Raw genomic sequence first — 57445 nt, 5'->3', positions numbered from 1 at the left:
CGGGCGGCGACGGCAAAGGACAAGATTTCGCGCCGCTCGAAGCGCCGGTCGCGCGCTGGTGCCGCGCGGTGATGCTGATCGGCCGCGACGCCCCGCAGATCCGCGACGCGCTCGCCGACAGCGGCGTGACGCTCGCCGACCACGCAACGCTCGAAGCCGCGACCCGCGCGGCCGCCGCGCTGGCGGAGCCGGGCGACGCCGTGCTGCTGTCGCCGGCCTGTGCAAGCTTCGACATGTTCAAGGGCTATGCCCATCGCGCGGCGGTCTTCCGCAGCGCGGTGGAAGACATCGCCGCGGAACGGGGGACGATGCTATGAGCTGGTCCGAACGTTTCGGCTCGCGCCTGTCAGGACAACGCGGCTCGGTCGGCAAGGCCGAAGATGCCGGCGGCGCATCGGGAAGCGGTCTCGCGAGCGCCGTGAGCGGCATGCGTCCGATGCGCTCGCGCATGCTCGACTACGACCATTCGCTCCTGTGGGTCGTGATCGCGCTGCTCGGGCTCGGTGTGGTGATGGTCTACTCGGCGTCGATCGCGATGCCGGATTCGCCGAAGTACGCGTCGTACCACGACTACGCGTTTCTCGTGCGCCATATCGCGTCGCTCGGGGTCGCGACGATCGCGGCCGTGATCGCGTTCAAGGTGCCGATCTCGGTCTGGGACAAGTACGCGCCCAAGCTCTTCCTGATCGCGCTGGTCGGTCTCGTGATCGTGCTGATTCCGCACATCGGCAAGGGCGTGAACGGCGCGCGCCGCTGGATTCCGCTCGGCATCACGAACATGCAGCCGTCGGAAATCATGAAGCTCGCCGTGACGATCTACGCGGCGAACTACACGGTGCGCAAGCAGGAATACATGCACAGCTTCGCGAAGGGCTTCTTGCCGATGGCGTTCGCGGTCGGCGTGGTCGGCGCGTTGCTACTGCTCGAGCCGGACATGGGCGCGTTCATGGTGATCGCCGCGATCGCGATGGGCGTGCTGTTCCTCGGCGGCGTGAACGGCAAGCTGTTCGGCGGGCTGGTCGCGACGGCGGTGGGCACCTTCACGATTCTGGTCTGGGCGTCGCCATGGCGGCGTGAGCGGATCTTCGCGTACCTCGATCCGTGGGACGACCGCTACGCGCAGGGCAAGGCGTATCAATTGACGCACTCGCTGATCGCGTTCGGCCGCGGCGAGTGGTTCGGCGTGGGCCTGGGCGGTAGCGTCGAGAAGCTCAACTATCTGCCGGAAGCGCATACCGACTTCATTCTTGCCGTGATCGGCGAGGAGCTGGGTTTCGTCGGCGTGATGGTCGTGATCCTGCTGTTCTACTGGATCGTGCGCCGCTCGTTCGAGATCGGCCGTCAGGCGCTCGCACTCGACCGCACGTTTGCCGGCTTGATGGCGAAGGGCATCGGCCTGTGGTTCGGCGCGCAGACCTTCATCAACATGGGAGTGAACCTCGGCCTTCTGCCGACCAAGGGCCTGACCTTGCCGCTCGTCAGCTACGGCGGCTCGGGCATTTTGCTGAACTGCGTCGCGCTGGCGGTGCTGATGCGCGTCGACTATGAGAACCGTGTGCTGATGCGCGGGGGCAAAGTATGAGCACGACCCCGCAACGCACGTTGATGGTGATGGCCGGCGGCACCGGAGGACACGTGTTCCCCGGGCTCGCGGTCGCGCACCGGATGCGCGCATGGGGCTGGCGCGTCGTGTGGCTCGGCAATCCTGCGGGCATGGAAGCGACGCTTGTGCCGAAGCACGGTATTCCGATGGAGTTCGTGCGCTTCGGCGGGTTGCGCGGCAAGGGTCTGCGCACCAAGCTCGCTCTGCCGCTGAATCTGCTGCGCGCGTGCCTTGAAAGCCGGCAGGCGCTCAAGCGCGTGAAGCCTGATGTCGTGCTCGGCATGGGCGGCTACATCACGTTTCCGGCTGGCGTGATGACCGCGCTTTCGGGCCGCCCGCTCGTACTGCACGAACAGAATTCGATTGCGGGTCTTGCGAACAAAGTGCTTGCCAAGCTCGCGCGGCGCGTGCTCGTTGCGTTCCCGAATGCGCTGCCGAATGCCGAATGGACCGGCAATCCGATTCGCGAGGAACTTGCGCGCGCTTTGGCACCCAAAGAGCGCTACGCAGCTCGCAGCGGTCCGCTCAATGTGCTGGTCGTCGGCGGCAGTCTCGGGGCGGCGGCGTTGAATGAAGTCGTGCCGCGCGCGGTAGCGCTGCTGGCGCCGAACGAGCGTCCGCGCATCGTGCATCAGGCGGGCGCCAAGCACATCGACGCGTTGCGCGCGAATTACGAAGCAGCTGGTTTGCAACCGGGCGACGACCTGCAGCTCATGCCGTTCATCGACGACATGGCGAAGGCTTATGAGACAGCCGATCTCGTGATTTGCCGTTCGGGCGCGATGACGGTTGCCGAGATCGCAGCGGTCGGCGTGGCGGCGCTCTTTGTGCCGTTCCCGTACGCGGTCGACGATCACCAGACGACGAACGCCCAATTCCTGTCGGAGCAGGGTGGGGCGGTGTTGGTGCAGCAGCGCGATTTGTCGGCGGAAAAGCTCGCCGACTGGTTGCGCAGCCAGTCGCGCGAATCGCTCGCGGAAATGGCCGAGCGCTCGCGCGCGCTGGCAAAACCGGATGCCACCGATCGCGTCGCGCAGGTTTGCGCGGCTGTGGCGCTTGCGCGCCAGGAAGGAATGAAATGAAACACATCGTCAAACACATCCATTTTGTCGGGATCGGCGGCGCGGGCATGAGCGGCATCGCCGAGGTGCTCGTCAATCTCGGGTACCACGTGAGCGGGTCCGACCTCACGAACAACGGCGTGACCGACCGGCTCGCCACGCTCGGCGCGCGCATCGCGCTCGGTCATGACGCCGCGAACATCGAGGGCGCGGATGCGGTCGTGGTGTCGACGGCCGTGCGCAGCGACAACCCTGAAGTGCTCGCCGCGCGCCACCGCCGCATTCCGATCGTGCCGCGCGCGGTGATGCTCGCGGAGCTGATGCGCTTGAAGCAAGGCATCGCGATCGCCGGCACCCACGGCAAGACCACGACGACCTCGCTCGTCGCGAGCGTGCTCGCCGCGGGCGGGCTCGATCCGACGTTCGTGATCGGCGGGCGCCTGATCAGCGCGGGCGCGAACGCGCGGCTCGGCACGGGCGACTTCATCGTCGCCGAAGCCGACGAGTCGGACGCGTCGTTCCTGAATCTCTTCCCGGTGATCGAAGTCATCACGAACATCGACGCCGACCACATGGACACCTACGGCCACGATTTCGCTCGGCTCAAGCAGGCGTTCATCGAGTTCACGCACCGGTTGCCGTTCTATGGCATCGCCGTGCTGTGCGTCGACGATCCGAACGTGCGCGAGATTTTGCCGTTCGTGTCGAAGCCGATCATCCGTTACGGTTTTGCGCCCGACGCGCAGGTGCGCGCGGTCAACGTGACGGCGCACGACGGCCGCATGCATTTCACGGCGATGCGCGAAGACGCGGCGCCGCTCGACATCGTTTTGAACATGCCGGGCACGCACAACGTGCAGAACGCGCTCGCGGCGATTGCGATTGCGACTGAACTTGAGGTCACGGATGCCGATATCCAGCGAGCGCTCGCGGAATTCAACGGCGTCGGCCGGCGTTTTCAGCGCTACGGCGAGGTGGCCGTCGCGGGCGGCGGCAACTACACGCTGATCGACGACTACGGCCATCACCCGGTCGAAATGGCGGCCACGATCGCGGCCGCCCGCGGCGCGTTCCCCGACAAGCGTCTGGTGCTGGCGTTCCAGCCGCACCGCTTCACCCGCACGCGCGACTGCTTCGAGGATTTCGTCAAGGTGCTCTCGACGGTCGACGCGCTGGTGCTGACCGAAGTCTACGCAGCCGGCGAAGCGCCGATCGTCGCCGCCGACGGCCGCGCGCTCGCGCGCGCGATCCGCGTGGCGGGCAAGGTCGAACCGGTGTTCGTCGAGACGGTGGATGAAGTGCCGGAGGCGCTGTCGACGGTCGTGCGCGACGGCGATGTGGTGATCACGATGGGTGCGGGCTCGATCGGCGGTGTGCCGGGACGGCTCGCGCAACAGGTTGCGCAATGAGCGCGGAATTAATCGTGCAAGAAGCGAAGGTGTGACATGAGCGGTATCGATCCGAAACTCTTTGGCAAGGTTGCAGTGCTGCTCGGCGGCGTGTCCGCGGAGCGCGAGGTGTCGCTCAATTCCGGCCGGCTCGTGCTGCAGGGGTTGCGCGACGCGGGCGTCGACGCGCATCCGTTCGATCCGTCCGAGCGGCCGCTGTCGGCATTGAAGGACGAAGGCTTCGTGCGCGCGTTCAACGCACTGCACGGCGGCTACGGCGAGAACGGCCAGATCCAGGGCGCGCTCGATTTCTACGGCATCAAGTACACGGGCAGCGGCGTGCTCGGCTCGGCGCTCGGGCTCGACAAGTTCCGCACCAAGCTCGTGTGGCAGCAGACGGGCGTGCCGACGCCGCCGTTCGAAACGGTGATGCGCGGCGACGACTACGCGGCGCGCGCCGCGGACATCGTCGCGAAGCTCGGCGTGCCGCTGTTCGTGAAGCCGGCGTGCGAGGGATCGAGCGTCGCGGTGATCAAGGTGAAGAGCGCCGACGCGCTGCCGGCCGCGCTCGAGGAAGCCGCGAAGTTCGACAAGATCATCGTCGTCGAGAAAAGCATCGAAGGCGGCGGCGAGTACACCGCGTGCATCGCGGGCGATCTGGATCTGCCGCTGATCCGCATCGTGCCGGCGGGCGAGTTCTACGACTACCACGCGAAGTACATCGCCAACGACACGCAATACCTGATTCCGTGCGGCGTGTCGCCGGAACAGGAAGCGCGCTTGAAGAAGCTGGCGCGCCGCGCGTTCGACGTGATCGGCTGCACCGATTGGGGCCGCGCCGATTTCATGCTCGATGCGAACGGCGACCCGTACTTCCTTGAAGTGAACACGGCGCCGGGCATGACGGACCACTCGCTGCCGCCGAAGGCGGCGCGCTCGGTCGGCATCAGCTATCAGGAACTGGTCGTCGCCGTGTTGGCGCTGACCTTGAAGAACTAACGCAAGGGATCGACGCAGCAACATGTGGAATAACGTTCGCCAGCTCAACTTCGCCGCCAACGCGCTGTACGCGTTGCTGGCGCTCGTGCTGCTGGCGGCGGGCGGTTACTGGCTGATCCAGCGCCCGAACTTCGCGCTGCGCGAGATCCAGATCGATGGCGATACCGATCACATCAATTCGCCGACGGTGCGCGCGAGCGTCGTCGGCCACTTGAAGGGCAATTTCTTCACGGTCGATCTCGACTCGGCGCGGCAGCAGTTCGAGCAGATGCCGTGGGTGCGCCGCGCGAGCGTGCGCCGGGTCTGGCCGAATGCGCTGGCTGTCACGCTCGAGGAGTACAAACCGCTTGGCACGTGGGGCGCCGATCAATTGGTGAGCGTCGACGGCGAGCTCTTCACGGCGAACCAGGGCGAGCTCGACGAGGAGCTGCCCGCGTTCGACGGCCCGGACGGTACGGCGAAAGAGGTCGTCGCGCGTTATCAGGACTTCAAGAAGTGGTACGCGCCGCTGGGCGCGACGCCGGAAGAGGTGACGCTGTCGCCGCGCTACGCGTGGACGGTGAAGCTCTCGAACGGCACGGAAATCGAATATGGCCGAGAACGCAACCCGCAGACGCTCGCTGACCGCAGCCGCCGGCTGATCGAGGCGTGGGCGGCTGTGACGCAGCGTTGGGGAAAGGATATCGAATACGCTGACCTGCGCTATCCGAACGGGTTTGCGGTTCGCGCGGCGGGCATGCGCTTCATCAGCGATACCGACAAGGCCAAGAAGCAATGACATCACACGCACACGCAATGAGCACGCTATGAGCAAAGACTATAAAGACCTGCTGGTTGCCCTCGACATCGGGACGGCGAAGGTGGTGGCTGTCGTCGCCGAGTTGAAGGGCGAAGGCTATTACGAGGTGATCGGCCTCGGCCAGAGCGAGTCGAAGGGTCTCAAGAAAGGCGTGGTGGTCAACATCGAAGCCACCGTGCAATCGATCCAGCGCGCCCTCGAAGAGGCCGAGCTGATGGCCGACTGCAAGATCACGAACGTGTTCACGGGGATCGCGGGCAGCCACATTCGCAGCTTCAATTCGAGCGGGATGGTGGCGATCAAGGATAAGGAAGTGACGCAGACGGATGTCGCGCGCGTGATCGAAACCGCCAAGGCGATCAACATCCCGACCGATCAGCAGGTGCTGCACATCCTCACGCAGGAATTCATCATCGACGGCCAGGAAGACGTGCGCGAGCCGATCGGCATGAGCGGCATCCGGCTCGAAGTGAAGGTGCATATCGTGACGGGCGCGGTGTCGGCGGCGCAGAACATCGTCAAGTGCGTGCGCCGCTGCGGGCTCGAAGTGAACGACCTGATTCTGCAGCCGCTCGCGTCGTCGCTGGCGGTGCTGACCGAGGACGAGAAGGAACTGGGTGTCGTGCTCGTCGACATCGGCGGCGGCACGACCGACATCGCGATCTTCAGCGAAGGCGCGATCCGGCACACGGCAGTGATTCCGATCGCGGGCGATCAGATCACGAGCGACATCGCCATGGCGCTGCGCACGCCGACGCCGGACGCAGAGGACATCAAGGTGAGCTACGGCATCGCGAAGCAGGCGCTTGCCGATCCCGACGAAATGATCGAAGTGCCGGGACTGGGCGAGCGCGGTCCGCGCACGCTGTCGCGGCAGGCGCTGGCGGCGGTCGTCGAGCCGCGCGTCGAAGAGCTTTTCTCGCTCGTGCAGCAGGTGGTGCGCGAGTCGGGTTACGAGGAATTGCTGAGCTCGGGCGTCGTGCTGACGGGCGGCGCCTCGATGATGCCGGGCATGGTCGAGCTTGGCGAAGACATCTTTTTGAAGCCGGTGCGCATTGGCGTGCCGGAGTACGCGGGCGGTCTCGCGGACGTGGTGCGCAATCCGCGCTATTCGACGGCGATGGGCCTGCTTGTCGAAGGGCGCTCGCAGCGGATGCGCGGCCGCAAGGTCGCCGTGCAGTCGGGTTCGATGGGCCAGGTCTTCACGCGGATGAAGGACTGGTTCCTCGGCAACTTCTAAACCATTTTCGAAATTCGCGCCGGTGCCGGCGGCTGGCGCGCGACAAGGGAGTGCCCGCTCCTTTGCCGAATAACGGCCGAGCAAGTCTTTTTTCTTGACGGAGGCAACATGGAATTCCAGATGCTGGAAACGGAAACCAGCGGCACCATCATCAAGGTGGTGGGCGTCGGTGGCGCTGGCGGCAATGCCGTGCAGCACATGATCAACAAAGGCGTGCAAGGCGTCGACTTCATCGTGATGAACACGGACGCGCAGGCGCTCTGCCGCTCGCGCGCTACGCACGTGATTCAGCTCGGCAACACCGGTCTCGGCGCAGGCGCCAAGCCGGAAATGGGCCGTGCGGCAGCCGAAGAAGCACGTGAACGCATCGCCGATGCATTGCGCGGCGCGCACATGGTGTTCATCACCGCCGGCATGGGCGGCGGCACGGGCACGGGTGCGGCACCGGTCGTGGCTCAGATCGCGAAGGAGATGGGCATTCTGACCGTCGGCGTCGTGAGCAAGCCGTTCGAGTTCGAAGGCGGCAAGCGCATGCGTGTCGCGGAAGCTGGTTCGCAGCAACTGGAGGATCACGTCGACTCGCTGATCGTCGTTCTGAACGACAAGCTGTTCGAGGTGATGGGCGATGACGCCGAGATGGACAAGTGCTTCCAGTGCGCAGACGACGTTCTGAACAACGCGGTTGCAGGCATCGCCGAAATCATCAATGTCGATGGTCTCGTGAACGTCGACTTCGAAGACGTGAAGACGGTGATGGGCGAGCAGGGCAAGGCGATGATGGGCACGGCGACGGTGGCCGGCGTCGATCGCGCGCGCCTCGCGGCGGAACAGGCCGTGGCGAGCCCGCTGCTCGAAGGCGTCGATCTGTCGGGCGCGCGCGGTGTGCTGGTAAACATCACATCGAGCCGCTCGCTGCGTCTGTCGGAAACGCGCGAAGTGATGAACACGATCAAGAGCTACGCCGCGGAAGACGCGACGGTGATCTTCGGCGCGGTGTACGACGATGCGATGGGCGACGCGCTGCGCGTGACGGTCGTTGCAACGGGCCTTGGCCGTGCGGCGAAGAAGCAGCAGTCGGCACCGATGACGCTCCTGCGCACCGGCACCGACAACCAGCCGATCAGCACGATGCAGCACAGCTACGCTCCGGCGCAAGCGCACGCCGCCGATTACGGCGCGCTCGACACGCCGGCCGTGTGGCGCAATTCGCGCGAAACGGCGGCATCGCACGTGCAGGCGCTGCAGGAAAAGGGCGTCGATACGTACGACATCCCGGCGTTCCTGCGCAAGCAAGCGGACTGATCGCGCGAGGCTCGAGCGTTCGCGGCGGCGCGCGGCGGTGATCCGGCGCGCCAAGCGAACGAAGGGCAAGGTGCGGCGAACGGCAACGGCGAAACAGGCCGCGTCCCTTGGGACGAGCGGCCGGGACAGGTGCCCGCAGCGTAATTGCAGCGCGGGTGGCCGGAGTGTCGGCGTTAGCTTTGAAGAGCACTCAGCGCAATGCGGGAAAACGCGCAATAATGCGCGATTACGAGTAGTACGTGTGGCAACGAACCGGTCGATGAGCACAGCATCGATGTGAAGGATCGAGCATGATTCAAGTGGGCGACAAGCTGCCTGACGCAACGCTCTTCGAGTTTGTCGAAGACGAGCGTGCAGGCTGTACTCTCGGGCCGAACGGCTTCGAGGTGCAGGCACTGACGGCGGGCAAGCGCGTGGTGATCTTCGGATTGCCGGGCGCGTTCACGCCGACGTGTTCGGCCAAGCACGTGCCGGGTTATGTCGAGCACGCCGAGCGTTTTGCGGCGGCGGGGATCGACGAAATCTGGTGCGTGTCCGTCAACGATGCATTCGTGATGGGCGCTTGGGGACGCGATCAGCACACCGCGGGCAAGGTGCGCATGATGGCGGACGGAAGCGCAGCTTTCACTCGGGCGCTCGGTCTGGAGCAGGATTTGTCGGCGCGGGGCATGGGAATCCGTTCCCAGCGCTACGCAATGGTGGTCGACGGCGGCGTGGTCAAGGCGCTCTTCGTCGAGGCACCCGGCAAGTTCGAAGTCAGCGATGCGGCCAGCATCCTTGCCACACTGAGCCAGTCATGAAGCCTCCGGGCGTTGCCCTTGGGCAACGCTTGATCCGACTTTTATGACAGGCCGTAACACGGGCCGGCACCGGAAATGCCTCCATTCCGGGTGTCGGCCCGCTCCGCATTCTCGAGCGGGTAATTCAAAGAAACAGTTTGAAACGTCCATTCCGCGTTGCAGCGAAGCGAATGGAGTATAATCCGACCTATGGAATCAAAATCCCGATTGGGATTCTCAATCGAATAGAAATCACCATGCTGAAGCAACGCACTATCAAATCGATCGTCAAGACGGTCGGCATCGGCCTGCATTCTGGCCGGAAGGTCGACTTGACGCTTCGCCCCGCCGCCGCAAACACGGGCATCGTGTTTTCGCGCGTGGACCTGCCCACGCCCGTCGATATTCCGGCGTCGGCGATGTCGATCGGCGATACGCGTCTTGCTTCGGTGTTGCAGAAGGACGGCGCGCGGGTCTCGACGGTCGAGCACCTGATGTCGGCCTGCGCAGGTCTCGGCATCGACAACCTCTACGTCGACGTGACCGCCGAGGAAATCCCGATCATGGACGGCAGCGCGGCATCGTTCGTGTTCCTGATCCAGTCGGCCGGCATCGAAGAGCAGAACGCGCTGAAGAAATTCATCAAGGTCACGAAGCCGGTCGAAATCCGCGATGGCGACAAATTTGCCCGCCTCGATCCGTACTTCGGCTTCAAGCTCAAGTTCACGATCGATTTCCGCCACCCGGCCGTCGATAAGACCGGTCAGGCGCTGGAAGTCGACTTCGCCAACACCTCGTACGTCCGCGACATCGCGCGTGCGCGCACGTTCGGCTTTGCGCACGAAGTCGAGATGATGCGCGAGCTGGGCCTCGCGCGCGGCGGCAGCATGGATAACGCGATCGTGCTCGACGAATACCGCATCCTGAACAACGATGGCCTGCGCTACGACGACGAGTTCGTGAAGCACAAGATGCTCGACGCGATCGGCGATTTGTACGTGGTCGGCCATCCGCTGCTCGCGTCGTACACGGCGTACAAATCGGGCCACGGCTTGAACAACGCGCTGTTGCGCGAGTTGCTCGCGCACGAGGATGCGTACGAACTCGTCACGTTCGACGACGTGAAGCACGCCCCGCGAGGTTTCGGTTACGAAGCACAGACGGCGTTTGCCTGATTGTTGTGATTGGGGCGCTCGCGATACGAGCGGCGCCTCTGACGAAGATCAAGAAATGAGCGGTCCCACCGGACCGCTCATTTTTTTTCGTCGCGCGGTTTCCGATGGCGCGCGGCCATCTTCGCGAGCGCCGCTTGCAAGGGGGACGGGGTGAGCGTTTCGCTCAATTCGCGCAGCGCGTCGGCGCCTGCCGGCGTCATGCGGGCCTGCTTGATGGGTGGCGGCTCTTTTACCGGCTGGGGCCGGACGCGCACTTTCAGCGTGTTGACGGCCCAGCCGCGTTGCTGAAGCTCGGAGAGCAGCGTCGGTTCGAGATGCCGCAGGCGTGCAGCGAGCGCGTTGTGCGCGGCAAAAAGGGACAGGACGCCGTCCTTGATAAAGCCCGGTTCGACACTCGTCGCCAAATAACTGGGCAACAGTTGCTTGAGATCACGTTCGAGCGCGGCAATTTGCTCGACGCCCGCGCGCAGGGCGGCGAAGGCATCGGTGCGACTCAAAACCTCGGCGACAGGCTGTGGCCGACGCGGCCCAAACGGCCTTGAAAACGACGAAAAACGGCTCATTTCACACTCGTGTCACCCAGTCGCGGCGTATGCGTGCGACGATGCGCGCATTGTACCGCGCGCGGGGCGCGCAACCGTTGGCGCCGCAGCGCTCGCAAGGGCGTGAGCGAGAGCCGGCGCGGACACTGCTGTCTAGCCGCAGACGCAGGCGGAAGCATCCCCGCGTGATAAAATGCCCGATTCGAATTCAATCATGGAATAAGCCGCCGAGGCCCGCCGAAACCGGGCGCACCGTTTGTGCGACCCTGTCCGAAGCCGCGACGCAAACCCGATCCGATGACCACCGGTTTTCTCCAAAAAATCTTTGGCAGCCGCAACCAGCGCCTCGTCAAGCAATACCAAAAGACCGTCGAGGCGATCAACGCGCTCGAGACGCAGATCGAGCAGCTGACGGACGACCAATTGCGCGCGAAGACGGGTGAGTTCCGCCAGCGTGTCGCAAGCGGCGAATCGCTCGACAAGCTGCTGCCGGAGGCGTTCGCGGTCTGCCGCGAGGCGAGCCGCCGCGTGCTCAAGATGCGCCACTTCGACGTGCAGTTGATCGGCGGCATGGTGCTCCACTACGGCAAGATCGCCGAAATGCGCACGGGCGAAGGCAAGACGCTCGTCGCGACGCTTGCGGCGTACCTGAACGCGCTGTCGGGCCGCGGCGTGCACGTCGTGACCGTCAACGATTACCTCGCTCAGCGTGACGCCGAGTGGATGGGCAAGCTGTACAACTTCCTGGGTCTCTCCGTCGGCATCAACCTGTCGCAGATGGATCACGAGTCGAAGCAGAAGGCCTACGCGTCGGACATCACTTACGGCACGAACAACGAATTCGGCTTCGACTACCTGCGCGACAACATGGTCTACGAGACCGACGCGCGCGTGCAGCGGCCGCTCAATTTCGCGGTCGTCGACGAAGTGGACTCGATCCTGATCGACGAGGCGCGTACGCCGCTCATCATCTCGGGCCAGGCCGAAGATCACACCGAGCTCTACGTGCGCATGAACGCGCTGCCGCCGCTGCTCGAGCGTCAGATCGGCGAAGAGAAGGCGGACGGCACGGGCGTCGAGAAGCCGGGCGACTACACGCTCGACGAAAAGGGCCGCCAGGTGTTCCTGACCGAATCGGGCCACGAAAAAGCCGAGCGCATGCTCGCGGAGTGGGGCCTGATCGGCGAGGGCGAAAGCCTCTACGCGCCGCAGAACATCACGCTGATGCACCACGTGTACGCCGCGCTGCGCGCGCACACGCTGTTCTTCCGCGACCAGCACTATGTCGTGCAGAACAACGAAGTCATCATCGTCGATGAATTCACGGGTCGTCTGATGGTGGGCCGCCGCTGGTCGGATGGTCTGCACCAGGCCGTCGAAGCGAAGGAGCACGTGAAGATCCAGAGCGAAAACCAGACGCTCGCCTCGATCACGTTCCAGAACTACTTCCGCATGTATTCGAAGCTCTCGGGCATGACCGGCACGGCCGACACCGAAGCGTACGAATTCAACGAGATCTACGGGCTCGAAACGGTCGTCATCCCGACCAACCGGCCGCCCAAGCGGATCGACAAGCAAGATCAGATCTACAAGACCGCGAAGGAACGCTATGACGCCGTGATTCGCGATATCCGCGAATGCTTCGAGCGCGGTCAGCCGGTGCTGGTCGGCACGACGTCGATTGAGAACTCCGAGGTGCTGTCGCATCTGCTGACCAAGGCGGGTCTGCCGCACGAGGTGCTGAACGCGAAGCAGCACGCGCGTGAAGCGGCGATCGTGGCCGAAGCAGGGCGTCCGCAGCGCATCACGATTGCAACCAACATGGCCGGCCGCGGTACCGACATCGTGCTCGGCGGCAACGCTGAGAAGCAGGCCGCGTTCATCGAGGCCGACGAGGCAATCCCCGCCGACGAAAAAGCGAGCCGCATCCAGAAGCTGCACGACGAATGGCAGACGCTTCACGACCAGGTGAAGGCGGCTGGCGGCCTGCACATCATTGGCACCGAGCGTCACGAATCTCGCCGGATCGACAACCAGCTGCGCGGCCGTGCCGGCCGTCAGGGCGACCCGGGTTCGTCGCGGTTCTTCTTGTCGCTCGAAGATCCGCTCTTGCGCATTTTCGCGGGCGACCGCGTGCGCGCGATCATGGACCGCCTCAAGATGCCGGAAGGCGAAGCGATCGAAGCGGGCATCGTCACGCGCTCGATCGAATCGGCGCAGCGCAAGGTCGAGGCTCGCAACTTCGATATTCGTAAGCAATTGCTCGAATACGACGATGTGTCGAACGATCAGCGCAAGGTGATCTATCAGCAGCGCAACGAATTGCTCGAAGCGCACGATATCGCCGAAACGATCGGTGCGATGCGCCAGGCCGTGGTCGGCGATGTGGTTCACGAGTTCATTCCGGCGGGCAGCATCGAAGAGCAATGGCGGGCGCCGGAACTCGAAGAAGTGCTGCGCAACGACTGGCAGCTCGATCTCGCGATTCAGGAAATGATCAACGAATCGCAATCGATCAGCGCCGACGAGATTCTCGAAGCCGTGGTCTCCGCCGCCGACGAGAACTACGAGACGAAGGTCGGCCTGGTCGGCCGCGAATCGTTCAGCGCGTTCGAGCGTTCGATCATGCTGCAGACGCTCGATCGCTGCTGGCGCGAGCACCTCGCCGCGCTCGACCACTTGCGTCAGGGCATCCACCTGCGCGGCTATGCGCAGAAGAATCCGAAGCAGGAATACAAGCGCGAGGCGTTCGAGCTGTTTGAGGCGCTGCTCAACGTGGTGAAGACGGAAGTCACGCGCATCGTGATGAACGTGCAGATCCAGTCGCCGGAGCAACTTGAGCAGGCCGCCGAGCAGCTCGAAGAGCAGGGCAGCCATCTGGAGAACGTCGAATTCCGCCACGCGGAGTTCGCCGAAGCGGGCGCTGCGGCAGCAGGCGGCGTGGTCGCGGCCGATGCCGCCACCGAGATGGTCAGCCAGGCCATGAGCCATGGTGCGCACGCGCCCGCTGGCGCCGCGCCGTCCGCCGACGGCATGCCGAAAGTAGGCCGCAACGATCCCTGCCCGTGCGGTAGCGGCAAGAAGTACAAGCAGTGCCACGGCAAGCTTGCGTAACAGCGAAAACGGCGCGCATAATGCGCGCCGTTTCGTTTGTGCGCAGCCCTTCGCTCTCGCGCGAACGTTCGATCACGGGTCGTGCGCGCAACGAGCATCCGTGATTCCGTGGCGGTTCGGCTGTTCCGCGAGCCGCCAGCCTCGACCAGTCGATGCCGGTTCTCTCCGCATTCGCGCCATGAGCCGGCATTTCACCGTCCGATAGGTCCCGACCATGGCTGTCAATTTCCCCTCGATCGCTCCCGAGCAACTGCACTCTGTCGCCGGCGTCACGCTCGGTTGGGCGGAAGCGAATATCCGCAAGCCGAATCGCAAGGATGTCCTCGTGATTTCCGTCGACGAAGGTGCGACTGTGGCAGGCATATTCACGTCGAATCGCTTTTGCGCGGCGCCGGTGACGGTGTGCCGCGAGCATCTCGATCGCGTGCGCGCGGGCGGCAAAGGCATTCGTGCGCTCGTCGTGAACACCGGAAACGCAAACGCGGGCACGGGCGAGCCGGGTCTCGCGAACGCACGCGAAACCTGCGTGGAGCTCGCGCGCCTGGCTGGCATCGCGCCGGAGCAAGTGCTGCCGTTTTCGACGGGCGTGATTCTCGAGCCGCTGCCGATCGACCGCCTGAAGGCCGGTCTGCCCGCCGCGCTCGAAAATCGCCAGGCCGCGCACTGGTACGACGCCGCGCAAGCGATCATGACGACCGACACCTTGCCGAAGGCCGCTTCGCGCCAAGTGACGATCGACGGCCACACGGTCACCCTTACCGGCATCAGCAAGGGCGCCGGCATGATCAAGCCGAACATGGCGACGATGCTCGGCTTCCTCGCCTTCGACGCAGCCGTTTCGCAGCCGGTGCTCGACGCGCTCGTGAAGCACGTCGCCGACCGCTCGTTCAACTGCATCACGATCGATGGCGATACGTCGACGAACGATTCGTTCATCCTGATCGCGTCGGGTAAATCGAGCCTGCCGGCTGTGACGTCGACCGATTCTGCCGCATACGCCGCATTGCGCGACGCCGTGACGGAAGTCGCGCAGACGCTCGCCCAACTGATCGTGCGCGATGGCGAAGGCGCGACGAAGTTCATGACGGTGCAAGTCGAAGGCGGCTCGAACGTTCCCGAATGCCGCCAGATCGCTTACGCGATCGGCCACTCGCCGCTCGTGAAGACGGCCTTTTACGCATCGGACCCCAACCTCGGCCGCATCCTCGCGGCGATCGGCTACGCGGGCGTCACGGATCTCGATGTCGAGAAAATCGATCTCTACCTCGACGATGTGCTCGTCGCCAAACAAGGCGGGCGCAACCCCGACTACCGCGAAGAAGACGGCCAGCGCGTGATGAAGCAAAGCGAGATCACGATTCGCGTGCTGCTGGGCCGCGGCGATGCGCAGGCGACGATCTGGACGTGTGACCTGTCGCACGATTACGTGAGCATCAACGCCGACTACCGTTCCTGATTGATCGAGGGCGCGGGTCCGCCTGGGCCTGTGCCCTCGAACGCATGTCACCATGGATAAACTCGAACATTTCCTGACTCGCGCCGAAGCACTGCTCGGACGCCTCGAAGCGATGCTGCCGCCGGCGGCGCCGCAAATCGACTGGTCGGCGGCGGTCGCCTTCCGCTGGCGCAAGCGTCAAGGGCGCGGCTACCTTCAGCCGGTGCCCGCCATATCGGACATCACGCTCGACGACCTGCAAAACATCGATCGCCAGAAAGCGCTGATCGAACAGAACACGCGCCAGTTCGTGCACAAGCAGCCGGCGAACAACGTGCTGCTGACGGGCGCGCGCGGCACGGGCAAATCGTCGCTGATCAAGGCCTGCCTGAACGCCTACGCGGCCGACGGCCTGCGCCTGATCGAAGTCGACAAGGACGATCTGCACGATCTCGGCGACATCGTCGATCTCATTTCGCAGCGCCCCGAGCGCTTCATCGTGTTCTGCGATGACCTCTCGTTCGAGGAAGGCGAATCGGGCTACAAGGCGCTGAAAGTGGCGCTCGACGGCTCGGTCGCCGCGCAGTCGGACAACGTGTTGATCTATGCCACGTCGAACCGCCGCCATCTACTCCCCGAGTACATGAGCGACAACGAGACATACAAGCACATGCCCGATGGCGAGATTCATCCGGGCGAAGTCGTCGAAGAGAAGATCTCGCTGTCGGAGCGCTTCGGCCTGTGGGTCAGCTTCTATCCGTTCAAGCAGGACGACTATCTGGGAATCGTTGCGCACTGGCTGCAGCATTTCGGCTGCGATGCTGCCGAGGTCGAACGCGCGCGCGGCGATGCGCTCGTCTGGGCGCTGGAGCGCGGATCGCGCTCGGGCCGTGTCGCATGGCAGTTCGCGCGCGACTGGTCGGGCCGGAAGGCGCAGGCATGACGACGGGCGACGTGAAGACTCAGGACGGCGCAGCGGCGCCGTCGCGTCCCGTGACCGAGGTCGCCGTCGGCGTGCTCGTGCAGCCGGACGGCCGGTACTTGCTCGCGCAGCGCCCGGCTGGCAAACCCTACGAAGGTTATTGGGAGTTTCCGGGCGGCAAGCTCGAGCCGGGCGAAACGGTCGAAGCGGCGCTCGAGCGCGAATTGCACGAGGAGCTGGGTATCGTCGTCACCGAGTGCCACCTTTGGCATACGCTCGAGCACGACTATCCGCATGCGTACGTCCGCCTTTACTTCTGCAAAGTGACGGGTTGGACCGGTGAGCCGCACGGCCGCGAAGGGCAGGCATTCAGCTGGGAACGGCTGCCGGTGGCCGTCGAGCCGCTGCTTCCGGCAGCGATTCCGGTTCTGGATCTGCTGGCCGCCGATTGAGGCGGCTGGCTGGTTTCGCTTCGTAAGGCAAGACGCTGGCGGCGCAGCGCCGTCAGCCCGACGAAGAGAGCGTTCTCTTCTTACAGTTGAACTAGTTGAGGTCGCCGCGCGAGGTATCGTCGGAAGGCGGTTCTTCGTCGGTGCCGCCGATCTTGTACTTCTCGTTGGCCCAGGCGCCAAGATCGATTTGTTTGCAGCGCTCGGAGCAGAACGGGCGAAAGCGGTTTTCCGGAACCCAGCGGACAGGTTTGCCGCAAGTCGGGCATTTCACAACAGTGGTCATACGTTCAGGCGTTTTGTAGCGGTTACAGGCTGCAGAGCGTGAGCTGGAACGGCACGTCGACATCGACTGCACGCGGCCGCAAGTTTCCGTCCTGCACGGTGAAGCGAACCCAGAGCATGTACTTGTTGGCGCTCGCTTCGGGGATCATCCGCAGTTCCGGCGACACGCGTACCTGCATCAATTGATAAGTCCGGCCGGACAACATTTGCTGATAGCTGCCTTGCATCGCCATCACTTTCGATGCCTGGCCTGACTCGCGTGCGAGACGCAGCACGATCATGGCCGCGTCGCGCAGCGGCAGCAGCGGCATGATCCACTTGGCGATGTCTTCGCGGCGTTGATCAGGATGCAGTTGTTGCCACGCGTAGTACGACGGCAAATCGAATTTGCAGGTGCCGCCCGGAATGATTGCACGGCTCCGGATGCTCGCGAGCCATTCGTTGTCGGCCAGATGTTGGCCGGTTTTACCTTGCATTTGCGCAAGGCTTGCAAGCGTCTGCTCGATTTCGCCGAGCACCGCTTCGAGTGCGTTTTGTTCGATACCGGGATTGCCGCGGAAGGGCGCAAGCGTTTGGCGCTGGCGTTCGAGTTCCTTCATCAGATCCGATTTCAGATCCGCACGGCCCGTGACTTCCGCGATTTCGAACAGCGTCGTAAGCGCGACGTGATGTTCCCTCGCGTCGTCTTGAGTCAGGAAGAACGTAAAGCGCTCGAACAAATCTTCGAGGCGCAGCAGCGTGCGGATTCGTTCGTTGAACGGATACTCGTAAAGGATCAAGCGCGCTCGCCCCTGGTGTTGTCGATGAAGGAATTGCAGGACATTCTAATGCCGCAGGACTACCCCCGCAATCACACACTTTTTTGTCATCTTGCCGGCAGATGTTGAATCTGGCGCGACTGTTCAGAACATTTATCGGCGTATGCGGGCGTTGTCTTTAGACGATGCTAAGCGGAGGGCGTTCCGGCCAGCGCGAGGTATTCGTGATGCAAGCGTGCCACGCGTGCTGTGAGTTCTTCGAGCGGCGCGGCTTCGTTGACGATCACGTCGTTGGCGGCGGCTAGGCGCGCCTCTCGCGTGGCCTGTTTGTCGATGATGGCCAGCACCTGTTCGCGCGTGAAGGCGTTGCGGCGCATGACGCGCTCGATTTGCGTATCGACGCTGCAATCGACGGTCAGCACGCGGTCGACCCGCGCTTTCCACGTGCCTGATTCGACAAGCAGCGGCACGACGATGATGAGATACGGTCCCGTTGCCGCGTTGCGCTCGCGCTCGGTTTCAGCGCGAATCAGCGGATGAGTAATCGCTTCGAGACGCGCTTTCGCCGTGTTGTCGCTGAAAATCAGCGCGCGCATTTTGGCGCGGTCGAGCGCTCCATCGGTTGTCACGAACTCTGCGCCGAACTCCTTCGTGATCAGCGCCATCGCGGCGCCGTTCGGCGCGGTGATGCGGTGCGCGATGAGATCCGTGTCGACGATCGGCACGCCGTGCGCTGCGAACAGGTCGGCGACCGTTGTCTTGCCGCTGCCGATGCCGCCAGTCAGTCCCACAGCAAACATGGCTCAGCCTCCGAACGCATGATAGAGCGGGGTGCCGAGAAAAAGCGTCACGGCGCCCCCTGCAGCAAGGAACGGACCGAACGGCAGCGGCTCCTCGAAGCGCATGCGGCCGGTCAAAGTCGCCGCGATCCCGACGATGGCGCCCGTCACGGCCGCGATCAACACGACTTGCGGCAACGCAGTCCAGCCTAGCCACGCCCCGATCGCAGCGAGCAGCTTGAAGTCTCCGTAGCCCATGCCCTCCACGCCGCGCACGAGCCTGAACAGCCAGTAGACGCACCACAGAAAGAGGTAGCCCGCGATCGCGCCGACGACCCCGGCGCGCAAGCTCACAAAGGTATCGCAGAAGTTCACGATGAGTCCGGCCCACAAGAGCGGCAGAGTCATCGAATCGGGCAGCAGTCGGGTGTCGATATCGATCGCGCTCATTGCGAGAAGCATGGCGCAGAGGCCGAACGCGGCGAGCGCCGCGAACGACGGCCCGAACGACCACAGCGCGAGCGCAGCGAGCGCAGCACTCGCGAGTTCGATCAGCGGGTAGCGGACGCTGACTGAGGTCTTGCATTGCGAACAGCGTCCTCGCAGCAACAGGTAGCTGATAACAGGGATGTTTTCCCACGCACTCAACACGTGGCCGCAATGCGGGCACGCGCTGCGCGGCACGCACAGGTTGTAGCGCGCGGGCAGGCCGTCGTCCGCGGGCGGAACACCCGTCGTGTCGCTGACTTCCGTGCGCCAAGCGCGTTCGAGCATGATTGGCAGACGGTGCGCGACGACGTTCAGAAAGCTGCCGATCACGAGGCCCAGCGCGATGGCGAAGGCGAACTGCACGCCGGTCGGCAACGCGCCGAAGGCGGCGCTCAAGCCGGCCGCATGGCGGGCGAGCGGATCGCTTAGAGAGAGATCGTACACAGGCTGAGTACCAGTCGAAACTTACGGTTGGATTGGGCTGGATGCTACACCACGTTGCCGAGCTGAATGATGGGGAGATAGAGCGCGACCACCAGCCCCCCAACCAACGCACCGAGAACGATGACGATGAGCGGCTCGCACAGGCTTGCCAGCAGTCCGATCTTTTCGTCTACCTGACGGTCGGCGAGCGTGGCGACGTCGAGGAGCATCGCATCGAGCGCACCCGATTCCTCGGCGACGGCGATCGGCTGCACGACCTGCTGCGGAAAACAGTGCGACGCGCGCATGGCCGCCGCGAGCCGCTCGCCGCGTCGCAGCCGCGCCGCGATATCGACGGTCGCGAGATCGAAGACCGTATTGCCGGTGGCGTGCGTGAGCGAGTCGAACGCATCGGCCAGCGGCGTGCCGGCCGTGAGGAGCGTGCCGAGGGCCCGGCTCCAGCGGGCGGCGGCGAGCGTGGCAAGTACGGGTCCGACAATCGGGAGCCGAAGCGTCAAGCGATCGAACGAGGCGCGGACGGTTTCGGAGCGACGCAGCCCGTTGGCGACGACAAAACCGGTCGTGACGATGACGGCGAGCGCAGGCCCGGACCATCGCGCCGCGGCATCGGAGAGCGCGAGCACGAGCAGGGTTGGCGCGGGAAGCTGGGCGCCGAAGCCGTCGAAAATCTGCTTGAAAGTCGGCACGACCCACACGAGGAGCGCGGCGGTGATGGCGAGGGCGAGTAGCAGCACCGCGACGGGATACGTCAGCGCGGCGCGCACTTTCGCGCGCTGGACGGCGGCGCGTTCGCGGTCGTCGGCGATGCGCGCGAGCACCGCCGCGAGTGCGCCGGAGGTTTCGCCCACCGCGACAAGCTGGCAATAGAGCGCGTCGAATTGTTTGGCGTAGTGCGAGAGGGCCCCGGAAAAGCTCGCACCGGCGGCGATCTGCCGGGCGAGGTCGCCGACGATCCGCGGCATGCCGCTGCGGCTCGGTGTTTGCGCGATCAGTTCGAGCGACGGCGCGAGTGGCAGACCCGCTCGAAGCAGGCTCGCCAATTGCCGGGTGAAAGACGTCACTTCGCTGGCTTTTGCTTTCGGCCGGGTAGCCTTGCCGCGTGCTTCGATTTCAAGCACCACAATTTGATCGCGCTTGAGCATCACGCGAGCGCTTGCAGCGTCTGGGGCGATGATCGTCCCGCGCTTGCGGGTGCCGTCGGTTTGGACTCCGCTCCAGAAAAAGCGAAGCTCGGATGTCGCGTGCGGAGCAGGTGCGCTCATGCTGCCTCCGTCGCGCTAAACGCTTCGGCGAGGCTCGTCGTGCCGTCGCGCACACGCGCGAGCGCTGCCTCGCGCAGCGTCAGTACCCCATCGTCCCGTGCTTGCCTTGCAACTTCGTGCGCGCTCGCGCCGGCAACGATCAATTCGCGCATCGCGTCGGATACCGGCATCACCTGATGCACGCCGACCCTCCCGCGATACCCGATGCCGTGGCACGCGACACAGCCATTGGCGCTGAACGGCGTCCAGCCGCTACTTAGGTCGTCGCCGGTAAAGCCAGCCGCACGCAGCGCTGCCGGCGATTCCGGCGCCGGTATCCGGCAATGTGCGCACAAGCGCCGCACCAGCCGCTGCGCGGTCACGATCCGCAATGCAGCCGCAAGGTTGTAAGGCGCGACGCCGATATCGATCAGCCGCGTGATCGCGGCTGGCGCGTCGTTCGTGTGGAGCGTCGAGAGCACAAGGTGGCCTGTCTGCGCGGCCTTGAGTGCGACGTCGGCGGTTTCCTCGTCGCGGATCTCGCCGACCATGATGACGTCCGGGTCTTGCCGCAAAAACGCTCTCAGCGCGACGGCAAACGTGAGCCCGGCTTTTTCGCGCACGCTGACCTGGTTGATGCCCGCGAGTTGGATCTCGGCGGGATCTTCGACCGAGCACACGTTGCGCGATTCGGCGTTGAGCATTTGCAGAAAGCAGTACAGCGACAAGGTCTTGCCACTGCCGGTCGGGCCGGTTACGAGCATGAGGCCGTGCGGCGCCCGGATTGCCGCGTCGACGATCGCGGCTTGCCGCGCATCGAGGCCGAGCGAATCAAGCGAGAGGTCCGGAGGGAGTCCATCGAGACGGCGCAGCACGAGCTTTTCGCCAAAGAGTGTCGGCAGCGAGTTGACGCGATAGTCCTCGACCTTGCCCGGTGTCACTGCGAGCCTCAAGCGTCCGTCTTGCGGCACTCTGCGCTCGGCGATGTCGAGCCTCGCAAGCACTTTGATCCGCGTGACAAACGCATCGCGCAAATGGGCAGGCGGTCGCGCGATTTCATGCAGCACGCCGTCGATTCGCAAGCGGACGCGCCAGCCGCGTTCGGCCGGCTCGATGTGGAGGTCCGACGCATTGCGCTGCGACGCGTCTTGCAGGATCTCTGCCAGGAGCCGAACGGCAGGCGTGTCGCCGGCCTCGTTTAGTTGAGACGATGACTCGGGCGGCTCCGACGTAGTGAAGGTAGCCGGCGTGGCTCGCAAAACGGAGCCGAGGTTCGATGACATGGGATGCCGGCAATGCGCCGCCTGTAGAACACGATGAGACCATCATCGCGCGGGCGGGATTGGGCCGGCAGTCGGCCGAACGGCTAGTCGAGTGCGGACTTCGCGGTCTTAGCCGAGTTCGCGACACCCGGCTTGAAGATCTTGACGGTGCGAACCGCTTGATCGTCGCTGCGCAGCACTTCGAGTCGAACACCGCTGACCTGCAAGCAGACGTCTCCTTCCGGAATTTCTTCGAGCGCTTCGAGAATCAAGCCGTTCAGCGTCTTCGGCCCGTCGGTGGGCAGGGTCAAATGCAGCCAGCGGTTCAGCTCGCGCAACGGCATGCTGCCCGCGACGATGCATTCGCCGTCCTCGTTCCAGCCGCTTCGCGAACTGGCGCTGCGCGGAATCGACGTCGTGAATTCGCCGATCAGCTCCTCGATGATGTCTTCGGGCGTGACGAGCCCTTGCAGTTCGCCATATTCGTTGACGACGAGCGCCGTACGGTGCCGGCTTTCCTGGAAATACTGGAGCTGCTGGAACACGGGCGTGCCAGAGGGCACGAAATACGGCTCGGCAAGCAGTTCGCGCAGCGTTTCGCGCTCGAGCTCCTGGTTATGCAGTGCGGCCAGTGTCTTGCGCACATGGAGCACGCCGAGCACGCGGTCGATATCGCCCTGATAGACGATCAGCTTGTTGTGATAGCAGGTTTCGAGCTGGTGGAGGATGTCTTCGAACGGCGCGTCGAAATCGAGCGCTTCGATCCGGCGGCGCGGAATCATCACGTCGTCGACGGATATGTTCTCGAGGTCGAACAGATTCAACAGGATGCTGCGGTGCTTGGTCGGCATGAAGCTGCCGGACTCGAGCACGATCGTGCGCAGCTCCTCGGTGGACAGACGCTGGTCGCGCCCGCCCTTTGTATTGATGTGCAGCACGCTCAGAATCGCGTTCGCGAACAGGTTGACGAACCAGACGATCGGGCGCAGCACGCGTATTAATGGCGCGATGATCAGGCTCGCCGGCAGCGCGATTTTTTCCGGGTAGGTCGCGCCGACGATCTTCGGCGTGATTTCCGCAAACACGATGATCAGGAACGCGACGATACCGGTCGCGATCGACAGCACGAGGTTGTCGTGCCCGAACGTATGTATCGCAATCGACGTTGTCAGGACCGGGATGATCGTGTTGAACAGGTTATTGCCGATCAGGATCACGCCGAGCAATTGGTCGGTGCGCGACAGCAGGCTTTGCGTCGTTTTTGCGCCGAGCGTGCCTTTGGTCGTCAGGTACTTCAGGCGATGGCGGTTGAGCGCCATCATCGCCGTCTCGGAGATCGAGAAGAAACTGGAGCAGAAAAGCAGCAGGAAGACGGCGCAAACCTGCGCCCATAACGGGAATTGTTCCACGCGGTGTCGAGGAAAAGGGGGATGGCGAGAATATAGCAGAGCAGCGCGACGCGCCGAATCGGCCAAAAGGCTAGTGCGGACGGCTACGCTGCAGGGCCTTCGTGGCCGGGCAAAGCCGCGACGGCTGGACGAAAAAAAACCGCGCATCACGTGCGCGGTTTTTCAAAATCTGGTCGGGGTGAGAGGATTCGAACCTCCGGCCTCTACGTCCCGAACGTAGCGCTCTACCAGGCTAAGCTACACCCCGATTTGGACTCCGGCGACCATTTAGTCTCGATTAAGACTGCCTCGTCGTCGAGTAAGAACATAATTCTAGCAGGCTTTCTTTGTAAATGGAATCAGGAAACGAAGAAATCGCGGCTGCGGCTGCCTGCGCTTCCTGACGGGCGCACTGGAGCGTGTGATCGAGCGCGCCCGAACGCGTAATCGCTTCGAAAATCGTTTCGAAACGATCCGTGCCGCCGTGCTCAATGGCTTCGCGCGCCAACGCCGATTGCTCAGGCGTGCCGCGCTCGATCAGGTAAATGAGCGGCAGCGTGGGTTTGCCTTCGCGCAGATCGTCGCCGGCGTTCTTGCCCATCGATTCCGGTGTGCCGGTGTAGTCGAGCCAGTCGTCCATGATCTGGAACGCGGTGCCAATCCGGCGGCCGAATTCCGCAGCCGCTGCTTCGATCGTGGCGTCGGCGCCCGAAAGCACCGCGCCGAGCTGGGCGGCGGCCTCGAACAGCTTGGCTGTCTTGTAGCGGATCACCTGCATGTAGCGCGCTTCGTCGACGTCGGCATCGTGCATGTTCAGCAATTGCAGCACTTCGCCTTCGGAAATGATGTTGGTCGCCTCTGCAAGGATCTCCATCACGCGCATCTTGCCGACGCCCACCATCATCTGAAACGAGCGCGAATATAGGAAGTCGCCGACCAGCACGCTCGCCGCATTGCCGAACAACGCGTTGGCTGTCTGACGGCCGCGGCGCAGGTCCGATTCATCGACGACATCGTCATGCAAAAGCGTCGCGGTATGGATGAACTCGACGACGGCGGCCAATTCATGCCGATGACTGGTCGTGTCGCCGAGTGCTCGGGCGACCAACAGCAACAGCGCAGGGCGCAGTCGTTTGCCGCCGGCGCCGATGATGTATTCCGAGATCTGGTTGATCAGCATCACCTCGGAGGCCAAACGGTGCCGGATCACGCGGTTCACTTGCTCCATGTCTTGGGCGATCGGAGCGAGCAGGGTGGCGGCGCTGGGGGGGGAGGTGGCGGTCGACGACATGATGAAAAATATGGGTAGTGCCGCGGATTATAAGGCGAATCGGCGGTGCGCCGTGAGTTGGCGGGCGGCGCGAGAGGGTATCCTCGGCCAATTGGCCGGGCTTTGGCGCTTGCCGTCGGGCGATCGATGGAGGTTTTGACCGCGGAGCTAACTCTATGTATAATCACGGGTTTCCGCGCGCGGTGCGTCGGAAAGAAATGAACACAGAGTGAGGTTCTCAATGTACGCGGTCATAAAAACCGGCGGCAAGCAGTATAAGGTTGCTGTTGGCGAAAAACTTAAAGTAGAACAGATACCGGCAGACATTGACGCTGAAATCACGCTCGACCAGGTTCTCGCAGTAGGCGAAGGCGAATCGATTCAGTTCGGTACGCCGCTGGTGAGTGGGGCTTCCGTCAAGGCTACCGTTGTCTCCCACGGTCGTCACGCCAAAGTGACCATCTTCAAGATGCGTCGCCGGAAGCACTACCAAAAGCACGGCGGCCACCGCCAGAACTACACCGAACTGCGCATCGACGCGATCAACGCGTAAGCGCACCGGTCAAGGAGCAATCAGATGGCACACAAAAAAGCAGGCGGGTCTTCCCGCAACGGCCGCGATTCCGAGTCGAAGCGCCTCGGCGTCAAGGTCTACGGCGGCCAAGCGATCAACGCGGGCGGCATCATCGTGCGTCAACGCGGCACGCGTATGCACCCGGGCGACAACGTCGGTATCGGCAAGGATCACACGCTGTTCGCGCTGACTGACGGCCACGTCAAGTTCACGACGAAAGGCGCTGACAAGAAGCACCTGGTCAACGTGATTCCGGCTGCAGTCTGAGCTTAATCAGACTCGGCGGAACCGACCGGAAGAAAGGCCCCGCGTAGTTGGCGGGGCCTTTTTTATTGGCGTATCTGCGCGTATTGACTGTTATTGGCCGTTTGGCCGATTGGTCAACGCTCGCGGGGCGCGGCAAAATAGCGACTACAGAGCATCAAACACGGGACGGAGCAACGCATGAAGTTCATTGACGAAGCGAGAATTGAAGTCATCGCCGGCGACGGAGGCGATGGCAGCGCGTCGATGCGCCGCGAGAAGTTCGTCCCGTTCGGCGGTCCGGACGGCGGCGACGGCGGCCGTGGCGGCAGCGTCAACGCGGTCGCCGACCGCAACATCAACACGCTGATCGACTATCGGTACGCGAAGAAACACCAGGCGCGCAACGGCGAAAACGGGCGCGGCTCGGATTGCTACGGCAAGGGCGGCGACGATATCACGCTGCGCATGCCGGTCGGCACCGTGATTACCGATATGGACACCGGTGAGTTGATCGCCGATCTGACCGAGCACGATCAGCAGGTTCAGGTCGCGAAAGGCGGCGCGGGCGGCCTCGGCAACCTGCATTTCAAGTCGAGCACGAATCGCGCGCCGCGTCAGAAGACTGAAGGCAAGCCTGGCGAGCGTCGTATGCTGCGCCTCGAATTGAAGGTGCTGGCTGATGTGGGCCTCCTTGGCATGCCGAATGCGGGCAAGTCGACGTTTATTTCGTCGGTGTCGAACGCGAAGCCGAAGATCGCCGACTACCCGTTCACGACGCTTGCGCCGAATCTCGGCGTCGTGCGCGTCGGCCCGAGCAAGAGCTTCGTCATCGCGGATATTCCCGGGCTGATCGAAGGCGCCGCGGAAGGGGCCGGCCTCGGCCACCAGTTCCTGCGCCATCTGCAGCGCACCGGCGTGCTGTTGCATCTCGTAGACCTCGCGCCTTTCGATGAGGACGTCGATCCGGTGGCGGAAGCGAAGGCGATCGTCAACGAACTGCGCAAGTACGACGAAGCGCTGTACGAAAAACCGCGCTGGCTCGTGCTGAATAAGCTCGACATGGTGCCCGAAGACGAGCGCGAAGCGCGTGTCGCCGATTTCGTCAAGCGATTCGAGTGGGACGGTCCGGTGTTCGAGATTTCAGCGCTGACCGGCCAGGGCTGCGAGAACCTTTGCTACGCGGTGTACGACTACCTCACCGCACACTCGGACGCACACCGTGCGGCTCACGAGGAAGATCTTGCCGCCGACGTTCGCTTTCGCGATGAGGCACAGCCGGGCACGGCAGCCGATACCGCCGCGCCGCAGGACTAACCTCGACTCATCCGTCATTTGCCTGCCGCGTCGAGCGGCGGGCTATCGCGCCATCAAGGCATCCATGGAGACCGCGCACGATGCGTTCTGTCATCGCCGATTCGAAACGCTTGGTAGTGAAAGTAGGGTCCAGTCTCGTGACGAACGACGGACGCGGGCTCGATCACGCGGCTATCGGCCGCTGGGCCGAGCAGATCGCGCAATTGCGCGCGCAAGGCAAGGAAGTGGTGCTCGTTAGTTCGGGGGCCATTGCTGAAGGGATGCAGCGCCTCGGCTGGACCAAGCGTCCGCGTGAAATCGACGAGTTGCAGGCCGCCGCCGCCGTTGGCCAGATGGGCCTCGCGCAAGTGTACGAAAGCCGGTTCGCCGAGCACTCGATCCGCACCGCGCAAATTCTACTGACGCACGCGGATCTTGCCGACCGCGAACGCTATCTGAATGCGCGCTCGACGCTGTTGACGCTGCTGCGTCTCGGCGTCGTGCCGATCATCAACGAGAACGACACCGTCGTCACCGATGAAATCAAGTTTGGCGACAACGACACGCTCGGCGCGCTCGTTGCCAACTTGATCGAAGGCGACGCGCTGATCATTTTGACCGACCAGCGTGGCCTGTACACCGCTGATCCCCGCAAGGACCCGAGTGCAACGCTCGTCGAGCAGGCGGATGCGGGCTCGCCGGAGTTGGAGGCGATGGCGGGCGGCGCGGGATCGAGCATCGGCCGCGGCGGGATGCTGACGAAGATCCTCGCTGCGAAGCGTGCCGCGCATAGCGGGGCCGACACCGTGATCGCAAGCGGGCGCGAACCCGAAGTGCTCGCCCGGTTGGCCGCCGGCGAGGCGATCGGCACGCAATTGATTGCGCGAACGGCGCGCATGGCCGCCCGCAAGCAATGGATGGCCGATCATCTGCAGGTGCGCGGGCACGTCGTGATCGACGACGGCGCGGTCGAGAAGCTCACCGTAGGCGGCAAGAGCCTGTTGCCGATCGGTGTCGTGGATGTGCAGGGCGCGTTTGCGCGCGGCGAAGTGATCGCGTGCTTGAACGCCGCGGGTCGCGAAGTCGCACGTGGGCTCACGAACTACAGCAGCGCCGAGGCGAAGCTGATACAGCGCAAGCCGAGCGCCGAGATCGAATCGATCCTCGGCTATATGCTCGAGCCCGAGCTGATCCATCGCGACAATCTCGTGCTGATTTGAACGAAGCACCCGCGGCCGACGCAAAAAAGCCCGCTGATCGACAGCGGGCTTTTTTATGGCCGCGCGGGAGCGTGCCGCGCGTCAGCGGATCGCGCTCGCGGCGGTGCGCCTCAAGCGGATGTTATTGACGATCGTCTTTGCCGAACCGGTCGGCATCTTGTTCGCGCAGAAGTAGTCCTGATAGAGCGACGCCTGGTACGCATTCAGGTTGCCGTTCTCGATGCGCTGCCACGGGTTCGCCACGGTGTTGTCCCAGCCATCGTGATCCGCGTTGAGTCCGGCGTATTGGCGCCACTCGTAGGTGTCGCAGCGAATACCCTCGTAGTTGACGTTGCGAGCACCGGCCGGGCTCGTCACCACCACCGTATAGCGCACGACGCCGTCCGAGCCCACCGTCAGCGATTTCTGGTCGACCGAGAATTGCAGAGGCGTGTTCTGCGAGACGTCGAACGGCAGCAGATCGCCCTCTTGCGGCAGCGGCGGTAAGGTGTCGACCTTGTTTTCGACCCAGTTCCCCTTGCGGTCCAGCAGGTAGGTGAAGGCGCTGTCGTCCTTGTTGCTGGGTGTACTCGAGCAGGCCGCCAGGAGGGCGCCGGCGGCTGCGCATGCCGCGGCGAGAGCAATCGCTTTCAATATGACTTCCTCGAAAAAACGGGCGCGATACCGTGTGACCGGCTCAGCGCCCGCGGTTGCGGCATAGGCGTGGAAAACGCCGCCGCGTGTCGATTAGCCGCGCAGAATGCGCGTTTGCTCGTCGGAAGGATCGGTGGACAGGCAATCCGAGCCGTCTTCCGAGCCTATCGAGTTGACCGTGCCGTCAGATTCCACAGTCTCGATCGTCGCTTCGATCGTCACCTGCGTGATCGTCCCCATCGCGGACGCCGTTACCGACGCCGCGACGCGCGGATACCGTTGCCCGTGATGGCCGCGCGGTTTTTCCGCGCGCGGCGCCGGACGGCGCAGGAACCGCGACAACTCTGTCAACGCCAACTGATACACATCTCTCTTGAACTCGATCACCGCGTCGAGCGGTACCCAGTACTCGTTCCAGCGCCAAGCGTCGAACTCCGGATGATCGGTTGCGCGCAAGCAAATGTCGCAATCGCGTCCGACCATCCGCAGCAGAAACCAGATCTGCTTCTGGCCGCGGTAATGACCGCGTACTTCACGCTTGATGAACTTGTCCGGCACCTCATAACGCAACCAATCGCGCGTGCGACCGATGATCTTGACGTGCTCCGGAAGCAAGCCGGTTTCTTCGTGTAACTCCCGATACATCGCTTGCATGGGGGTCTCACCGTACTTGATGCCCCCTTGCGGAAATTGCCAGGAATGTTCACGCAGCCGCTTACCCCAAAACACCTCGTTGTGCGCGTTCAAGAGGATGATGCCGACGTTCGGGCGAAAGCCTTCACGATCCAGCATACAACCACCTTCGAATCCTTTAAAATTGCTTTGATTATAAACAGATAACGGGTCTTACGCACCGCCATGCACCAGGAAGGGCCGATTTGCAGCAAGGTGCGTGCCGCGAAGTGACTTAAGATTTGTCTGGCGATCCGGCGAGCACGGTGCCGCTGCACGTTGCCTTATATGGCCCGTAAAACCGCTGCGACCCTATCACCTATACTCATACGTTCTACTTCTTTCGGGCGGCTCGCTCAGGGCCGCCGTTTTTGGAAAATTCTGAATGAAAGCCTCCCGTTTCTTTATCGGCACCCTGAAGGAAGCTCCCGCCGACGCTGAGATCGTCAGCCACAAATTGATGGTGCGCGCGGGGATGATCCGTCGCGTCGCCGGTGGCATCTACAACTATCTGCCGATCGGGCTGCGCTCGATTCGCAAGGTGGAAGCGATCGTGCGCGAAGAAATGAACCGGGCGGGCGGGCTCGAACTGCTGATGCCGGCCGTGCAGCCGGCTGAGCTGTGGCAGGAGTCGGGGCGCTGGGTGCAGTACGGCCCCGAGTTGCTGCGCTTGAAAGACCGCAAGCAGAACGACTTCGTGATCGGGCCGACGCACGAAGAAGTCGTCACCGATATCGCGCGCAACCAGATCAAGAGCTACCGGCAGATGCCGGTCAACTTCTACCAAATTCAAACGAAGTTCCGCGACGAGATCCGTCCGCGTTTCGGCGTGATGCGCGGCCGCGAGTTCACGATGAAGGACGCCTACTCGTTCGACAAGGACATGGCGGGCCTTCAAGAGTCGTATCGCAAGATGTACGAAGCGTACGTGCGCATCTTCACGCGCATTGGCCTCGAATTCCGCGCGGTGGCGGCCGATAACGGCTCGATCGGCGGCAGCGGCTCGCACGAGTTCCACGTGATCGCCGAGACGGGCGAGGATTCGATCGCGTATTGCCCGACGTCGGACTTTGCGGCGAACGTCGAAGCAGCCGACGCGCTGCCGTTGATCGCCGAGCGTGCCGCGCCGCAAGAAGCGCTGACGAAGACGTCGACGCCCGGCAAGGCGAAGTGCGAGGCCGTCGCCGAGCTTTTGAACATCCCGCTCGAGCGGACGATCAAGTCGATCGTGCTCGCGACCGAAAACGAAGGCGCCGAGCCGACCATTTGGCTCTTGATGCTGCGCGGCGATCACGACCTGAACGAGATCAAGGCGAGCAAGCTGCCGGGTCTCGCCGGCTATCGTTTTGCGACGGAGCAGGAAATCATCGACTGGTTCGGCACGCCGCCGGGCTACCTCGGGCCGCTCAACACGAAGAAGCCGGTCAAGGTGATCGCCGACAGCACGGTCGCGAAAATGAGCGACTTCGTCGTCGGCTCGAACGAGGTCGACTTCCATACCACCGGTGTGAACTGGGGGCGCGATTTGCCGGAGCCGGTCGTGGCCGACATCCGCAACGTGCGCCGCGGCGATCCGTCGCCGGACGGCAAGGGCACGCTCGAGATCTGCCGCGGCATCGAAGTCGGGCACGTGTTCCAGCTCGGCGCGAAGTATTCGGAGGCGATGAACGCGACGTTCCTCGACGAAAACGGCAAACCGCAGCCGATGATCATGGGCTGCTACGGCATCGGTATCACGCGCATTCTGGGCGCGGCGATCGAACAGAATTTCGACGAGCGCGGCATCATCTGGCCGGAAGCGATCGCGCCGTTCGAAGTCGTGCTGTGCCCGATGGGCTACGACCGCAGCGATGCGGTGCGCGAACAGGCCGACAAGCTTTACGCGCAACTGGTCGAGGCAGGCATCGACGTGATTCTCGACGACCGCGGCGAGCGCCCAGGCGTGATGTTTGCCGACTGGGAGCTGATCGGCGTGCCGCACCGGCTCGTGATCGGCGATCGCGGCCTCAAGGAAGGCAAGATCGAATACCAGGGCCGCCGCGACGTCGAACCGACGCTGCTGTCGGTAGGCGAAGCCGCCGTGACGGTGGCCGAGAAAGTTCGCGCCGCGCTCGCCCGCTAACCGGGTGGCGCGTTGGAGTACAACTTTCTATCGGCAACGGTTCTGCTGCTCCTGATCACCGATCCGCTCGGCAACATTCCGCTCTTCATCTCCGCGCTGAAGAACGTGCCGAAGGATCGTCGGGTCAAGGTGATCCTGCGGGAAGTGGCGATCGCGTTCGTGATCCTGCTGATCTTCATGGTGATCGGCGATCGCTTCCTGCGGATGATGCATCTGACCGATCTGTCGTTGCGCATCGGCGGCGGCATCGTGCTGTTCCTGATCGCGCTGCGGATGGTCTTCCCGCATCCCGACGGCGCGTTCGGCAACGATCCGCGCGCGGGCGGCGAACCGTTTATCGTGCCGCTCGCGATTCCCGCGCTGGCGGGCCCGTCTGCACTCGCGACGGTGATGCTGCTGACTTCGCAGTCCCCGGGGCAGGTGCCCGAGTGGATCAGCGCGCTGACCGTGACGATGATCGTGTGCGCGATCGTGCTGGTGCTCGCGCAGCGGATTCAGCAGTGGCTCGGCGAGCGTACCGTGATGGCGTTCGAGCGGTTGATGGGGCTGGTGCTGGTCGCGATTTCGGTCGAGATGATCTTGGGCGGGATTCGGGTGTTCGTGCATCAGCTCTAGACGCGGGCACCGAGTTCACGTGCAGCTGGCGTTGAAACAAAAAAGCGGCCGTCGGGCCGCTTTTTTATTGAGCTGAACTGCCGCGACATCGCGTGGCAGCCAGTGGTGCCGGTGCGTCAGGCGCCGTCGGTCAGCGCGCGGATCGTCGGTAGGTTGCGCCAGTAGCCCTTCGCGTCCATGCCGCAGCCGAACACGTAACGGTCGGGCACTTCGAAGCCGCAGAAGTCGGGACGCAGCGGCTTGTCCTTCTGGATCAGCTTCTCGCACAGCACGGCGGACAGGAAGCGCTTCGCGCCCATCGCCAGAATACGGTCGCGGATAGCCGCCATCGTTTCGCCTTCGTCGAGGATGTCGTCGAGCACGAGCACGACGCGATCCTTCACCGACTCGGCCGGCGCGACGCGCCATTGCATGTCGCTGCCGCCCTTCGTGGTGTTGCGGTAGCGGGTCAGGTGGATGTAGTCGAATTCGAGCGGGAAGTCGAGGTGCGGCAGCAGCATGCCTGTGAACACCGCCGCGCCGCCCATCACCGACAGCACGAGCGGGAAGTCCTCGCTCATTTCGGTGCGGATGGCCTGCGCCATCGTCCCGATCGACGCGTCGACCTCGGCGGCCGATACGATCTCTTCGGAGTGGCGGAAAATGTGGAGAGCTTCTTCGCGATTCATGACGTCTGACGGACGGTGACTGTATACATTAGTGTGGGAGAGAACGGCGGCGCACGCTACAGCATAAACCCGTGCGCTCCGTCGTCCTTGATGGCGGCCAAAAGACAGCGCTGTGTTAGACCGTGAGCCGTCTTGCAGCCGCTTCGAACGGACCGATCAGCGCATGCCCGGCAGCATGCCCTTCATGCCGCGCATCATCTTCTGCAGGTTGCCGCCCTTGAGCTTCTTCATCATGGTGCGCATCTGCTCGTACTGGTTGAGCATGCGGTTCACTTCTTGCACCTGCACGCCGGCGCCGGCTGCGATGCGGCGCTTGCGGGTCGCCTTGATGAGTTCGGGTTTCGCGCGCTCCTGCGGCGTCATCGAGTTGATGATGCCTTCCATGCGGCGCATCTGCTTTTCGGCCTGGCCCATGTCGGCGCCGGACGCGGCTTGCTGGAACTGCGCGGGGAGTTTATCCATCAGCGACGACAGGCCGCCCATGTTCTTCATCTGCGAAAGCTGCGCGCGGAAATCGTTGAGATCGAAGTCGCCGCCTTTCTTGACCTTGTCGGCGAGCTTCTGGGCGGCTTGGACGTCGACGCCGCGCTGCGCTTCCTCGACGAGCGCGAGGATGTCGCCCATGCCGAGGATCCGGTTCGCCATCCGGTCCGGGTAAAAGATTTCGAGGCCGTCGAGCTTTTCGGCGACGCCGACGAATTTGATCGGCTTGCCGGTCACATGACGCACCGACAGCGCCGCACCGCCGCGCGAATCGCCATCGAGCTTGGTGAGCACGACGCCGGTGAGCGGCAGCGCGTCGTTGAACGCCTTCGCGGTGTTGACGGCGTCCTGGCCGAGCATCGCGTCGACGACGAAGAGCGTTTCCGCCGGCTTCAGCTCCGCGTGCAGCGCGCTGATTTCGTTCATCATCGCTTCGTCGATGCCGAGACGGCCGGCCGTATCGACGAGCAGCACGTCGTGATAATGGCGCTTCGCCCAATCGACCGCGGCGCGCGCGATGTCGACGGGCTTCTGGTCGGGCTCGGACGGGAAGAAATCGGCGCCGACTTGCTCCGTCACCGTCTTCAACTGCGCGATAGCGGCAGGGCGGTAGACGTCGCAGGAAACCGTGAGCACCTTCTTCTTGTACTTCTCGCGCAGCAGTTTCGCGAGCTTGCCGACCGTGGTCGTTTTACCGGCGCCTTGCAGGCCGGCCATCAGGACGATCGCGGGCGGCGTGACGGCAAGATTGAGCTCGACGGCCTTGCCTTCATAGTCGCCGCCGATCACGGCTGTCAGCTCGCGCTGCACGACGCCGACGAGCGCCTGGCCCGGCGAGAGGCTCGCGAGCACTTCTTCGCCGAGCGCCTTTTCCTTCACCTTCGCAATGAATTCGCGCACGACGGGCAGCGCCACGTCGGCTTCGAGGAGCGCGAGACGCACTTCGCGCAGCATCTCCTGCGTGTTCGCCTCGGTAAGCCGGGCTTCGCCGCGCAGCGTCTTGACGACGCGCGCCATCCGTGTGGTGAGATTGTCGAGCATGGGGAGCGATGGACAGTGCGGGCACCTGGCGCGCGGCGAACGATTCAGGAGACGTCGCGGGGAAGGGCCCTAGTGTAAACTTCGAACATGGATATTGTACTGTATGCCCTCACTGCGCTTCTTTACGGCGGCCTTGCCGTGGCGGGTTGGCGCGCCCATCGGCACGTCGGGGCGCAAACGATGCTCTCGAGCGTGCCGCCGGTACCGACGGGCCGGGTGGCGCGCGCGTCGGTGTCGGCGGCGTCGGGCATGAGCCTGCAGGGGCGCTGGCTGCTCTTTGTCGCGCTGCTCGCGCACGGCGTACTGCTGCACACGACGATCTTTCCGCAAAACGCGATGGTGTTCGGCTTCGCGTTCGCGCTCTCCGCTATGTTCTGGCTCGGCGCCGGCATCTACTGGATCGAGAGTTTCTTCTTCCCGCTCGACGGCTTGCGGCTCCTCGTGCTGCCGCTCGCGTGCATCGCGTCGCTGATGCCGCTCGCATTCGGCGGGGTGCGCGTGCTGTCGTATGCGGCGGCGCCGATGTTCAAGCTGCATTTCATCATTGCGAATGTCGCGTACGGGCTCTTCGCGATCGCCGCGCTGCACGCCGTGCTGATGCTGTTCGCCGAGCGCCGCTTGCATGCGATGCGTGGCGCGGCGCAACGCGGCAATGGCGCGAACGGCGGGTGGCTTTCGAGCTGGCTCGATACGCTGCCGCCGCTTCTCACGCTCGAAAAGCTGCTGTTCCGGCTGATCTCGGCCGGCTTCGTGCTGCTCACGCTCACGCTCTTGTCCGGCATTCTATTTAGTGAGCAACTGGTGGACCGCGCGATCAAGCTCGATCACAAGACCGTCTTCGCGATCTTGTCGTGGCTGATGTTCGGCGCGCTGCTCACGGCGCGCAAGGTATCCGGCTGGCGCGGCCGCGCGGCATTGCGCTGGGTGCTTGCGTCGTTCGTTGCGCTGCTCCTGGCTTATGTCGGCAGCCGCTTTGTCTTTGAGGTGCTGCTGCACCGTCCCGTGGTTTGACACGCTGTTTGACCCCATGCGACAAATTCTTCTCCTGATCCTGCTGTTCTTCGCCGGCCAATGGCTCGTGAAGGCGCTGCGGCGCGCGGGCAATGCCGCCGACGCGCCGCGCAACGGCCCGTTCGATGCGAGTGGGCGGCCTGGCGCGAACTCCGGCAACACGGGCGGCGCGCAAACGCAGTCGCAATCGCGGCAGCTCGCCGAGCCGATGGTCCGCTGCGCGACTTGCGGCGTGCACACGCCGCAAAGCGAATCGATCCTCGTAGCGGGGAACCGCTTTTGCTGCGCCGAGCACGCCGAGCGCTACGCGGCGCGTCCGACCGGGCGCACCGCTCGATGAGCGCAGGTTTGACAGTTGGCGCGGACGGCTGGGCGAGCGCGGCGCGCGCACTGCCGTCGCCGAACTTCGAAGCGCGACCCGATGGCGCGGTGCCGACGCTGATCGTGATCCACAACATCAGCCTGCCGCCCGGCGAGTTCGGCGGCAGCGCGATCGCCGATCTCTTCCTGAACCGACTCGACTGCGACGCGCACCCGTACTACGACGCGCATCTGCGCGGCTTGCGCGTGTCGTCGCATTTCGTGATCCGGCGCGACGGCGTGCTCGAGCAGTTCGTCTCGTGCAACGAGCGTGCGTGGCACGCGGGCCTCTCGAACTTCTTCGGCCGCGAACGCTGCAACGACTTTTCGATCGGCGTCGAGCTGGAGGGCAGCGACGACAAGGCGTTCGAAGCGCCGCAATACGAGACGCTGACCGCACTCGTGAAGACGCTCGTCGCTCGCTATCCGATCGACGCGCTCGCCGGCCACTCCGACATCGCACCGGGACGCAAGACCGACCCCGGCCCGCATTTCGACTGGCAGCGCTTCGCCCAAGACACCGCGTTGCCCGCTCGGTACTTTCCCTATCGGCACGGTTGACGCGGTCGCTCCGCAAGCCCGCGCACGTTCATTGCTCAATGCTTAGGCAAGTCGAAGAACGTTGCTGCGCCTTGCTTTCCGGGCGATCCCTTGTCTCGTCTAGGCGTGTGAAAAGTCAAGCGTCCGACGTCAAATAAAGCCTTTTGAGATGGAGCCTAAGTCCACTATACTTGGTGCCAGTCAGACGCACTTGCACAAGATCTTGTGTCTCTGACCCGGCGGCACCCGGCCTCGAAAGCCCGGTGCCGCAAGCATTGCCAGCGTTGCAATCAAAGAAGCGCTGCGACGGGACATTGAATCTCGCGCAGCGCAGTCAAAGAAGAAAAGCGCTATCGGGGAATGGTGATAACCAAGATGAAAGCGATCATCGTCGAATCAACGTTGTCCCGCGCGGCCGTTCTGTGCCGCCGCTTTTCTTCCATCTCTTCGTTCGCGCACGGGGTTGCGCAGCGAGTGTTTTAACCCGCGGGTCTCACCGCACCATCCAACAAGACCAGGAGCTTTGCACATGCAAACGACCGACAACGTGACGAGCCAGCACGAAGGCGCGCCTACCGGCCGCACCCTCGGCGGGCAAGCACAGGGCGCTCAAGCGCTCGCGCCACAGGCCACCTTCGCGGATTACAAGGTGATCCGCCGCAATGGCAGCGTGGTGTCGTTCGAGCCCTCGAAGATCGCGATTGCGGTGACGAAGGCGTTTCTGGCCGTCAACGGCGGGCAGGGCGCCGCGTCCGCACGCGTGCGCGAGCTCGTCGAGCAGCTCACGCAAAGCGTCGTGCGCGCGCTTTTGCGCAGCCGTCCGAACGGCGGCACGTTCCATATCGAAGACATTCAGGACCAGGTCGAACTGGCGCTCATGCGCGGCGGCGAGCACAACGTCGCGCGCGCTTACGTGCTGTATCGCGAGAAGCGCACTCAGGAGCGTCACGCGGAAGAGGAAAGCGCGCCGAGCTCGGGCCTGAACGTCGTCGATAACGGCATCACGCGTCCGCTCGATATGAAGGCCCTCACCGGGCTGATCGAGTCGGCCTGCGCGAACCTCGGCGACGCGGTTTCCGCCGAGCCGATCGTCGCCGAGACGGTCAAGAACCTCTACGACGGCGTGCCGATGAGCCAGGTCTACGACTCGGCCATCCTCGCTGCGCGCACGATGATCGAGAAGGACCCGGCGTACAGCCAGGTCACCGCACGCATTCTGCTGCACACGATCCGCCGCGAGATCCTCGAAGAGGAAGTCACGCAAGGCGAAATGGGCGAGCGCTATGCCGAGTACTTCCCGCAGTTCTTGAAGCGCGGCGTCGAAGCCGGGCTGCTCGACGACAAGCTGCTGCAGTTCGATCTGAAGCGCCTGGGCGCCGCGCTCGACGCGAGCCGCGACCTGCAGTTCGGCTACCTCGGCCTGCAGACGCTCTATGACCGCTACTTCCTGCACGTCGACGGCACCCGTATTGAGATGCCGCAGGCATTCTTTATGCGTGTCGCGATGGGCCTCTCGCTCAACGAGATCGACCGCGAAGCGCGCGCGATCGAGTTCTACACCGTGCTGTCGACGTTCGATTTCATGAGCTCGACGCCGACTCTGTTCAACTCGGGCACGCACCGCTCGCAGCTGTCGTCGTGCTATCTGACGACGGTCGCGGACGACCTCGATGGCATCTACGAAGCACTGAAGGAAAACGCGCTCCTCTCGAAGTTCGCCGGCGGCCTCGGCAACGACTGGACCCGCGTGCGCGCGCTCGGCTCGCACATCAAGGGCACCAACGGCAAGTCGCAAGGCGTCGTGCCGTTCCTGAAGGTGGTCAACGACACGGCCGTCGCCGTGAACCAGGGCGGCAAGCGCAAGGGCGCGGTCTGCGCGTACCTGGAATCGTGGCACCTCGACATCGAGGAATTCCTCGAGCTGCGCAAGAACACCGGTGACGACCGTCGCCGCACGCACGACATGAACACGGCGAACTGGATTCCCGACCTGTTCATGAAGCGCGTGATGGAAGGCGGCGACTGGACGCTGTTCTCGCCGTCGACCTGCCCGGACCTGCACGACAAATTCGGCGCCGAGTTCGAAACCGCTTACACGGCTTACGAAGACAAGGTCGCGCGAGGCGAGATCAAGCTGTTCAAGAAGATTCCGGCGGCGCAGCTGTGGCGCAAGATGCTCGGCATGCTGTTCGAGACCGGCCATCCGTGGATCACGTTCAAGGACCCGTGCAATGTGCGCTCGCCGCAACAGCACGTCGGCGTCGTCCACTCGTCGAACCTGTGCACCGAGATCACGCTGAACACGAGCGACGCCGAAATCGCCGTTTGCAACCTGGGCTCGGTGAACCTGGTCGCGCACATGACGAAGCAGGCCGACGGCAGCTACGCACTCGACCACGAGAAGTTGAAGCGCACGATCAGCGTCGCAATGCGGATGCTCGACAACGTCATCGACATCAACTACTACGCCGTCGCGAAGGCGCGTAACTCGAACCTGAAGCACCGTCCGGTCGGTCTCGGCATCATGGGCTTCCAGGACTGCCTGCACATGCTGCGCACGCCGTATGCATCGGAGGCGGCTGTCGAGTTCGCCGACCGGTCGATGGAAGCGGTCTGCTACTACGCGTACTACGCGTCCACCGAGCTGGCCGAAGAGCGCGGCCGCTACTCGAGCTACCGCGGCTCGCTGTGGGATCGCGGCATCCTCCCGCAAGACTCGCTGAAGCTGCTGGCCGAAGCGCGCGGCGGCTATGTCGAAGTGGATTCGAGCGAGTCGATGGACTGGCCGGCGCTGCGCTTGCGCATCGCCGACTACGGCATGCGCAACTCGAACTGCGTCGCGATCGCGCCGACGGCGACGATCTCGAACATCATCGGCGTGTCCGCTTGTATCGAGCCGACTTTCCAGAACCTCTATGTGAAGTCGAATCTGTCGGGCGAATTCACGGTGGTCAACGACTACCTGGTGCGCGACCTGAAGGCGCGCGGCCTGTGGGACGAGGTGATGGTTGCCGACCTCAAGTACTTCGACGGCACGCTCTCGCGCATCGACCGCATCCCGGCCGATCTGCGCGCGATCTACGCGACGGCGTTCGAAGTCGACGCGACGTGGCTCGTCGAGGCGGCGGCGCGCCGTCAGAAGTGGATCGACCAGGCGCAGTCGCTCAACATCTACATGGCGGGCGCATCGGGCAAGAAGCTCGACGAGGTCTACAAGCTCGCGTGGCTGCGTGGCTTGAAGACGACGTACTACCTGCGCACGATGGCAGCGACGCACGTCGAGAAGTCGACGGTCGCGCACGGCGCGCTGAACGCAGTGCCTTCGTCGGAAGGCGGTGCGGGCGGTGCTGCCGGCGGCTTTGGCGCGGGCGGTGCGATCGGTGGCGCGATGAGCGGCGCGTCGTCGTCGGGCGCCATGAACGCGGCAGCGGCGGCAGGCGCGGCGGTTGCTGCTCAACCGGAGGTGGAAGTGGACGGTCCCGTTTGCATGATGCGTCCGGGCGACCCGGGTTTCGACGAGTGCGAAGCCTGCCAGTAACCGCGTGAGTGCCGTAGCGCACACGCAATGAGACGAGCGGCGCGCAGCATGAAGTTGAAGGGCGCGCCGCTCTTCCCGATCAGTAGTCACACGATGCAAGCGAAGCGACGAAGAAGTCTGTCGCCGATCAAGAAGAAGGTGCAGCGCAGTGCGGATTCTTTGAACTTCGCCGAGCCGTTGAAACCCTAACGATAAAGACTCGGCAACACTGCAAGCGACGTAGCCGGATGGTCATCGAAGCACACACAAGAGGTCTCGAAATCACCTCGCTTCGATACCCGATCGACAATGCGAAGCACCTCTAAGACTCACGCTTCGAACGCATCACTCGATGTGTTGAAGACGACGCGAAGATCAAAGTGTTGTATGTAGGTCGCAACGCGAATCGAAAACAGGATTTTTCGTGAGCGAACCCTTTTATCGCTAACGAAAAGATGGTACAAACCGATCTAAATTGATGGTGAGAATTTATGCTCAACTGGGATGACGAGATCACTGCCGCGATTCCCTCGAGTGGTTCGCAACACAATACGTTGCGCAACCCCGCGGGTTCGGCTGTCGGAGCGCAAGTAGCGACGCGCGCCGCCACTCAAGCTCCCTCGGCGAAGGACATTTTCGCAGGCGACTTCGCAGTCGCTCCGTATGCCGACGCAGCGCAAGCTGCGGCACCGGCCGGCGCTCCCGAAGCGCGCGTGAACGTCGCCGACAAGCGCATCATCAACGGCAAGACTGACGTCAATCAGCTCGTGCCGTTCAAATACAAGTGGGCGTGGGAGAAGTATCTGGCGGGTTGCGCAAACCACTGGATGCCGCAAGAAATCAACATGTCCCGCGACATCGCGCTGTGGAAAGACCCGAACGGCCTCACTGAAGACGAGCGCCGCATCGTCAAGCGCAACCTCGGCTTCTTCGTGACGGCCGACTCGCTCGCCGCGAACAACATCGTGCTGGGCACCTACCGCCACATCACGGCGCCCGAGTGCCGGCAGTTCCTGCTGCGCCAGGCGTTCGAAGAGGCGATCCACACGCACGCTTACCAATACATCGTCGAGTCGCTCAGTCTCGACGAAGGCGAGATCTTCAACGCCTATCACGAGGTCAAGTCGATCCGTGACAAGGACGAATTCCTGATCCCGTTCATCCAAACGCTGACCGATCCGGCCTTCACGACCGGCACGCTCGAAGCCGACCAGAAGTTGCTCAAGTCGCTGATCGTGTTCGCCTGCGTGATGGAGGGCCTGTTCTTCTACGTCGGGTTTACGCAAATTCTTGCGCTCGGCCGGCAGAACAAAATGACGGGTGCCGCGGAACAGTACCAATACATCCTGCGTGACGAGTCGATGCACTGCAACTTCGGCATCGACCTCATCAACCAGATCAAACTCGAAAACCCGCATCTGTGGACGGCCGAATTCCGCGAGGAGATCCGCGAGATCTTCAAGCATGCGGTCGACCTTGAATATCGCTACGCGGAAGACACGATGCCGCGCGGGGTGCTCGGCCTCAACGCGTCGATGTTCAAGAGCTATCTGCGCTTCATCTGCAACCGCCGTTGCCAGCAGATCGGCCTCGATCCGCTGTTCCCGAACGAGGAGAACCCGTTCCCGTGGATGAGCGAGATGATCGATTTGAAGAAAGAGCGCAACTTCTTCGAGACGCGGGTCATTGAATATCAGACTGGCGGTGCGCTGTCGTGGGAGTGACCCCGCGCGCGTCGACCAACGAAATTGATGGGGATGCCGGCGGCGAAGGCCCCGGCAAACGTGCTTAGGAGCAGAAACGCCTGATGCAAAGCGTGCCCAGTGGCTCAGCGGTGCGAACCGCGGCCCACAAACATGACAGGCACTTTGCGAACCCTTCAGTGGGATGGGCAAACTTCCCCCCGGAAAAAGCCGGCGGCCATGCCGTCGGCTTGCTCAAACGATTGCCGGCATTCGAGAGCGGCCTGAGCGCAGAAGTGCGCGCAGCACAGCGCCTCGAAGCTGACTGGACTTGGCGTGCGGTGCCCGCGGGCACGGCGCGCCTTACCGTATTCATTAGCGTAAGCAGGCGGGAAGCGCGTACGCCGATGAATAGCCCGCTTCGCAGCGCACGCCTTGATAAGCGTGCAGCGGGAAGCGGGTTTTGACGAAGGGTGTAGTTTGAATTAACTCTCATCTGAAAACCTGAAGGAGAAAATGATGGCACTCGCCAAGAAAAAACCTGCAGCTAAAAAAGCCGCGGCGAAACCGGCCGTGAAGAAGACTGTAGCGAAGAAGGCTGCTCCGGCTAAGAAGGCCGCTGTGAAGAAGGTTGCAGCGAAGAAGGTCGCCGTGAAGAAGGTTGCTGCCAAGAAGGTCGCAGTGAAGAAAGTCGCTGTGAAGAAGGTTGCAGCCAAGAAGGTCGCAGCGAAGAAAGTCGCGGTGAAGAAGGTTGCAGTCAAGAAAGTCGCGGCAAAGAAAGTCGCAGTGAAGAAGGTTGCTGCGAAGAAGGCCGCACCGGCTAAGAAGGCTGCTGCGAAGAAGGTTGTCGCGAAGAAGGCCGCTGCGAAGAAGGCGCCTGCTAAGAAGGCTGCGGCGAAGAAAGCCGCGCCTGCGAAGAAGGCTGCCGCCAAGAAGGCTGCCCCTGCGAAGAAGGCTGCGCCTGCTAAGAAGGCCGCACCGGCGAAGAAGGCTGCTGCCAAGAAGGCCGCCGCTGCGCCTGCCCCCGCTGCAGCACCCGCTGCGTCGACGGCTCCTGCTGCTACGGTGAAGACCGCGTTGAACCCGGCTGCAGCATGGCCGTTTCCGACCGGCAGCCGTCCGTAACAACTCGAGCGGTAACTCGGTACGTCGCGACGTGCCACACGGTTGAGTAATGCTACTCAGCCCGAATCCCGTCACCGGTTTCCGGTGGCGGGATTTTTTTATGTCGATCCGGACTTGGCGCTTTAGCGCCTAGTCCGGTCCCATGCAGAGCGGTCGATCCGAACTTGGCGCTTTAGGGCCTAGTCTGGTTCTGTGCAGAGCATGACTCGAGTCGCATGCGACTCCGGCGTGTGAGACGTGCTGAAGACGCGTTCCGTCGAGGATAGCCACCTGCGTCGCGTAACGGCGCAGGTGGCTGAAGGGACGGGAACGGATTGGCCCGGAACGGGCCGAGAGACCGCCAGTGGGTCAGTGCGTGACGCGGGTTACGCCGCCGCTCGAGAGCAGACGGACGCGATCGCCAGCTTGGAAGATCTCGCCGTTGGCGCTTTGCGTGATGGCGCGCAGGTCGCCGTTGTCGAGCCGCACGGTGACTTCCACGCCGTTTTGCACGGCGACGCCGTTCTCGACCGCGTTGCCCGCGACCGCACCGGCGATGCCGCCGATGATTGCGGTCGCGATCGACCCTTTGCCGCCGCCGATCGCGCTACCCGCCACCGCGCCAAGCGCGCCGCCGCCCAATGCGCCGAGCCCGCTCGGCTGACCGTTGTTCGAGCTGATCTTCACGGCGCGCACGCTTTCGACGGTGCCGAAGCGCACGGTTGCCTCGCGCTGCGCCTGCGAGGCCGTGTAGACGTCCGACGAGCTGCTGTTATAGGCGCACCCCGTCATCGTCAGCGAACCGACGATCATCGTTGCCAGAACCGCACGGGTTGTTGTTCTCATTTTTGGTTACTCCACTGAATTACTGCAGGCCGTATCCGAATGCCTGCTTGAATCGCTCATCGATTTCGCCGCGCGAAGGCGCGTAGTTTTGCGGTCCTTGCTGCTCAATCTTGAGCGCGCCCATCAGGCTCGCGAGGCGGCCCGTCGTCGCCCAGTCGAGCCCCTTCTCGATCCCGTACAGCAGGCCGCCGCGGAAGGCGTCGCCACAACCGGTCGGGTCGAGCACGCGGGCAGCCTGGACGACGGGAATCTCTTCGCACTGGCCCGCATGGTGAATCTGCGAGCCGTGCTCGCCGCGCGTGACGATCAGCGCCTGCACACGGCCGGCGATTTCTTCGATCGACCAGCCGGTCTTGTTGCTGACCAATTTTGCTTCGTAGTCGTTGACCGCCACATAGGTGGCAAGTTCAATCATGCGACGTAACTGGGCGCCGTCGAAGAGCGGCAGGCCCTGGCCCGGATCGAAAATGAACGGAATGCCGGCGGCCGCGAACTGTTCGGAGTGCTGGACCATGCCGTCGTAGCCGTCCGGTGCGACGATGCCGAGCTTGACGCCGGGTGCTTCGTCCGCGCGGTTCAGGTGCGATTCCATCATCGCGCCCGGGTGGAATGCGGTGATCTGGTTATTGTCGAGGTCGGTGGTGATCATCGCCTGCGCCGAATAGGTGTCCGGCAGCACGCGCACGTGCGCTTTCGTGAGACCGAGGCTGTCGAGGCGGTCGAGGTAGAGCTGCGCGTCGACGGCGCCGAGCGTCGCCATGATGCGCGCGTCGCCGCCGAGCAGCTTCAGCGCATAGGCGATGTTGCCGGCGCAGCCGCCGAATTCGCGGCGCATCGTCGGCACGAGGAAGCTCACATTCAGGATGTGCACTTGCTCGGGCAGGATGTGGTCGCGAAAGCGGCCCTGGAAAGTCATGATGTTGTCGTAGGCGAGCGAGCCGCAGATCAGCGTAGCCAAAGCTAGGTTTCCTATGAATGTGAGTCGCGATAATGCCGCTATCGATGCAAAAACGCCGCGCGAAGGGCGCGGCGCATTGCGACGCGTGCCGTGCTTACTTCAGCGCGGCGAGCGCTGCGTCGTAGTTCGGCTCGTCCTTGATTTCGCCGACGAGTTCGGCGTGCAGCACCTTGTTCTGTTCGTCGAGGACGACCACGGCGCGCGCCGTCAGGCCGGTGAGCGGGCCGCTCGTGACATCGACGCCGTACGCATTCGCGAACTCATGGCCGCGGAAGGTCGACGCCGTCACGACGTTTTCGATGCCTTCGGTCGAGCAAAAGCGCGTTGCGGCGAACGGCAGGTCGCCCGACACGACGATCACGGCCGTGTTCGCGAGCTTGCCGGCGGCTTCGTTGAACTTGCGGGTGGACGTGGCGCACGTCGGCGTGTCGAGGCTCGGCACGATGTTGAGCACTTTGCGCTTGCCGGCGAAATCGGCGAGCGTGACCGGCTTGAGATCCTTGCCGACGAGCGAGAACTCGGGGGCTTGCTGGCCCGCGGACGGGAACGTGCCGCTGACTTCGATCGGGTTGCCACCCAGCGTGACTTGACTCATGTTGTGCTCCGAAGATTCGTCTGAGATTGACTGCGAAAGGGAGCGCGTGCGGCCTTTATCAGGCCAAGACGCGCCCGGCGTGCGCTACGGGTAAAAGATCTGAACGCGGAAATTGCTGGCAATGGCATTGCCGGTGTCGAGCCGCACGATCATCGTCTGCGTGGTGCGGGCGGGCAGGCCAGCGGCGATCGGCGTGCCTGGGCGCACATAGTCTTGCGGCCACAGCACGCGTCGGATCGCGACGTTGTTTTTGTCGTCGAGCAGCGTGAGTTCCATGGCCGGGTACGCGAGCGCGACGTTGTAACGATTGCGCAGCGGCACGCGCAATTCGAGGTGATGCGGGCCGTCGACTTGGCGCAGATCCGATGCTTCGACTTGCAGGCCGTCGATATCGCGCGGCGGCGAGATCTGGCAGCTGAGCTGCTCGCAGACCTGGGCGAAGAGCGCTTGCGAACTCGGCCAGTACACCATGACCGTTTCGCGGCGCCACCACGCGAGTTGAGCGATGAGCGCGACCGCAAGTACGACCGCAATGATCGCGCCGATGGTGCGCAACACAATGCGGCTCGGCTCGGGAGTCCGCTTCTCGCGCGTAACTTCGAAGTTGCGCGTGGTGGCGGCGGCGGGCTCAGCCCCGAACGGCGAGCTGGTACGGGGCTGTGCTGCGAATGCATTCGCGCCGGACGGCTCGGATGTGGACGACTGAGCCGCCGACGCCTTCGGCTCGGGCGTGCCGAAGTGCGGTTCCGGGTCGGCGCCCCACGAGGGGGCCACCTTGTTCGGGAAGGTGGGTTCGTCCGCTTGCGCGGGCGTCGCCGCCGATACGCGTTCTTGCGGCTCGGCGCCCATCTCGGGGCCCGGCCATGCCGTGAAGCTCGGCTCGCGCATGTCGCCGGATTCGGCGGACGGATGCGCGGCATCGTGTTCGGCATGCACCGGCGCCGGCTGTGCTGCTTCGGGTGCGGGTGCAGGTTTCGTCTCGGGCCCGAGCGAGCCCGGTACGGCGACTTGGGGGTGATGCGCTAGCGTTTCGACGTCGTGGCGCAGCGCCGGGTCGATCTGCGCATCGGCGGCGGGTGCCCACATATCCCACGCGCCGGAGCCGAAATTCGGCGCAGGTCGCGCTGGTTCGCTTTGCGCCGGCGCGTTCTGCGCGGATCGTTCGTTCTGCGCAGGCGCCGTTTGCGGCGCGGCCGCTTCGGCTGCGGGCGATGCGGCTGCGGCAGCAGGTTCCTGCGCGCGTGGCGTTTCGACCGGCGCGCCGCTTTCTACCGGCTTCGCGCCGTTGTCGGTGTCGACGAGATTTTCCGACGCATTGAAAACGGACTGGCAAGAACCGCAGCGCACGAGTCCTCCGCGCAGCGCAAGCTGCGTCTCTTGGATGCGGAAGACGGTTTCACAGTGGGGACAGCGCGTCGCAAGAAGCATAGTGAGCCGATTGGCGTGCAAGCCGGTGCGTAACGATGACGATACGCCCTATTCTAATGGCTTTCGCGGCGGGTCCCGGCGAGACAGACCCAACCCTCGTGTTCGCGCCAGACGCCGATGTCGATCCAGGTCGCGTAGACGCGAGCGACTTCTTCGGCCTGTCGCGCGAGGATGCCCGAAAGCGCGATGCGTCCGCCCGGCTTCACCTTCGACGACAGCATCGACGCCATCAGCTTGAGCGGATTCGACAGAATATTGGCGACGACGATATCGAACTCGCCGGACGGGCAATCGTCGGGCAGGCCGTAAGTGACCTCGGCGCGATTGCGTTCGCTGTTGTGGCGCGCGGATTCGACCGCCTGCGGATCGATGTCGATGCCGAACACTGGATTCGCACCGCACTTCTTCGCGAGGATCGCGAGGATGCCGGAGCCGCAACCGTAGTCGAGCACCGACTGGCCCGCTTGCACATGCTCTTCGAGCCACTCCATGCAAAGGCGGGTGGTCGGATGACTGCCGGTGCCGAACGCGAGACCGGGATCGAGTTCGAGCACGAGCGCGTCCGGATCGGGCGCGTCGTGCCACGACGGCACGACCCAGATGCGCTTGCCGATCGGAATCGGTTCGAATTGCGATTGCGTGAGCCGCACCCAGTCCTGTTCCTCGACGTCGCGCACGGTGAACGCCGGCGTGGCGGCGAGGCCGACTTCGTTGGCCGCCGCAGCCGCGAGCACGCCAGGTTCGTGGTCGGGCGCGAGCAGCGCCACGACGCGCGAACGCTGCCATGCAGTGCGATCGGGCGTCAGGCCGGGCTCGCCGAAGAGCGGTTGCTCGTCGGGCGTGTCGGCGTCGGCGTCTTCCACCGATACCGACAGCGCGCCCAGTTCGATGAGCGCGTCGGACAGCGCCTCCGCATGCTCGCGATCGAGTTCGACGACCAGTTCCCGATAGCTCATCGCTTACGCTTCTTCCGGTGCGACTTGCTGCTTCGCCGCAAGCCGGTTCTCGAGGTAATGGATGCTCGTGCCGCCTTCGACGAATTTCGAGTCGAGCATCAACTCACGGTGCAGCGGGATGTTGGTCTGAATGCCTTCGACCACCATCTCGGAGAGCGCAATGCGCATCCGCATGATCGCCTGCTCGCGCGTGGCGCCGTAAGCGATCAGCTTGCCGATCATCGAATCATAGTTCGGCGGGACGAAATAGCCGTTGTAGGCGTGGGAATCGACGCGGATACCCGGGCCGCCCGGCGTGTGCCACGACGTGATGCGTCCCGGAGACGGGGTGAACTTGAACGGGTCTTCGGCGTTGATCCGGCACTCGATCGCGTGGCCGCGGAATTCGAGGTCGCGCTGGCGGATCACGAGCTTCTCGCCGGCCGCGATGCGGATCTGTTCCTGCACAATGTCGACGCCGGTGATCAGTTCGGTCACCGGGTGCTCGACCTGCACGCGCGTGTTCATTTCGATGAAGTAGAACTCATTGTTCTCATAGAGGAACTCGAACGTGCCCGCGCCGAGGTAGCCCATCTTCTTGCAGGCGTCGGCGCAGCGGTCGCCGATGCGCTCGATCAGGCGGCGCGCGATGCCCGGCGCCGGCGCTTCCTCGATCACCTTCTGGTGGCGGCGCTGCATCGAGCAGTCGCGCTCACCGAGCCAGATGGCGTTCTTGAACGAGTCCGACAGCACTTGAATCTCGATGTGCCGCGGATTCTCCAGAAACTTCTCCATATAGACCTGCGGATTGCCGAACGCACGGCCGGCTTCTTCGCGGGTCATGTTGACCGCGTTCACGAGCGCCGCTTCCGTGTGCACGACACGCATGCCGCGTCCGCCGCCGCCGCCCGCCGCCTTGATGATGACGGGGTAGCCGATCGCGCGCGCGATCTTCACGATCTCCTTCGGGTCGTCCGGCAGCGCGCCTTCCGAACCGGGCACGCACGGCACGCCGGTCTTGATCATCGTCTGCTTGGCCGTGACCTTGTCGCCCATCATGCGGATCGTGTCCGGATTCGGGCCGATGAACGTGAAGCCGGATTGCTGCACGCGCTCCGCGAAATCGGCGTTCTCCGACAGGAAGCCGTAGCCGGGGTGAATCGCTTCGGCGTCGGTCACCTCCGCGGCGCTGATGAGCGCCGGCATATTCAAGTAGGAGAGATTCGACGGCGCCGGTCCGATGCAGACCGCCTCGTCGGCGAGCTTCACGTACTTGGCTTCTTTGTCGGCTTCGGAGTAGACGACGACAGTCTTGACGCCTAGTTCACGGCACGCGCGCTGAATCCGGAGCGCGATTTCGCCGCGATTGGCAATGAGGATTTTTTCAAACATAGCGTTATTCGACTCTTCAATGGGCGCGGCGCTCGCTAATTAAGAGAGACATCGGCGACGCGCCTCAGAGGATCGGCGGCGCGCAGCGATTGGAGGCTGCGCGCCGGGCGGGCTCTGCGTGGGGCCGGAGTGGGTGCGAATGCGCCGACTCCGTCCGACACACGGGGAGAGGCCCGCGCGCTTAGCCGATCACGAACAACGGCTGGCCGTATTCGACCGCCTGACCGTTTTCGACGAGGATTTCCTTGACGACGCCGGCCTTGTCGCACTCGATCTCGTTCAGGAGCTTCATCGCTTCGATGATGCAGATCGTCTGACCTTCCTTGACCGTGTCGCCCACTTGGACGAACGGGTCGGCGCCCGGCGACGGGGCGCGGTAGAACGTGCCGACCATCGGCGAGGTCACGACGTGGCCTTGCGGTGCGGCGGCAGCGGGGGCGGCTGCGGCGCCCGCGGCGGCCGGCGCTTCGCTCGGCGCGGCAGCGAACGGCATAGGCGCGGAGATTTGCGGCGCGTAGGAGGTGGACGGCTGCACGTAAACCGGCGGCGCATTCTTGACGATGCGAACCTTGCCCTCGCCTTCAGTGACTTCCAGTTCCGAGATCCCGGACTCGGAAACGAGGTCGATCAAAGTTTTCAGCTTACGTAGATCCATCGGGAATTCCCCTTTCAATGCGTGAAGTGCCGGCCCGAAGCCGGCGCTGAATTGGTGTTCTGGAAATCAGCGCGCGATGCCCGTATCCGGCGCGAGCCGGTCGAGGGCGAATTCGAGCGCGTACAGATATCCCTTCCAGCCGAGGCCGCAAATGACGCCCTCGGCCTGGTCGGAGAAGTAGGAGTGGTGCCTGAACGGCTCGCGGCGATGCACGTTCGACAGGTGAATCTCGACGAACGGAATGCCGACGCCGGCCAGTGCGTCCCGTATCGCCACGCTGGTATGCGTGTACGCGGCGGGATTGATCAGGATGAAGTCGACTTTTTCCGCGCGGGCAGCCTGGATGCGGTCGACGAGCGCACCCTCATGATTGCTCTGAAACGAAGTCAGTTCGGCGCCGGCCTGCGCCGCTCGTTTGGATAACGCCTGATCGATCTGCTGCAACGTGACGCGCCCATAGACCTCGGGTTCCCGGGTGCCGAGAAGGTTGAGGTTGGGGCCGTGTAGTGCCAGCAGTCGTGTCATGGTCGCTTCGTTTTGCGCGGAATTGCGCGCACTTTAGCGCTGTTTAGAGAAACTTGTCTAGCAGCGCATGCAGGGGGCTGGGGAAAACACGGTAAAAATCGCCCCCTTGGCCGCATAAATCTTATTAAATTCGGACAAAACGCGGACAACGCATCTCAAATAGACGTTATCTGAAGCGGTTTCGTCGTATCAAATCAGAGCGCGTCGAGGGTCTTTTTGAGCTCGGCTGGCTGGATTTGGCCTAATTTTGTCGACCGTACGGCGCCTTTTGCATCGATCACGACGGTGAAGGGCAGGGCGCCCGCGGTGTTGCCGAAATTGCGTGCCAGATCAGCTCCGCCGAAGCCGCTCACGTAAACGGGATAGTCGACCGGCACCTTCTGCAAAAACGTCTTCACGTTCTTTTCCGAGTCGACGCCGATGCCGATGAACTTCACGCCCTTCTTGGAGTATTCGTCGTTGAGCTGGGCGAGCGTCGGCATTTCTTCGACACACGGGCCGCACCACGACGCCCAGAAATTGACGACGACGGTTTGCCCCTTGAAGGCGGCGAGCGACTTCGGCTTGCCGTCGGCGTCGTGCATCATGGTCGAGTCCAGCAGCGCTTCGACTGCGTTGGCCTGCGCCGCGCCGGTCTCCGGGGCGCTGGCGGTGGCGGGGGGCGTGTCGTCGTGCCGCAGCCAATGCCCGGCGGCGATACCGCCTGCCACGGCAATGATCGCGACGGCCGCGACCGCCAGAATTCCTTTCGTGTTCATCGTGTGATCAATTAGTCGTTGGTGTTTCGCCGCGCTCGCTTTCGTCTAGCAGCGCCCGGACCGCTTGGACGTTGGCGCGCGAGAGCCGGCCGCGCGCGTCGGCGCGCACCGCGCCGCGCAAGTCGTCCGTATCGTAGAGCGCAATGTGCATGCCGACCGGATCTTCACCCCGCGATGGACGCCACAGGAAGCTGAGCGTCTCGATCATGCCGCGGCCGGCGAAATGCCGGGTCTCCGACACGTCATATTGGATATTCGCGTTGAGCATGTAGATCGCGACTTCCTTGGGGTTGTCGCAGAACACTTGCAGGTGCACGTCGGAATGCTCGCCCGCCGTGCCGTTGAGCACCGCGCCCGTCAAATAGGGATTGAAGGCGGCAAGCCGCTCCATCCATTCGACCGCGATTTCGCGCAGGCGGCGCAGCATCGCCGGCTGGCTGTCGCTTTGGAAGAGCGACTGGTATTCGCGGATTTCTTCTTCGATCTGGTCGTTATCGGGCAGCCAATCTCCGGCAATGCGCGTCTCCCCGACGACCTGCCGCGCAGCCTTGCGCTTGGCGGTCGAGTAGTCGAGACCGTCCTCGGCGATCATCCGCGCGGCGGCGATCGCGATTTCTTCCCGGACCCGCTGCGGATCAAAATGAGATTTACGAACCATCCAGCAATCATACAAGAGAATGGTTACGGGCCTTTTGGGGGCCGCCGGGGCCCGTGCGCTATACATTTCGGGTGGGGGCGTCGGTTACAATAGCGGCCTTTCCGTACGCGCCTCGCCTCGCTTTTATGCATATCCATATTCTCGGCATTTGCGGCACCTTCATGGGCGGTCTGGCGGTGCTTGCACGCGGCGCAGGGCACAAAGTGACCGGCTGCGACGCCGGTGTCTATCCGCCGATGAGCACCCAGCTCGAGGCGCAAGGCATCGAGCTCATCGAAGGCTACGGCGCCGAACAGATCGATCTGAAACCGGATCTTTTCGTGATCGGCAACGTCGTGACGCGCGGCAATCCGCTGATGGAGGCGATTCTCGATCGCGGCCTGCCGTATGTTTCCGGGCCGCAGTGGCTCGGCGAGCACGTGCTCAACGGCAAGTGGGTGCTCGCGGTGGCCGGCACGCACGGCAAGACCACGACGAGCTCGATGCTCGCGTGGCTGCTCGAAGACGCCGGGCTGAACCCGGGCTTTCTGATCGGCGGTGTTCCGCTCAACTTCGGCGTGTCGGCGCGGCTCACCGATTCGAGCTTCTTCGTGATCGAGGCCGACGAGTACGACACGGCTTTCTTCGACAAGCGCTCGAAGTTCGTCCATTACCGGCCGCGCACCGCGATCCTGAACAATCTCGAATTCGATCACGCGGATATCTTCCCCGATCTCGCCGCGATCGAAACCCAGTTTCATCATCTCGTGCGCACGGTGCCCGGCGTCGGGCGGCTCGTCGTCAACGGGCGCGAGGATGCGCTCGAGCGAGTGCTCGCACGCGGCTGCTGGAGCGATGTCGAGCGATTCGGCGTCTCCGGCGGCTGGGAAGCGCAGCCCGCGGCCGATGGCGTGCCGGTCGACGAGCAGTTCGCCGTCTACTGGCAGGGCGAGCGAGCGGGCGTGGTCGATTGGCAGGTGCAGGGAGATCACAACCGCATGAACGCGCTCGCGGCGATCGCGGCGGCGCGGCACGTCGGCGTGCCGCCGGCGCAGGCGGCCAAGGCGCTCGGCGCGTTCCGCAACGTGAAGCGGCGCATGGAAGTGCGCGGGAGCGTCGAGGGCGTCACCGTCTACGACGATTTCGCCCATCATCCGACGGCGATCGAAACCACGGTCGCCGGCCTTCGCGCCCGTGTCGGCCGTGAAAACACGCGGATTCTCGCCGTGCTCGAGCCGCGTTCGAACACGATGAAGCTCGGCGTGATGAAGGCGCAATTGCCGGGCAGCCTGGCGGATGCCGACCTCGTGTTCGGCTACGGCGCGCCGTCCGGGCGCGACGCGCTCGGCTGGGACCTGGCTGAAGCGCTCGCGCCGCTCGGCGCCAAGGCGCAGGCCTTCAACGATCTCGATGCGCTCGTCAAGGCAGTCGCCGCGGCGGCGCGCCCGGGCGACCACGTGCTCGTGATGAGCAACGGCGGCTTCGGCGGCGTCCACCACAAGCTGCTGGACGCGCTCGACGCGCGCCCGGCCGCGCGTGAGCGGGGCGTCGCGTGATCCTCTATCTCCACGGATTCCGTTCGTCGCCGAATTCGTTCAAGGCGCGCGTGCTCGCCGCGCGGGTCGCGGAGCTGGGCAAGTCCGACGAATGGTGCTGCCCGATGCTGCCGGTGTCGCCGTTCGAGGCGATCACGCTGGCGGAAGCGCAAGTGACGGCGGCAGGCGCAGCCGGCGCATTCGGCGACGAAGGCGTGACCGTGATCGGCAGCTCGCTCGGCGGCTATTACGCCACCCATCTCGCCGAAAAGCACGGCTGGCGCGCGGTGCTGCTTAATCCGGCGACGGTGCCGCAGCGCGATCTGTCGGCGTATCTCGGCGAGCAGCCGCTGTGGCATGGCGGCGGGAGCATCGTCGTGGAGCCTCATCATCTCGACGAATTGCGCGCGCTGGGCGTCGCCGCGATCACGCGGCCCGAACGCTATTATTTGATGGCTGCCACCGGCGATGAAGTGCTCGACTACCGCGAAATGCTCGCGCACTACCCGGGCGTGAACACGAAGCTGATCGACGGCAGCGACCACGCGATCAGCGAGTTTGAAGACTACGTCGACGACGTTCTCGCTTTTTGCGGGATGAAGCTGCCGGCGCGCTCCTGACGGAACCGTTGGCGCGCGACATGTTCGGCCCCTCCAGTTCATATCGGACAAACCGCCGACGAAGCGCGGCCGGAGCGGCACACACCACCTATCACACTGCAGGCGCATCGATTGCGAAGCGGCTGCTGTGGCAAGTCAGAACGAGAGTATTGAGTGAACGTTTTCTTTGAGGAATCAGGCAGTTTCAAGGCGGGCAGCGTGCTGTCGAAGCAAGGCGACGCGTTCCAGGTCGAACTGCCGGGCGGACGGCGCGCCAAAGTCCGCGCCAAGGACGTGCTGATCGAATTCGAGAAGCCGAGCGCCGCCGAGCTGATGCAGCAGGCGGACGAGGCCGCGCAGCAAATCGATCTCGACTTCCTGTGGGAATGCGCGCCCGCCGACGAATTCCCGTTCGCGACGCTCGCGAGCGACTACTACGGCGAGTCGTACGGCCCGATCGAGCGTGCGGCGCTCGTGTTGCGCATGCACGGCGCGCCGGTCTACTTCCGCCGCAAGGGGCGCGGACAGTATCAGCGCGCGCCTGAAGAGCAGCTGAAGATGGCGTTGGCGTCGCTCGAGCGCAAGCGCCAGCAGGCGCTCGTGCAGGCCGAATACGAAGAGGAACTGAAGGCGGGACGCCTGCCCGCCGCATTCGACGGCAAGGCGCTGTCGCTCTTGACCAAACCCGACAAGAATTCCATCGAATACAAGGCGCTCGAAGCGGCCGCCGCGTCGCGCGGGATTTCCATGGCGCGCCTGATGCTCGAATGCGGCGGCGTCGCGTCGGCGCGCGCGCTGCACGAGGCGCGCTTTCTCGCCGAGTTCTTCCCGCACGGCACTGGCTTTCCGTCCGTCGCGCCAGGGGCTTTGCCGGAAGACTTGCCGACGGCCGACGTCGAAGCGTTCTCGATCGACGACATCACGACGACCGAAATCGACGACGCGTTCTCCGTCGAGCATCTGGCCGACGGCCGCGTGCGGATCGGGGTGCACATCGCGGCGCCCGCGCTCGGCATCGCGCGCGGCGATACGGTCGACGCGATCGCCCGCGGGCGGTTGTCGACCGTCTACATGCCGGGCGACAAGATCACGATGCTGCCCGACGAAGTCGTCGAAGCGTTCACGCTGAAGGAAGGCGGCCTGCGCCCGGCGCTGTCGCTCTACATCATCGTCAATCGGGAGACGCAGGAGATCGTCGCGAACGAAACGCGCGCCGAGCTCGTGTTCGTGAAGAACAATCTGCGCCACAACACGCTCGATGCCCTCGTGACCGAGGAGACGCTTGCCGAGGGCAGCGGCGACTATCCGCACAAGGACGACATCGCCGTGCTGTGGCCGCTCGCGCAGGCGCTTCACGAAAAGCGTCAGCAAGCGCGCGCGGGCTACGGCTTGAAGCGCGAAATGCAGAGCAATACCGACTACAACTTCTACGTCGAAGGCGAGCACGTGACGATCACGCCGCGCCGGCGCGGCTCGCCGCTCGACATGATCGTTGCCGAGCTGGCGATTCTCGCGAACTCGACGTGGGGCGCGTTCCTGCACGACCACGGCGTACCGGGCATCTACCGCTCGCAGCGCGCGTTCGCGGCGTCCGGTCCGAAGCGCACGCGGATGCAGACGACGGCCGCGCCGCACGAAGGTCTCGGCGTCGCGCAATACGCGTGGAGCACCTCGCCGCTGCGCCGCTATGTCGACCTCGTCAACCAATGGCAGTTGCTCGCGTGCGTGAATCATGGCGTGGCGGCCAAGCTCGTCGCGCCGTTCAAGCCGAAGGACGCCGATCTCTTCGCGGTCGTCCAGGGCTTCGACGACACCTATAGCGCCTACGCCGACCATCAGCGGCGCATGGAGTACTTCTGGTGTCTGCGCTGGATCACGCAGGAAGGCAAGAAGCAGGTGGTGGCGTCGGTGGTGAAGGGCGACCTCGTGCGTCTCGACGAAGTGCCGCTGTTGCTGCACGTGCCGGGTCTCGGCGTGCACGCGCGCGGGACGAAGATCATGCTCGAAGTGATGTCGGTCGATGAGCTGACGGTCGAGGCGTCGGTGCGTCCGCTGCACGTCATCGATGCGCCGGCTGTGACGAGCGGCGCCGAGGCCGACGAGGAAGAGGACGAAGTCGAAGAGCTGATCGACGCCGACGACGAATCCGCCGAAAGCGAAGCCGAGGCGCAGGCGGAAGCCGATGCGGGCGCGGGCGCAGAGGACGGCGCCGCGGACGGCGAGGCATCCGCCCCGGACACCGAGTCAGGCCCGAACCCCGCCGCACACGCCACGGAGTAACCGACGCTCATGAGCACGCCCCCCGCGCCGCGCGATGTCTATGCGGTTATAGGCAACCCGATTGCGCACAGCAAGTCGCCGTTCATCCATGCACGCTTTGCCGAGCAGACTGGCGAGCCGCTCGAATATCGTCATTTGCTCGCGCCGCTGGACGGATTCGTCGATCACGTGCGCGCGTTCATCGCCGAAGGCGGACGCGGTCTGAACGTGACGGTGCCCTTCAAGCTCGAGGCGCACGCGCTGGCCGATCGTCTTTCGCCGCGTGCAGCGGCGGCCGGCGCAGTGAACACGCTGCGCTTCGACGTTGACGGCATCTTCGGCGACAACACGGACGGCGTCGGTCTCGTGCGCGATATCGAAGCGAACCTCGGCGTGAGCCTGAAGGATGCGCGCGTGCTGTTGCTGGGCGCGGGCGGCGCGGCGCGCGGCGTCGTGCTGCCGATGCTCGACCGTGCGCCGCTAGCGCTGACGATCGTGAACCGCACGGCGGCCAAAGCCGAAGCGCTGGTCGAACAGTTCGCGCAGGCGGCCGGACAGGCGGGCTGCGAGCTGACGGGCGGCGGCGCGCACGCAGTCGGCGCGCACCAGTACGACGTGATCGTGAACGCTACGGCGGGGAGCCTCGACGCGTCGCTGCCCGAGTGCGACGACAGCGCGTTCGGCGGTGGCACGCTCGCCTACGACATGATGTACGGCGCGCAACCGACCGTCTTCATGCGCCACGCGCAGACGCTCGGCGCGCGCACGGCCGACGGCCTTGGGATGCTGGTCGAGCAGGCGGCCGAATCCTTCTTCATTTGGCGCGGCGTGCGGCCTGACGGCGCGCCGGTCTTGGCGGCGCTGCGCGAGATGCTCTCGGCGAGCGTCAAACACTGATTCTGATTAAGCAGTCGTGCTTGCGGACGAGTAGGCGGCGATGGCATTCCGATTGAGCGAGCCCGGATCGGCTGACATGACCAAAACGAAAAGTACGAGCCGGCCGGGACTGGCGCGGTGGGTTGTCTATGTCGGCTTGGTGTTCACGCTCTCTTGGTTTGCGACGCAGATCTATTACTTCGCGCAGATTGGCGTGTGGACGTTCGTGAACCCGCGCACGACGGCTTTCATGCGTTCTGATGCGTGGCGCTTGGCGCAGGATCGTCCGGACCTCGACATTCAGCACACGTGGGTGCCGTACGACCAGATTTCGCGGAATTTGAAGCGGGCGATCATTGCGTCGGAGGATGCCAACTTCGTCAATAACAACGGCTACGAGACCGACGCGATTCTGCAGGCGTGGGAGAAGAACAAGGCGCGCGGCAAGATCGTGGCGGGCGGCTCGACGATTTCGCAGCAGCTTGCGCGCAATTTGTTTTTGTCGCGGCAGAAGAGCTATATCCGCAAGGGGCAGGAGCTCATCATTACCTGGATGCTCGAGACGCTGATGGATAAGGAGCGCATCTTCGAGATATATCTGAACTCGGTCGAGTGGGGGAATGGGGTGTATGGCGCGCAGGCGGCCGCGCAGTATTACTACAAGAGTTCGGCTAGCAAGCTCACTGCGTGGCAGTCGGCCAGGTTGGCGGTCATGCTGCCGCGGCCTAAGTATTTTGATGAGCATCGTGGGTCGGCGTACTTGGTGCAGCGGTCCGCTGTTATTGCTCGGCGGATGGGGGCGGCGGAGTTGCCTCATTAGCCTTTCTTTTTTGCCTTTCGGCGTTGGTTTCTTTCGCTAAGGCTTTCGTAGAACTTGTTTTCGCGCTGTTCCGTATGGTCCGTCCCTCCCCGGGACCGGGGTTACTTTGGTCCTTGCCCAAA

General features: G+C 63.8%; 54 protein-coding genes, 1 tRNA gene and 1 pseudogene (1 of these 56 cut by a window edge). 32 read left to right on the top strand and 24 right to left on the bottom strand.

Annotated features, from left to right (window positions below; all coding sequences use genetic code 11):
• From murD to lpxC, 10 genes are all read left to right on the top strand, one after another.
• Positions 1–317: the end of a UDP-N-acetylmuramoyl-L-alanine--D-glutamate ligase gene (gene murD / locus AAHK20_RS30965; protein ID WP_449185324.1), read on the top strand. Its footprint begins 1225 nt before the window's first position; only the last 317 of its 1542 coding nucleotides appear in the window; the start codon falls outside the window, past its left edge; the stop codon is at positions 315–317.
• Positions 314–1582 carry a putative lipid II flippase FtsW gene (gene ftsW, locus AAHK20_RS30960; protein ID WP_449185323.1) on the top strand — a complete coding sequence of 423 codons (1269 nt, stop codon included), beginning with the start codon at positions 314–316 and terminating at the stop codon, positions 1580–1582. Before murD ends, ftsW begins: the two co-directional genes overlap by 4 nt.
• Positions 1579–2685 carry an undecaprenyldiphospho-muramoylpentapeptide beta-N-acetylglucosaminyltransferase gene (gene murG, locus AAHK20_RS30955; RefSeq protein ID WP_449185322.1) on the top strand — a complete coding sequence of 369 codons (1107 nt, stop codon included), beginning with the start codon at positions 1579–1581 and terminating at the stop codon, positions 2683–2685. The genes ftsW and murG overlap by 4 nt, the downstream gene beginning before the upstream one ends.
• The gene (gene murC, locus AAHK20_RS30950) at positions 2682–4073 is read left to right on the top strand and encodes a UDP-N-acetylmuramate--L-alanine ligase (protein ID WP_449185321.1); all 1392 of its coding nucleotides are present in this window, start codon (positions 2682–2684) and stop codon (positions 4071–4073) included. The genes murG and murC overlap by 4 nt, the downstream gene beginning before the upstream one ends.
• A gap of 36 nt (positions 4074–4109) precedes the next feature.
• Complete coding sequence (locus tag AAHK20_RS30945; RefSeq protein ID WP_449185320.1) at positions 4110–5051, top strand: D-alanine--D-alanine ligase; 942 nt, start codon at positions 4110–4112, stop codon at positions 5049–5051.
• Between the two features lie 22 nt (positions 5052–5073).
• Positions 5074–5829 carry a cell division protein FtsQ/DivIB gene (locus tag AAHK20_RS30940; RefSeq protein ID WP_449185319.1) on the top strand — a complete coding sequence of 252 codons (756 nt, stop codon included), beginning with the start codon at positions 5074–5076 and terminating at the stop codon, positions 5827–5829.
• A gap of 28 nt (positions 5830–5857) precedes the next feature.
• On the top strand, positions 5858–7090 hold the full coding sequence (ftsA, locus tag AAHK20_RS30935; protein WP_449185318.1) for a cell division protein FtsA: 1233 nt from the start codon (positions 5858–5860) through the stop codon (positions 7088–7090).
• A 108-nt stretch (positions 7091–7198) separates the two neighbouring features.
• Positions 7199–8392 (top strand): cell division protein FtsZ, encoded by a 1194-nt coding sequence (gene ftsZ / locus AAHK20_RS30930; RefSeq protein ID WP_449185317.1) that lies wholly within the window; start codon positions 7199–7201, stop codon positions 8390–8392.
• A 290-nt stretch (positions 8393–8682) separates the two neighbouring features.
• Complete coding sequence (locus tag AAHK20_RS30925; RefSeq protein WP_449185316.1) at positions 8683–9192, top strand: peroxiredoxin; 510 nt, start codon at positions 8683–8685, stop codon at positions 9190–9192.
• A 236-nt stretch (positions 9193–9428) separates the two neighbouring features.
• On the top strand, positions 9429–10346 hold the full coding sequence (gene lpxC, locus AAHK20_RS30920) for a UDP-3-O-acyl-N-acetylglucosamine deacetylase (protein ID WP_449185315.1): 918 nt from the start codon (positions 9429–9431) through the stop codon (positions 10344–10346).
• 77 nt (positions 10347–10423) lie between these two features.
• Here the strand turns inward: lpxC and AAHK20_RS30915 are convergent, their stop codons facing one another.
• On the bottom strand, positions 10424–10909 hold the full coding sequence (locus tag AAHK20_RS30915; protein ID WP_449185314.1) for a DciA family protein: 486 nt from the start codon (positions 10907–10909) through the stop codon (positions 10424–10426).
• Between the two features lie 276 nt (positions 10910–11185).
• Here AAHK20_RS30915 and secA point away from each other — a divergent pair, with 276 nt between their 5' ends.
• From secA to AAHK20_RS30895, 4 genes are all read left to right on the top strand, one after another.
• Positions 11186–14002 carry a preprotein translocase subunit SecA gene (gene secA / locus AAHK20_RS30910; RefSeq protein ID WP_449185313.1) on the top strand — a complete coding sequence of 939 codons (2817 nt, stop codon included), beginning with the start codon at positions 11186–11188 and terminating at the stop codon, positions 14000–14002.
• Between the two features lie 214 nt (positions 14003–14216).
• Positions 14217–15458: a bifunctional glutamate N-acetyltransferase/amino-acid acetyltransferase ArgJ gene (gene argJ / locus AAHK20_RS30905; protein ID WP_449185312.1), complete on the top strand. Its 1242-nt coding sequence runs from the start codon at positions 14217–14219 to the stop codon at positions 15456–15458.
• Positions 15459–15510: 52 nt separating this feature from the next.
• Complete coding sequence (locus AAHK20_RS30900) at positions 15511–16380, top strand: ATP-binding protein (RefSeq protein ID WP_449185311.1); 870 nt, start codon at positions 15511–15513, stop codon at positions 16378–16380.
• Positions 16377–16811, top strand: a complete 435-nt coding sequence (locus AAHK20_RS30895) for an NUDIX domain-containing protein (protein ID WP_449185310.1) — start codon at positions 16377–16379, stop codon at positions 16809–16811. The genes AAHK20_RS30900 and AAHK20_RS30895 overlap by 4 nt, the downstream gene beginning before the upstream one ends.
• A 91-nt stretch (positions 16812–16902) precedes the next feature.
• On the opposite strand, the gene yacG is transcribed toward AAHK20_RS30895, so the two are convergent.
• The 9 genes from yacG to AAHK20_RS30850 form a co-directional block, all read right to left on the bottom strand.
• Positions 16903–17094, bottom strand: coding sequence for a DNA gyrase inhibitor YacG (yacG, locus tag AAHK20_RS30890; protein WP_137333902.1), 192 nt, complete (start codon positions 17092–17094; stop codon positions 16903–16905).
• A 22-nt stretch (positions 17095–17116) separates the two neighbouring features.
• Positions 17117–17872, bottom strand: a complete 756-nt coding sequence (gene zapD / locus AAHK20_RS30885) for a cell division protein ZapD (protein ID WP_449185309.1) — start codon at positions 17870–17872, stop codon at positions 17117–17119.
• A 167-nt stretch (positions 17873–18039) separates the two neighbouring features.
• Positions 18040–18651, bottom strand: a complete 612-nt coding sequence (gene coaE / locus AAHK20_RS30880; protein ID WP_449185308.1) for a dephospho-CoA kinase — start codon at positions 18649–18651, stop codon at positions 18040–18042.
• A 3-nt stretch (positions 18652–18654) separates the two neighbouring features.
• The gene (locus AAHK20_RS30875) at positions 18655–19563 is read right to left on the bottom strand and encodes a prepilin peptidase (protein ID WP_449185307.1); all 909 of its coding nucleotides are present in this window, start codon (positions 19561–19563) and stop codon (positions 18655–18657) included.
• Between the two features lie 44 nt (positions 19564–19607).
• A complete protein-coding gene (locus AAHK20_RS30870) occupies positions 19608–20825 on the bottom strand; it encodes a type II secretion system F family protein (protein ID WP_449185306.1) in 1218 nt (405 codons plus the stop codon).
• Complete coding sequence (locus AAHK20_RS30865; protein ID WP_449185305.1) at positions 20822–22087, bottom strand: GspE/PulE family protein; 1266 nt, start codon at positions 22085–22087, stop codon at positions 20822–20824. The genes AAHK20_RS30870 and AAHK20_RS30865 overlap by 4 nt, the downstream gene beginning before the upstream one ends.
• A gap of 83 nt (positions 22088–22170) precedes the next feature.
• Positions 22171–23475, bottom strand: coding sequence for an HlyC/CorC family transporter (locus AAHK20_RS30860; protein WP_449185304.1), 1305 nt, complete (start codon positions 23473–23475; stop codon positions 22171–22173).
• Between the two features lie 170 nt (positions 23476–23645).
• Positions 23646–23722 (bottom strand) — tRNA-Pro (locus tag AAHK20_RS30855).
• A 30-nt stretch (positions 23723–23752) separates the two neighbouring features.
• Positions 23753–24745 carry a polyprenyl synthetase family protein gene (locus AAHK20_RS30850; RefSeq protein WP_449185303.1) on the bottom strand — a complete coding sequence of 331 codons (993 nt, stop codon included), beginning with the start codon at positions 24743–24745 and terminating at the stop codon, positions 23753–23755.
• A 220-nt stretch (positions 24746–24965) separates the two neighbouring features.
• Here AAHK20_RS30850 and rplU point away from each other — a divergent pair, with 220 nt between their 5' ends.
• The 4 genes from rplU (at position 24966) to proB (ending at position 28057) form a co-directional block, all read left to right on the top strand.
• Positions 24966–25277 carry a 50S ribosomal protein L21 gene (gene rplU, locus AAHK20_RS30845; RefSeq protein ID WP_004194344.1) on the top strand — a complete coding sequence of 104 codons (312 nt, stop codon included), beginning with the start codon at positions 24966–24968 and terminating at the stop codon, positions 25275–25277.
• Between the two features lie 24 nt (positions 25278–25301).
• The gene (gene rpmA, locus AAHK20_RS30840) at positions 25302–25565 is read left to right on the top strand and encodes a 50S ribosomal protein L27 (protein WP_449185302.1); all 264 of its coding nucleotides are present in this window, start codon (positions 25302–25304) and stop codon (positions 25563–25565) included.
• Between the two features lie 177 nt (positions 25566–25742).
• On the top strand, positions 25743–26858 hold the full coding sequence (cgtA, locus tag AAHK20_RS30835; RefSeq protein ID WP_449185301.1) for an Obg family GTPase CgtA: 1116 nt from the start codon (positions 25743–25745) through the stop codon (positions 26856–26858).
• Positions 26859–26938: 80 nt separating this feature from the next.
• A complete protein-coding gene (gene proB / locus AAHK20_RS30830) occupies positions 26939–28057 on the top strand; it encodes a glutamate 5-kinase (RefSeq protein WP_449185300.1) in 1119 nt (372 codons plus the stop codon).
• 81 nt (positions 28058–28138) lie between these two features.
• Here proB and AAHK20_RS30825 read toward each other — a convergent pair whose 3' ends face one another.
• Both AAHK20_RS30825 and AAHK20_RS30820 read right to left on the bottom strand, forming a co-directional pair.
• Positions 28139–28690 (bottom strand): CNP1-like family protein, encoded by a 552-nt coding sequence (locus AAHK20_RS30825; RefSeq protein WP_449185299.1) that lies wholly within the window; start codon positions 28688–28690, stop codon positions 28139–28141.
• A gap of 93 nt (positions 28691–28783) precedes the next feature.
• A complete protein-coding gene (locus AAHK20_RS30820; RefSeq protein ID WP_449185298.1) occupies positions 28784–29482 on the bottom strand; it encodes an RNA pyrophosphohydrolase in 699 nt (232 codons plus the stop codon).
• A gap of 265 nt (positions 29483–29747) precedes the next feature.
• Here AAHK20_RS30820 and AAHK20_RS30815 point away from each other — a divergent pair, with 265 nt between their 5' ends.
• Positions 29748–31484, top strand: coding sequence for a proline--tRNA ligase (locus tag AAHK20_RS30815; RefSeq protein ID WP_449185297.1), 1737 nt, complete (start codon positions 29748–29750; stop codon positions 31482–31484).
• A 12-nt stretch (positions 31485–31496) separates the two neighbouring features.
• The gene (locus AAHK20_RS30810; RefSeq protein WP_449185296.1) at positions 31497–32099 is read left to right on the top strand and encodes a MarC family protein; all 603 of its coding nucleotides are present in this window, start codon (positions 31497–31499) and stop codon (positions 32097–32099) included.
• Positions 32100–32215: 116 nt separating this feature from the next.
• Here the strand turns inward: AAHK20_RS30810 and AAHK20_RS30805 are convergent, their stop codons facing one another.
• Positions 32216–32767, bottom strand: coding sequence for a hypoxanthine-guanine phosphoribosyltransferase (locus tag AAHK20_RS30805; RefSeq protein WP_449185295.1), 552 nt, complete (start codon positions 32765–32767; stop codon positions 32216–32218).
• Between the two features lie 156 nt (positions 32768–32923).
• Complete coding sequence (gene ffh / locus AAHK20_RS30800; RefSeq protein WP_449185294.1) at positions 32924–34291, bottom strand: signal recognition particle protein; 1368 nt, start codon at positions 34289–34291, stop codon at positions 32924–32926.
• Between the two features lie 87 nt (positions 34292–34378).
• Between ffh and AAHK20_RS30795 the strand changes: the two genes are divergently transcribed.
• From AAHK20_RS30795 to AAHK20_RS30765, 7 genes and pseudogenes are all read left to right on the top strand, one after another.
• A complete protein-coding gene (locus tag AAHK20_RS30795; RefSeq protein WP_449185293.1) occupies positions 34379–35302 on the top strand; it encodes a cytochrome C assembly family protein in 924 nt (307 codons plus the stop codon).
• Positions 35303–35318: 16 nt separating this feature from the next.
• Positions 35319–35642, top strand: a complete 324-nt coding sequence (locus tag AAHK20_RS30790; RefSeq protein ID WP_449185292.1) for a PP0621 family protein — start codon at positions 35319–35321, stop codon at positions 35640–35642.
• Positions 35639–36223, top strand: coding sequence for a 1,6-anhydro-N-acetylmuramyl-L-alanine amidase AmpD (ampD, locus tag AAHK20_RS30785; RefSeq protein ID WP_449185291.1), 585 nt, complete (start codon positions 35639–35641; stop codon positions 36221–36223). The genes AAHK20_RS30790 and ampD overlap by 4 nt, the downstream gene beginning before the upstream one ends.
• 508 nt (positions 36224–36731) lie before the next feature.
• Positions 36732–39740: a ribonucleoside-diphosphate reductase subunit alpha gene (locus AAHK20_RS30780; protein ID WP_449185290.1), complete on the top strand. Its 3009-nt coding sequence runs from the start codon at positions 36732–36734 to the stop codon at positions 39738–39740.
• Positions 39741–40210: 470 nt separating this feature from the next.
• Positions 40211–41443, top strand: a complete 1233-nt coding sequence (locus AAHK20_RS30775; RefSeq protein WP_449185289.1) for a ribonucleotide-diphosphate reductase subunit beta — start codon at positions 40211–40213, stop codon at positions 41441–41443.
• Between the two features lie 83 nt (positions 41444–41526).
• A pseudogene (locus AAHK20_RS30770) lies at positions 41527–41890 on the top strand (hypothetical protein).
• Positions 41891–41920: 30 nt separating this feature from the next.
• The gene (locus tag AAHK20_RS30765; RefSeq protein ID WP_449185288.1) at positions 41921–42526 is read left to right on the top strand and encodes a histone H1-like DNA-binding protein; all 606 of its coding nucleotides are present in this window, start codon (positions 41921–41923) and stop codon (positions 42524–42526) included.
• Positions 42527–42874: 348 nt separating this feature from the next.
• Here the strand turns inward: AAHK20_RS30765 and AAHK20_RS30760 are convergent, their stop codons facing one another.
• The 10 genes from AAHK20_RS30760 to AAHK20_RS30715 form a co-directional block, all read right to left on the bottom strand.
• Positions 42875–43351, bottom strand: coding sequence for an outer membrane lipoprotein (locus AAHK20_RS30760; RefSeq protein ID WP_449185287.1), 477 nt, complete (start codon positions 43349–43351; stop codon positions 42875–42877).
• Positions 43352–43370: 19 nt separating this feature from the next.
• A complete protein-coding gene (locus tag AAHK20_RS30755) occupies positions 43371–44309 on the bottom strand; it encodes a carbohydrate kinase family protein (RefSeq protein WP_449185286.1) in 939 nt (312 codons plus the stop codon).
• Between the two features lie 94 nt (positions 44310–44403).
• Positions 44404–44904 (bottom strand): thiol peroxidase, encoded by a 501-nt coding sequence (tpx, locus tag AAHK20_RS30750; RefSeq protein WP_449185285.1) that lies wholly within the window; start codon positions 44902–44904, stop codon positions 44404–44406.
• 84 nt (positions 44905–44988) lie between these two features.
• Positions 44989–46332 (bottom strand): DUF3426 domain-containing protein, encoded by a 1344-nt coding sequence (locus AAHK20_RS30745; RefSeq protein ID WP_449185284.1) that lies wholly within the window; start codon positions 46330–46332, stop codon positions 44989–44991.
• A 53-nt stretch (positions 46333–46385) separates the two neighbouring features.
• The gene (gene prmA, locus AAHK20_RS30740) at positions 46386–47288 is read right to left on the bottom strand and encodes a 50S ribosomal protein L11 methyltransferase (RefSeq protein ID WP_449185283.1); all 903 of its coding nucleotides are present in this window, start codon (positions 47286–47288) and stop codon (positions 46386–46388) included.
• 3 nt (positions 47289–47291) lie between these two features.
• Positions 47292–48659 carry an acetyl-CoA carboxylase biotin carboxylase subunit gene (gene accC, locus AAHK20_RS30735; RefSeq protein ID WP_449185282.1) on the bottom strand — a complete coding sequence of 456 codons (1368 nt, stop codon included), beginning with the start codon at positions 48657–48659 and terminating at the stop codon, positions 47292–47294.
• Between the two features lie 181 nt (positions 48660–48840).
• Positions 48841–49314: an acetyl-CoA carboxylase biotin carboxyl carrier protein gene (accB, locus tag AAHK20_RS30730; protein WP_449185281.1), complete on the bottom strand. Its 474-nt coding sequence runs from the start codon at positions 49312–49314 to the stop codon at positions 48841–48843.
• Between the two features lie 66 nt (positions 49315–49380).
• Positions 49381–49839, bottom strand: coding sequence for a type II 3-dehydroquinate dehydratase (gene aroQ, locus AAHK20_RS30725; protein ID WP_449185280.1), 459 nt, complete (start codon positions 49837–49839; stop codon positions 49381–49383).
• A gap of 194 nt (positions 49840–50033) precedes the next feature.
• Positions 50034–50597: a TlpA family protein disulfide reductase gene (locus tag AAHK20_RS30720; RefSeq protein ID WP_449185279.1), complete on the bottom strand. Its 564-nt coding sequence runs from the start codon at positions 50595–50597 to the stop codon at positions 50034–50036.
• A 7-nt stretch (positions 50598–50604) separates the two neighbouring features.
• Positions 50605–51255 carry a UDP-N-acetylmuramate--alanine ligase gene (locus tag AAHK20_RS30715; RefSeq protein WP_449185278.1) on the bottom strand — a complete coding sequence of 217 codons (651 nt, stop codon included), beginning with the start codon at positions 51253–51255 and terminating at the stop codon, positions 50605–50607.
• 125 nt (positions 51256–51380) lie between these two features.
• On the opposite strand from AAHK20_RS30715, the gene mpl reads away from it, so the two are divergent.
• The 5 genes from mpl (at position 51381) to mtgA (ending at position 57323) form a co-directional block, all read left to right on the top strand.
• Complete coding sequence (mpl, locus tag AAHK20_RS30710; protein WP_449185277.1) at positions 51381–52790, top strand: UDP-N-acetylmuramate:L-alanyl-gamma-D-glutamyl-meso-diaminopimelate ligase; 1410 nt, start codon at positions 51381–51383, stop codon at positions 52788–52790.
• Positions 52787–53389 (top strand): YqiA/YcfP family alpha/beta fold hydrolase, encoded by a 603-nt coding sequence (locus tag AAHK20_RS30705; RefSeq protein WP_449185276.1) that lies wholly within the window; start codon positions 52787–52789, stop codon positions 53387–53389. The genes mpl and AAHK20_RS30705 overlap by 4 nt, the downstream gene beginning before the upstream one ends.
• Before the next feature lie 153 nt (positions 53390–53542).
• On the top strand, positions 53543–55648 hold the full coding sequence (locus AAHK20_RS30700) for a ribonuclease catalytic domain-containing protein (RefSeq protein ID WP_449185275.1): 2106 nt from the start codon (positions 53543–53545) through the stop codon (positions 55646–55648).
• A 9-nt stretch (positions 55649–55657) separates the two neighbouring features.
• Positions 55658–56524, top strand: a complete 867-nt coding sequence (gene aroE, locus AAHK20_RS30695; RefSeq protein WP_449185274.1) for a shikimate dehydrogenase — start codon at positions 55658–55660, stop codon at positions 56522–56524.
• A gap of 76 nt (positions 56525–56600) precedes the next feature.
• On the top strand, positions 56601–57323 hold the full coding sequence (gene mtgA, locus AAHK20_RS30690; protein WP_449185273.1) for a monofunctional biosynthetic peptidoglycan transglycosylase: 723 nt from the start codon (positions 56601–56603) through the stop codon (positions 57321–57323).
• Positions 57324–57445: the final 122 nt, after the last annotated feature.

The sequence above is a fragment of the Trinickia camelliae genome, assembly GCF_053525655.1.
The sequence above is the reverse complement of the archived record's forward strand: the minus strand, read 5'-3'. Positions and strand labels throughout refer to the sequence as shown.

Coding starts and splice junctions, on each gene's coding strand:
- ffh (WP_449185294.1), bottom strand. CDS start 34,291: ATGCTCGACAATCTCACCACACGGATGGCGCGCGTCGTCAAGACGCTG.
- lpxC (WP_449185315.1), top strand. CDS start 9,429: ATGCTGAAGCAACGCACTATCAAATCGATCGTCAAGACGGTCGGCATC.
- AAHK20_RS30945 (WP_449185320.1), top strand. CDS start 4,110: ATGAGCGGTATCGATCCGAAACTCTTTGGCAAGGTTGCAGTGCTGCTC.
- AAHK20_RS30900 (WP_449185311.1), top strand. CDS start 15,511: ATGGATAAACTCGAACATTTCCTGACTCGCGCCGAAGCACTGCTCGGA.
- coaE (WP_449185308.1), bottom strand. CDS start 18,651: ATGTTTGCTGTGGGACTGACTGGCGGCATCGGCAGCGGCAAGACAACG.
- AAHK20_RS30850 (WP_449185303.1), bottom strand. CDS start 24,745: ATGTCGTCGACCGCCACCTCCCCCCCCAGCGCCGCCACCCTGCTCGCT.
- ampD (WP_449185291.1), top strand. CDS start 35,639: ATGAGCGCAGGTTTGACAGTTGGCGCGGACGGCTGGGCGAGCGCGGCG.
- AAHK20_RS30820 (WP_449185298.1), bottom strand. CDS start 29,482: ATGCTGGATCGTGAAGGCTTTCGCCCGAACGTCGGCATCATCCTCTTG.
- ftsA (WP_449185318.1), top strand. CDS start 5,858: ATGAGCAAAGACTATAAAGACCTGCTGGTTGCCCTCGACATCGGGACG.
- AAHK20_RS30775 (WP_449185289.1), top strand. CDS start 40,211: ATGCTCAACTGGGATGACGAGATCACTGCCGCGATTCCCTCGAGTGGT.
- prmA (WP_449185283.1), bottom strand. CDS start 47,288: ATGAGCTATCGGGAACTGGTCGTCGAACTCGATCGCGAGCATGCGGAG.
- tpx (WP_449185285.1), bottom strand. CDS start 44,904: ATGAGTCAAGTCACGCTGGGTGGCAACCCGATCGAAGTCAGCGGCACG.
- AAHK20_RS30780 (WP_449185290.1), top strand. CDS start 36,732: ATGCAAACGACCGACAACGTGACGAGCCAGCACGAAGGCGCGCCTACC.
- rpmA (WP_449185302.1), top strand. CDS start 25,302: ATGGCACACAAAAAAGCAGGCGGGTCTTCCCGCAACGGCCGCGATTCC.
- murC (WP_449185321.1), top strand. CDS start 2,682: ATGAAACACATCGTCAAACACATCCATTTTGTCGGGATCGGCGGCGCG.
- argJ (WP_449185312.1), top strand. CDS start 14,217: ATGGCTGTCAATTTCCCCTCGATCGCTCCCGAGCAACTGCACTCTGTC.
- AAHK20_RS30925 (WP_449185316.1), top strand. CDS start 8,683: ATGATTCAAGTGGGCGACAAGCTGCCTGACGCAACGCTCTTCGAGTTT.
- proB (WP_449185300.1), top strand. CDS start 26,939: ATGCGTTCTGTCATCGCCGATTCGAAACGCTTGGTAGTGAAAGTAGGG.
- AAHK20_RS30895 (WP_449185310.1), top strand. CDS start 16,377: ATGACGACGGGCGACGTGAAGACTCAGGACGGCGCAGCGGCGCCGTCG.
- mpl (WP_449185277.1), top strand. CDS start 51,381: ATGCATATCCATATTCTCGGCATTTGCGGCACCTTCATGGGCGGTCTG.
- AAHK20_RS30765 (WP_449185288.1), top strand. CDS start 41,921: ATGGCACTCGCCAAGAAAAAACCTGCAGCTAAAAAAGCCGCGGCGAAA.
- murG (WP_449185322.1), top strand. CDS start 1,579: ATGAGCACGACCCCGCAACGCACGTTGATGGTGATGGCCGGCGGCACC.
- AAHK20_RS30915 (WP_449185314.1), bottom strand. CDS start 10,909: ATGAGCCGTTTTTCGTCGTTTTCAAGGCCGTTTGGGCCGCGTCGGCCA.
- mtgA (WP_449185273.1), top strand. CDS start 56,601: ATGACCAAAACGAAAAGTACGAGCCGGCCGGGACTGGCGCGGTGGGTT.
- AAHK20_RS30795 (WP_449185293.1), top strand. CDS start 34,379: ATGGATATTGTACTGTATGCCCTCACTGCGCTTCTTTACGGCGGCCTT.
- secA (WP_449185313.1), top strand. CDS start 11,186: ATGACCACCGGTTTTCTCCAAAAAATCTTTGGCAGCCGCAACCAGCGC.
- AAHK20_RS30870 (WP_449185306.1), bottom strand. CDS start 20,825: ATGAGCGCACCTGCTCCGCACGCGACATCCGAGCTTCGCTTTTTCTGG.
- ftsZ (WP_449185317.1), top strand. CDS start 7,199: ATGGAATTCCAGATGCTGGAAACGGAAACCAGCGGCACCATCATCAAG.
- AAHK20_RS30790 (WP_449185292.1), top strand. CDS start 35,319: ATGCGACAAATTCTTCTCCTGATCCTGCTGTTCTTCGCCGGCCAATGG.
- aroE (WP_449185274.1), top strand. CDS start 55,658: ATGAGCACGCCCCCCGCGCCGCGCGATGTCTATGCGGTTATAGGCAAC.
- rplU (WP_004194344.1), top strand. CDS start 24,966: ATGTACGCGGTCATAAAAACCGGCGGCAAGCAGTATAAGGTTGCTGTT.
- accC (WP_449185282.1), bottom strand. CDS start 48,659: ATGTTTGAAAAAATCCTCATTGCCAATCGCGGCGAAATCGCGCTCCGG.
- AAHK20_RS30940 (WP_449185319.1), top strand. CDS start 5,074: ATGTGGAATAACGTTCGCCAGCTCAACTTCGCCGCCAACGCGCTGTAC.
- AAHK20_RS30720 (WP_449185279.1), bottom strand. CDS start 50,597: ATGAACACGAAAGGAATTCTGGCGGTCGCGGCCGTCGCGATCATTGCC.
- AAHK20_RS30815 (WP_449185297.1), top strand. CDS start 29,748: ATGAAAGCCTCCCGTTTCTTTATCGGCACCCTGAAGGAAGCTCCCGCC.
- AAHK20_RS30805 (WP_449185295.1), bottom strand. CDS start 32,767: ATGAATCGCGAAGAAGCTCTCCACATTTTCCGCCACTCCGAAGAGATC.
- AAHK20_RS30865 (WP_449185305.1), bottom strand. CDS start 22,087: ATGTCATCGAACCTCGGCTCCGTTTTGCGAGCCACGCCGGCTACCTTC.
- AAHK20_RS30760 (WP_449185287.1), bottom strand. CDS start 43,351: ATGAGAACAACAACCCGTGCGGTTCTGGCAACGATGATCGTCGGTTCG.
- ftsW (WP_449185323.1), top strand. CDS start 314: ATGAGCTGGTCCGAACGTTTCGGCTCGCGCCTGTCAGGACAACGCGGC.
- yacG (WP_137333902.1), bottom strand. CDS start 17,094: ATGACCACTGTTGTGAAATGCCCGACTTGCGGCAAACCTGTCCGCTGG.
- accB (WP_449185281.1), bottom strand. CDS start 49,314: ATGGATCTACGTAAGCTGAAAACTTTGATCGACCTCGTTTCCGAGTCC.
- AAHK20_RS30745 (WP_449185284.1), bottom strand. CDS start 46,332: ATGCTTCTTGCGACGCGCTGTCCCCACTGTGAAACCGTCTTCCGCATC.
- cgtA (WP_449185301.1), top strand. CDS start 25,743: ATGAAGTTCATTGACGAAGCGAGAATTGAAGTCATCGCCGGCGACGGA.
- aroQ (WP_449185280.1), bottom strand. CDS start 49,839: ATGACACGACTGCTGGCACTACACGGCCCCAACCTCAACCTTCTCGGC.
- AAHK20_RS30715 (WP_449185278.1), bottom strand. CDS start 51,255: ATGGTTCGTAAATCTCATTTTGATCCGCAGCGGGTCCGGGAAGAAATC.